Annotated in this window: 38 protein-coding genes, 4 pseudogenes and 1 riboswitch (1 of these 43 only partly in view); of the genes and pseudogenes, 11 read left to right on the top strand and 31 right to left on the bottom strand. The window is 38.4% G+C overall.

The annotated features are described in order from the left end of the window. Window positions 1-150 precede the first annotated feature (150 nt). The 11 genes and pseudogenes from ACTQ54_RS09525 to ACTQ54_RS09475 form a co-directional block, all read right to left on the bottom strand. Window positions 151-687 carry a QueT transporter family protein gene (locus tag ACTQ54_RS09525; RefSeq protein ID WP_441756299.1) on the bottom strand — a complete coding sequence of 179 codons (537 nt, stop codon included), beginning with the start codon at window positions 685-687 and terminating at the stop codon, window positions 151-153. Then, window positions 685-793, bottom strand: a riboswitch (PreQ1 riboswitch). It overlaps the preceding gene by 3 nt. A 382-nt stretch (window positions 794-1,175) precedes the next feature. Further along, window positions 1,176-1,847, bottom strand: a complete 672-nt coding sequence (locus tag ACTQ54_RS09520) for a PepSY domain-containing protein (RefSeq protein WP_441756297.1) — start codon at window positions 1,845-1,847, stop codon at window positions 1,176-1,178. A gap of 19 nt (window positions 1,848-1,866) precedes the next feature. Next, on the bottom strand, window positions 1,867-2,613 hold the full coding sequence (locus ACTQ54_RS09515; RefSeq protein WP_441756295.1) for a hypothetical protein: 747 nt from the start codon (window positions 2,611-2,613) through the stop codon (window positions 1,867-1,869). A gap of 630 nt (window positions 2,614-3,243) precedes the next feature. After that, window positions 3,244-4,515, bottom strand: coding sequence for a hypothetical protein (locus ACTQ54_RS09510; RefSeq protein ID WP_441756293.1), 1,272 nt, complete (start codon window positions 4,513-4,515; stop codon window positions 3,244-3,246). A 57-nt stretch (window positions 4,516-4,572) separates the two neighbouring features. Further along, window positions 4,573-5,400, bottom strand: coding sequence for a hypothetical protein (locus ACTQ54_RS09505; protein ID WP_441756292.1), 828 nt, complete (start codon window positions 5,398-5,400; stop codon window positions 4,573-4,575). 137 nt (window positions 5,401-5,537) lie between these two features. Then, entirely contained in the window at window positions 5,538-5,960 is a 423-nt protein-coding gene (gene mgsA / locus ACTQ54_RS09500; RefSeq protein ID WP_441756290.1) for a methylglyoxal synthase, read from the bottom strand. A 75-nt stretch (window positions 5,961-6,035) separates the two neighbouring features. Continuing rightward, window positions 6,036-6,704, bottom strand: a complete 669-nt coding sequence (locus ACTQ54_RS09495; RefSeq protein WP_441756288.1) for a sugar O-acetyltransferase — start codon at window positions 6,702-6,704, stop codon at window positions 6,036-6,038. Between the two features lie 146 nt (window positions 6,705-6,850). Continuing rightward, window positions 6,851-7,609 (bottom strand): esterase family protein, encoded by a 759-nt coding sequence (locus ACTQ54_RS09490; RefSeq protein WP_441756286.1) that lies wholly within the window; start codon window positions 7,607-7,609, stop codon window positions 6,851-6,853. Next, window positions 7,610-8,797: an ATP-grasp domain-containing protein gene (locus ACTQ54_RS09485; protein ID WP_441756284.1), complete on the bottom strand. Its 1,188-nt coding sequence runs from the start codon at window positions 8,795-8,797 to the stop codon at window positions 7,610-7,612. A 254-nt stretch (window positions 8,798-9,051) separates the two neighbouring features. After that, a pseudogene (locus ACTQ54_RS09480) lies at window positions 9,052-9,168 on the bottom strand (peptide ABC transporter ATP-binding protein); the annotation flags it as partial. 1 nt (window position 9,169) lies between these two features. Next, a pseudogene (locus tag ACTQ54_RS09475) lies at window positions 9,170-9,684 on the bottom strand (ABC transporter permease subunit); the annotation flags it as partial. A 177-nt stretch (window positions 9,685-9,861) separates the two neighbouring features. On the opposite strand from ACTQ54_RS09475, the gene ACTQ54_RS09470 reads away from it, so the two are divergent. Beyond that, the gene (locus ACTQ54_RS09470; protein WP_441756282.1) at window positions 9,862-10,671 is read left to right on the top strand and encodes a hypothetical protein; all 810 of its coding nucleotides are present in this window, start codon (window positions 9,862-9,864) and stop codon (window positions 10,669-10,671) included. 68 nt (window positions 10,672-10,739) lie between these two features. Here the strand turns inward: ACTQ54_RS09470 and ACTQ54_RS09465 are convergent, their stop codons facing one another. Together ACTQ54_RS09465 and ACTQ54_RS09460 are read right to left on the bottom strand one after the other, a co-directional pair. Next, window positions 10,740-11,240 carry a GNAT family N-acetyltransferase gene (locus ACTQ54_RS09465; protein WP_441756280.1) on the bottom strand — a complete coding sequence of 167 codons (501 nt, stop codon included), beginning with the start codon at window positions 11,238-11,240 and terminating at the stop codon, window positions 10,740-10,742. Between the two features lie 3 nt (window positions 11,241-11,243). Further along, window positions 11,244-11,825: pseudogene (locus tag ACTQ54_RS09460) on the bottom strand (xanthine phosphoribosyltransferase). A 157-nt stretch (window positions 11,826-11,982) separates the two neighbouring features. Here ACTQ54_RS09460 and ACTQ54_RS09455 point away from each other — a divergent pair. Then, window positions 11,983-12,546, top strand: coding sequence for a CDP-alcohol phosphatidyltransferase family protein (locus ACTQ54_RS09455; RefSeq protein WP_441756278.1), 564 nt, complete (start codon window positions 11,983-11,985; stop codon window positions 12,544-12,546). A gap of 73 nt (window positions 12,547-12,619) precedes the next feature. Next, on the top strand, window positions 12,620-13,249 hold the full coding sequence (locus tag ACTQ54_RS09450; RefSeq protein WP_441756276.1) for a CsbD family protein: 630 nt from the start codon (window positions 12,620-12,622) through the stop codon (window positions 13,247-13,249). Window positions 13,250-13,304: 55 nt separating this feature from the next. Here the strand turns inward: ACTQ54_RS09450 and ACTQ54_RS09445 are convergent, their stop codons facing one another. Both ACTQ54_RS09445 and ACTQ54_RS09440 read right to left on the bottom strand, forming a co-directional pair. Then, window positions 13,305-14,201 (bottom strand): LysM peptidoglycan-binding domain-containing protein, encoded by an 897-nt coding sequence (locus tag ACTQ54_RS09445; RefSeq protein ID WP_441756275.1) that lies wholly within the window; start codon window positions 14,199-14,201, stop codon window positions 13,305-13,307. Window positions 14,202-14,949: 748 nt separating this feature from the next. Beyond that, window positions 14,950-15,918 (bottom strand): diaminopimelate dehydrogenase, encoded by a 969-nt coding sequence (locus ACTQ54_RS09440; RefSeq protein WP_441756304.1) that lies wholly within the window; start codon window positions 15,916-15,918, stop codon window positions 14,950-14,952. A 241-nt stretch (window positions 15,919-16,159) separates the two neighbouring features. Between ACTQ54_RS09440 and ACTQ54_RS09435 the strand changes: the two genes are divergently transcribed. Genes ACTQ54_RS09435 through ACTQ54_RS09420 form a run of 4 tightly spaced genes read left to right on the top strand, consistent with a single transcriptional unit; the run spans window position 16,160 to window position 20,085 of the window. Next, window positions 16,160-16,939, top strand: coding sequence for an SAM hydrolase/SAM-dependent halogenase family protein (locus ACTQ54_RS09435; RefSeq protein WP_441756303.1), 780 nt, complete (start codon window positions 16,160-16,162; stop codon window positions 16,937-16,939). 15 nt (window positions 16,940-16,954) lie between these two features. Further along, window positions 16,955-17,509: an ECF-type riboflavin transporter substrate-binding protein gene (locus ACTQ54_RS09430; RefSeq protein ID WP_441756273.1), complete on the top strand. Its 555-nt coding sequence runs from the start codon at window positions 16,955-16,957 to the stop codon at window positions 17,507-17,509. Between the two features lie 3 nt (window positions 17,510-17,512). Further along, window positions 17,513-19,246, top strand: a complete 1,734-nt coding sequence (locus ACTQ54_RS09425; RefSeq protein ID WP_441756271.1) for an ABC transporter ATP-binding protein — start codon at window positions 17,513-17,515, stop codon at window positions 19,244-19,246. Then, window positions 19,243-20,085, top strand: coding sequence for an energy-coupling factor transporter transmembrane component T family protein (locus tag ACTQ54_RS09420; protein WP_441756269.1), 843 nt, complete (start codon window positions 19,243-19,245; stop codon window positions 20,083-20,085). Before ACTQ54_RS09425 ends, ACTQ54_RS09420 begins: the two co-directional genes overlap by 4 nt. Window positions 20,086-20,126: 41 nt before the next feature. Here ACTQ54_RS09420 and ACTQ54_RS09415 read toward each other — a convergent pair whose 3' ends face one another. The 7 genes from ACTQ54_RS09415 to ACTQ54_RS09385 all read right to left on the bottom strand — a co-directional run bounded on the left by ACTQ54_RS09415 (window position 20,127) and on the right by ACTQ54_RS09385 (window position 27,697). Further along, complete coding sequence (locus ACTQ54_RS09415) at window positions 20,127-20,888, bottom strand: MerR family transcriptional regulator (protein ID WP_441756267.1); 762 nt, start codon at window positions 20,886-20,888, stop codon at window positions 20,127-20,129. Between the two features lie 248 nt (window positions 20,889-21,136). Next, complete coding sequence (locus ACTQ54_RS09410) at window positions 21,137-21,922, bottom strand: tyrosine-protein phosphatase (protein WP_441756265.1); 786 nt, start codon at window positions 21,920-21,922, stop codon at window positions 21,137-21,139. 18 nt (window positions 21,923-21,940) lie between these two features. Further along, on the bottom strand, window positions 21,941-22,777 hold the full coding sequence (locus ACTQ54_RS09405; protein ID WP_441756263.1) for an LCP family protein: 837 nt from the start codon (window positions 22,775-22,777) through the stop codon (window positions 21,941-21,943). Between the two features lie 26 nt (window positions 22,778-22,803). Beyond that, window positions 22,804-24,660, bottom strand: a complete 1,857-nt coding sequence (locus ACTQ54_RS09400; RefSeq protein WP_441756261.1) for a polysaccharide biosynthesis protein — start codon at window positions 24,658-24,660, stop codon at window positions 22,804-22,806. Window positions 24,661-24,902: 242 nt separating this feature from the next. Beyond that, window positions 24,903-26,528, bottom strand: coding sequence for a chaperonin GroEL (groL, locus tag ACTQ54_RS09395; protein WP_441756259.1), 1,626 nt, complete (start codon window positions 26,526-26,528; stop codon window positions 24,903-24,905). Window positions 26,529-26,577: 49 nt separating this feature from the next. Further along, window positions 26,578-26,844, bottom strand: coding sequence for a co-chaperone GroES (locus ACTQ54_RS09390; RefSeq protein ID WP_441756257.1), 267 nt, complete (start codon window positions 26,842-26,844; stop codon window positions 26,578-26,580). A gap of 193 nt (window positions 26,845-27,037) precedes the next feature. Beyond that, window positions 27,038-27,697: a redox-sensing transcriptional repressor Rex gene (locus tag ACTQ54_RS09385; RefSeq protein WP_441756255.1), complete on the bottom strand. Its 660-nt coding sequence runs from the start codon at window positions 27,695-27,697 to the stop codon at window positions 27,038-27,040. A gap of 199 nt (window positions 27,698-27,896) precedes the next feature. Here ACTQ54_RS09385 and ACTQ54_RS09380 point away from each other — a divergent pair, with 199 nt between their 5' ends. Then, window positions 27,897-29,882, top strand: a complete 1,986-nt coding sequence (locus ACTQ54_RS09380) for an ABC-F family ATP-binding cassette domain-containing protein (RefSeq protein WP_441756253.1) — start codon at window positions 27,897-27,899, stop codon at window positions 29,880-29,882. Window positions 29,883-29,937: 55 nt separating this feature from the next. On the opposite strand, the gene ACTQ54_RS09375 is transcribed toward ACTQ54_RS09380, so the two are convergent. Further along, window positions 29,938-30,798 (bottom strand): GNAT family N-acetyltransferase, encoded by an 861-nt coding sequence (locus ACTQ54_RS09375; RefSeq protein ID WP_441756251.1) that lies wholly within the window; start codon window positions 30,796-30,798, stop codon window positions 29,938-29,940. A 26-nt stretch (window positions 30,799-30,824) separates the two neighbouring features. Then, on the bottom strand, window positions 30,825-31,964 hold the full coding sequence (locus tag ACTQ54_RS09370; RefSeq protein ID WP_441756249.1) for an ArgE/DapE family deacylase: 1,140 nt from the start codon (window positions 31,962-31,964) through the stop codon (window positions 30,825-30,827). Window positions 31,965-32,102: 138 nt separating this feature from the next. Here ACTQ54_RS09370 and ACTQ54_RS09365 point away from each other — a divergent pair, with 138 nt between their 5' ends. Continuing rightward, window positions 32,103-32,741: an HD domain-containing protein gene (locus ACTQ54_RS09365; RefSeq protein WP_441756247.1), complete on the top strand. Its 639-nt coding sequence runs from the start codon at window positions 32,103-32,105 to the stop codon at window positions 32,739-32,741. Between the two features lie 606 nt (window positions 32,742-33,347). On the opposite strand, the gene nrdG is transcribed toward ACTQ54_RS09365, so the two are convergent. Next, a complete protein-coding gene (nrdG, locus tag ACTQ54_RS09360) occupies window positions 33,348-33,920 on the bottom strand; it encodes an anaerobic ribonucleoside-triphosphate reductase activating protein (RefSeq protein ID WP_441756246.1) in 573 nt (190 codons plus the stop codon). Window positions 33,921-33,949: 29 nt separating this feature from the next. After that, window positions 33,950-36,202, bottom strand: coding sequence for an anaerobic ribonucleoside-triphosphate reductase (nrdD, locus tag ACTQ54_RS09355; RefSeq protein ID WP_441756244.1), 2,253 nt, complete (start codon window positions 36,200-36,202; stop codon window positions 33,950-33,952). A gap of 240 nt (window positions 36,203-36,442) precedes the next feature. On the opposite strand from nrdD, the pseudogene uidA reads away from it, so the two are divergent. Beyond that, window positions 36,443-38,096: pseudogene (gene uidA / locus ACTQ54_RS09350) on the top strand (beta-glucuronidase). Between the two features lie 67 nt (window positions 38,097-38,163). Further along, window positions 38,164-39,171: a lipoate--protein ligase gene (locus ACTQ54_RS09345; RefSeq protein ID WP_441756242.1), complete on the top strand. Its 1,008-nt coding sequence runs from the start codon at window positions 38,164-38,166 to the stop codon at window positions 39,169-39,171. Between the two features lie 68 nt (window positions 39,172-39,239). On the opposite strand, the gene ACTQ54_RS09340 is transcribed toward ACTQ54_RS09345, so the two are convergent. The 5 genes from ACTQ54_RS09340 to ACTQ54_RS09320 form a co-directional block, all read right to left on the bottom strand. Beyond that, the gene (locus ACTQ54_RS09340) at window positions 39,240-39,467 is read right to left on the bottom strand and encodes a hexameric tyrosine-coordinated heme protein (protein WP_441756240.1); all 228 of its coding nucleotides are present in this window, start codon (window positions 39,465-39,467) and stop codon (window positions 39,240-39,242) included. Between the two features lie 62 nt (window positions 39,468-39,529). Continuing rightward, a complete protein-coding gene (locus ACTQ54_RS09335; RefSeq protein WP_441756239.1) occupies window positions 39,530-40,912 on the bottom strand; it encodes a L,D-transpeptidase family protein in 1,383 nt (460 codons plus the stop codon). Window positions 40,913-41,412: 500 nt separating this feature from the next. Continuing rightward, window positions 41,413-42,558, bottom strand: a complete 1,146-nt coding sequence (locus ACTQ54_RS09330; protein ID WP_441756237.1) for an ABC transporter permease — start codon at window positions 42,556-42,558, stop codon at window positions 41,413-41,415. 78 nt (window positions 42,559-42,636) lie between these two features. Further along, complete coding sequence (locus ACTQ54_RS09325; protein WP_441756235.1) at window positions 42,637-43,344, bottom strand: ABC transporter ATP-binding protein; 708 nt, start codon at window positions 43,342-43,344, stop codon at window positions 42,637-42,639. After that, window positions 43,331-44,678, bottom strand: the 3' portion of a protein-coding gene (locus ACTQ54_RS09320; RefSeq protein ID WP_441756233.1) for an efflux RND transporter periplasmic adaptor subunit. Its footprint extends 47 nt past the window's final position; only the last 1,348 of its 1,395 coding nucleotides appear in the window; the start codon falls outside the window, past its right edge; the stop codon is at window positions 43,331-43,333. Before ACTQ54_RS09320 ends, ACTQ54_RS09325 begins: the two co-directional genes overlap by 14 nt.

Genomic DNA, 44,678 nt, shown 5'->3' with positions numbered 1-44,678 from the left:
ATCGAATAAATCTTTCCAATTCTTCCCACGTATGTTTACTATTTGAACGCATAAAAACTCCCCCAAAAGTAGTTTTACTTTTTCAGCGTCTACTTTAGGGGGAGCATATCAGGCGTGCTAGTTGAATCTTTTTGTTTTAATTGGTGATATTTATTCGTGGAAGTTAATGCGTTTTGAAATTGGGTACATAATAAAAGCACCCACACCCATAACAAGGGCTTCGCTAATTGCTAGGTAGAGGTATGTAATCCAAAAGCCTTGTTCAATGTTTAATAAATAAACTAACATGTAGGCAATCGGTAGCATTTGAAGCACAAAGCTAATTAACATAATGATATATTTATAAATCATTGGATCGTGTTTCAAGCGCCCTTCGTTCATCGACACAAACTTATCGCCTGCCCAACGACCTAGCCATAAAAAGACAAAGGTTGCAGACGTCCCAATAACCATATCAATGGCTCCAGCACTTGAAAATAAGTTGGCAATGAACACTCCTAAAGTGACAGCATAAATATAGCGACGATTATACAAACCTAAGTAATTCAGGATTTCTGACACTCGCATTTGTAATGCCCCATAAGCAATCGGAGCGACCATAATAGTCAAAACGACATACAAAGCAGCAACCAGCGCTGCTTTTACTAATCCAGTTGTCTCACTGGACGTGGTTGATTGATGATTCATTTTTCATTCTCCTTTGTAGGTTTCCCTAGTAATAACTACGGCCAAAGGACTGAAGTGCCGTAGTGCCATCCACTCATCACATGAACAACATTGCTATTTTAGCATATTAATGCGTGAATGCAAGCTTCTTTTTTAAATAAATATCGGTGGAGGGGATGGTGGTGGTTGGGCGCGACGAGTTTGTGTAGCGCGATCGGATGAAACTACTCCTTCATCCGACCGCGAAAGTCTCTCTTAGATCAATGGCTCGGTTATACGGCACATAATAACTCAGATGTGCCAAATGAATCCGCCAATAGGCACATACAGGCTCGGATATGCCGAATGAGCCCTAGATACCAAGCCCACAGCAAGCCCCCTGCCCCCTTCCCTCCCCTTTCATTATTTTTCCAAACAACTAAAATCACCTCCACGAAGCAGTCAACTTTTACTTCAAGGAGGTGCTACAGATATTTATTTAAAAAGTAAAGCGAAGCAACTAAAGATTTTTAGTCGTCGTCATTATCATCATCATCGTCATCGTCATCGTCATCGTCGCGATCATCATCATCACTGCTCTCATCTATACGAAAACCATCTGTATCTAAGATCTCACCTGTTTCAGCATGGATCGTAATTTCTACGTCATCATCGTCGCCGTCAACTTCGTCTATATCTAAATCCCACACAGGTTTGTTATCGTCAAAGTCTAATGTCCAATCGGTAACCTTACCTGAACCTACTGCATCTAGCGCAATCTTGGTGATTTCATCAATGGATAAATAGTTTTCTAGGTCTAAAATCTCGTCATCATCATCGTCGTCATCATCTCGTTCAAAGTTTTCATTTGATACTTCTTCACCTGAAACACGTAGCTCATATTCATATTCCCCATCAGCATTTACACCCTGTATATCGATATCATAGGATCCATCGTCATTCAAATCGATATCAATTTCTGTTACGCCAATATCAGGAACTTGCTCATAAAATAAATCTAAAGCCAATTCTAGGGCAAGTTGTAAATCACTCGCTTCTGCTTCATCAGCAGTTGATTCTTCAACTGATTCTGTACTTTCACTTGACGCATCATCTTGTGCATTAACCAACACTGGTAAACTAGCACCTAAAGCTGTAACACTCGCTGTTAACATAACAAATTTTTTAAAAGTTTTTTTCAAAATTTCAACTCCTATTTTTTTATTCACTATCCGGTTGATCGTAACGAACTTCGGTATCATTGGCTTTTCTTGTCAAATCTGCACCATGGGTTGAAACCGTATGGGCTGTTGAATTTTTACGTTTATCATAACTTTTAGCAGCGTGTCCGTATTCTTCGCTATTGGATAATGAATTCATCGTATCTTCAGACGCTACCTTATTCGATAAATCGACAAAGCGACGGTTTTTACTCTGTGGGTCAACCGCTTGTTCACGCGGCATCACCGCTTTTTCCCTAACTTCAGAAGTATGATGTTTCTCTCTCGCTTCAGCTTTTAAATCATCAACTAATGGTGTTTCACTACGATCTCGTCCAACATTCAACTTTGAAGTATCCAAGGAAATAGTTTCAGCTTCAAACGCCTCATCGACAACGACTAAAACTTTGCCATCTTTGATATCTTTTTTATAATTCGATAAATCAACTTCATTAGATAATCCACTCTCAGCAGCATCAAATACAAAGAAATTTCCAAAGCTTGTCCCACCAAGATTATTCGCTTGAGTCGTTGTATTGGCAGTTCCCACAGTTGGAGCAACCTCAACAGCCATATCTGTCGGTTCATCTTCCACATTTTGGGCTTCCTTATTAAAAGCATCGACAACCTCTTCATCTGCCACTAAATTTATTGCAGAAGTTGGAATACCTTTTTGAATTAATGCATCATAAATTGTCCGGGCTTCACTTGTTGAATCATATACACCGTAAACAAATCGTTTAACCATTGTACACACTCCTTTTAATAAATTTACTGCTACTTTTATTATAATTAATATTCAATTTAAACACAAAAGATACGCCACACTCATCTTTTTCTTAAGACCTTTTTAAATAAATATCACTGCCCATAAACAAAAGTTATATTTTACTTACAAATTTAGGTTAGATATAATATAAATGAAGATGGAAAAGGAGGACGACTGAATGTTATTTTTATTTAAATTGACAATCATTCAAGCTTTCTTTATGCGCTTAATAGCTCCCATCTTTGTGCCTTCTTTTTTTAGGGAGATCAATATTAAACATAAGGTGCAGCCTTGGATAAAATAATTATCTAAGGCTGTTTTTATGTTTATGGAAGGATTTTTAGAGAGCGATACCTTTTTGATTTTACGGTTAATTGCTAACGCCTGCATGGCTGAGTAACGTCAAGTCGGCTGACAACCTTTGTTACGAAAAGATTTATATTTTTCAAAAAGGAGTGAAGTGGATTGTATTTAACCCCATCAAATCGAAAAAAAGGTTAAGGTGATCCATATGCTGAAAGATGCTGTATCTAATTATTAAACGCAAACAACACATTTTTTAAACATAAAAAAGTCCGAGTTAATTAAGATAACTCGGACTTTTAATGATTATAATTCAATGCCTAAATCAGCAAATAAATTTTCAAAATATTCCAGCGTCATCGGACGGTCTGCAATATCCGTATCGACATAACCATAATCACTCAATTGCACCCCTTCAAGTTCTTGCACCACATAACCTGCAAAACCTTGGGCAAACGATTCAAGTGGTGTTTTATAGTAATAGCCATCATCACCTTGCCACTCAGCATCTAAAATAGCTAACCACTCTTCTGAATTTGAAAAACTAATATATTCTTCAATATTCAAATCTAGATAAGCCGTTGATTGGAAGTCAAAAATGTGTCCAATCTCATGGTAGATTAAAGCTTTATCAACAGGATCCGTGTCAATTAGGAAAATTTCATTACTGTGCGTTGCATAACCATGAATATCAAAACCAGGTGCTATACTGGCAAAGTAAGATGCTGGCGCTCCATAGAAATTAGTAATTCTAGAGGCAATTTCTTCAGGTAGTGTTGCTACGACTTCTACAGCCAGATCGATATTTTCTTGTGCTTGATCTGGATTTTCAACATCTTCCGTTAAGCTATAACCAATCGTTGCATATTCTGGGAAGGCACTATTATAGCGATCTTCTAACGCTTGATAATTAGTCATCAAGGTATTCATTATTTCTACCGTCGCATCATAATCAGGATCTGATTCATCCATTTCAGCAAATAACACTTCTGCCCTATAAACATCAGCCTTTGCATCAGCTAATACTTCGGTAGCCACACCTTGAGATAAATAATACAGTTCTGATAAATCATCCGTAAAATCTACCACAAAATCATAGTTGACTTTATGTTGGATATCAGACGCTTGTGATTGAACCAAGTCTTTAATGGTAAAGTCTCCAATTAAATCAGTGGTAACATTAATAGGGGCAATGATTTCTTGACTTCCATCACTATAGTTCCAGTAATATTGCAGGAAAGTTGATTTATCTCTAAATGTCTGTAAATCAACTTTGTCATTCGTAAAATAAGCATCTAAGTTTTGTGTCGCTGGTGTTAACTGATCGCTGTAAATCGTCGATTCATCCAACTGAATTCGATCAGAAGGTTTTTCTGCATCAACTAATGTATATGAAACAGTAGGAATCATACTTGTACTCGTATCCAGTGTTTCGCCATTTAATACAAGCTTCACACCCTCATCAGTAAAGGTATTTTGAGCCATAACAGATGTCGGTTGTGCCATTGGACTTAAAACAACGGCCACACTAAAGATTGTAGATATTGTTATCAATCGTTTTTTTAATTTTGTTAGCATGATCTATTCCTCTTTTCATATCATATAGATTGATATTTTTTTTGAATGATTATTGGTTTAGACTTTTCCTATCGTTGTATCATCATCACCTAAAGTATCCGTAACGTCTTCATGAGTTGGAGTTAAATCGACAACTTCATTATCCGCTTCGATATGTACTTCAGTTTCATCTTCAGTTGGTAAAATATGAGGTTCAACATCCGATTCAGTCGCTTCAAAAATATCTTCTGTCGTCACACTTTCAACATCAGTTTCTGCTAGAAGAGGATCTTCAGTAAACTCAACTTCTTCAACATGTGTTTCTGTTTCACTTACAACAGGTTCTTCGATTATTTCGACTTCATCTGCATCTGAACCTAAACGTTCATCATAGATTTGATCCTCTGCTGGATCATAGTGCATATCACTATCTTTGCTGACAAATTCAGAATCAAAGCTGGTATCTGAATCACCTTCATGAGCCACGGCTGTTCTATCACCAGCAGATAGATTGCTAAAATTTAAACGAGATTCGACACCTTCATCCAGTAAAATTAAATATTTACCGTCTTCTAAATCTTTCTTATACTCACCTAAGTCAACAGACTGACTATCTAATTCTTTTGTTGGAATAAATACAGGCATTGCATAAAGCGTTCCTGAATTATAGCCTGTTTCACCCGTCAAAGAAGTATTTCCTCCCACACCGGTTGTTGGCGACGGCATCACAACCCCCGTGTCCTCATCAATCGCTGTATTGTAATCTTCATCTTCTACTTTTTCAAGTTCTTGTGAACCTACAATACGAATGTTCGCTTGCGTAACATTTTTTGCATAAAGATCATTCAAGGCTGCACGTAGTTCTTCTTGAGAATCATAAACTCCATATACGACTTCATTTGCCATTTTAAAAATCCTCCTTTTATTAAAGCAATCATTATATTGCTTATAATCTTAAGAAAATTATAATGCAAACGGGAATGATTTCAAAAAGAAACGCTTTCGAAATCAAAAAAAAGTGATTTATTTTTAAAAAACACGTTTTAAATATCGACTTTTTCGCGGTCTTGACCTTTTTGAAGCAAGCGCCAATCATAAAAACCTGCATCCAAACCACGCAATAAAATTTCAGCCGTTCCAATATTGGTTGCAAGAGGAATATCATAAACATCGCTTAAGCGCAGCAAAGCCGAAATATCCGGTTCGTGGGCTTGAGCCGTTAGCGGATCACGCAGAAAAATAATTAAATCAATTTTATTGTCCGAAACATAAGCTCCAATTTGTTGGTCGCCGCCCAATGGACCTGACTTAAAGCGATGGACATCTAATCCTGTCGCATCAATAATTCTTTGCCCCGTCGTACCCGTCGCATATAATTCATGTTTTACCAAAATTTCACGATAAGCCGTCGTAATCTTCACCATTTCATCTTTCTTTTTATCATGGGCAATCAAAGCAATATTCATCCAGAACACCTTCCCTTTTATTTTTTATCATAGCACAAAACCATCTCTTTAGCTTTTTTCACACCCTAATAAATATCACTGCTTATCCTCAATTTGATCCAGTAAACTTAATTCAAGCTCTTTGGCCTTGTGATATTCTGCTTGTAGTTCTTCCCAGTATTTTTTATCCGCTTGAGAGATTTCACGAATAATACGGGCAGGATTGCCTCCAACAATGACATTTGGCGGAACATCTTTTGTAACAACTGCACCAGAGGCAACAATTGTATTAGCACCAATTGTCACGCCAGGATTTATAACAGCACTCCCACCAATCCAGCAACCATCTTCAATCGTGATACTTTTACCGAACTCAAGTCCTGATTGTCTAACCGCACCATCAATCGGATGACCTGCTGTGTAAACTGAAACATTAGGCCCCAACATAACATTATCTCCGATGGTAATCGGAGCAACATCTAGTAAAGTACAACCATGGTTGGCATAGAAATTTTTTCCAATCGTTGTATTAGAACCATAATCAATATAAAATGGCGTTTCAATCCAGCAGCCTTCACCAACAGACTTTAGCATTTCATTAAGTATTTTTGCCCGTTCTTGTCGATCAACCATCGATGTTTGATTGAATTTCTCCATTAGCAAACGACCTTTTAAAGCCAGTGCCGTTAATTCTTTATCTGAAGCATGGTATAACTTTCCTGATAGCATCCGATTTAATTCTGTTTCGATTTTATTATCCGACATTTTAAAACTCCTATTTCAATTTAATTTTTAATGGCATCACAAAAAAGTTGCAAGTAAAGCCTTGCTAACTAGCTTGTTAATACAATAACTATAGCTAGTTTAACAAATAGGTATTTACATGCAACTAATTTAGTGTGATATTTATTTTAACCATGAAGTCGGCCTTGCTGATGCAATTGGTCTAGGAAGTAGGGCATTTGCTGACGCCAAGCTTCCCAGTCGTGGGGCACATCGTGTCCCCAATAATCGAACCAAGCAGGAATCGATTTGGCAAAAAAAACCTCTTGTAACCGCCGCGTGTCATAAATATGGGGTTCTTCCCAGTTACCTTGCCCTACACAGATTATATAAGCATTTTGACGGTAGCGATCAATAAACCATGGATCTTCCATCCGCCATAAATAATCAAGCGGGGAATTTTCATATACATTTTGCGCATGTCCATAGTCTCCTGTAAAAAAGCGCGCATCATAGACACCACTCATGGCAATCACAATACCAAATACATCAGGATGTCGTAAAGCAAAATTCACCGAATGAAAACCGCCCATACTACAACCAGCAACCCCAATCCGTCCTTCCCAATTGGATTCATAGCGAATTAAGGGTAGAAATTCATGGATAATATAACTGTCATAACGATTGTGCCAGTCTGCCTGTTCATGGGGCGAGCGATTAGTCGCTAACCAACTTTCCGAATCAATACTTTCCGGCGTATAAAATTGGACTAAACCCGCATCAATAACATGCCGGCAAGCCTCAATGACACCAAAGTCAGCAAATTCATGCTGACTCCCGCCTGCAGAAGGGAAAATAATAAAGGGAACACCCGCATGCCCATATTTATTAAAATACATTTCACGATTTAACGAACCACTATAATGATGTCTGTTTTCAAAATGCATCTATTCATCCTCCTGTTTTGCAGCGATAAAATCAATGGCTTCAAATAACGTTTGTTCATCTTTGGCCCTTACAATATAGCCAATACTTCCCATTAATTCAGAAAAAATCCCCGGCACATGATTACTCCAAACAATTTTTTCTCCTAAATGTTCTCTAATCGCTCTGTCGTCATGTAAATATCGCAAATGATTTTGTCTAGCCACGTAGGAAACGGTATAAGGACGTGTAATTTCAGCCTTAAATTCATTCGTCTTAACGACATTGGCATATTCCTTAAAAACATCAATTTCATTGGCATAATTAAACATATCAATCGTGACACCACCAGGAGGACGGCAATTAATTTCCAACCCCATTAAGGTTTGATCGTCTTTCGAACGGAAAAATTCAAAATGGAAAAAGCGTTCTTTAATATTGAAGGCTTTGACACATTCTTTGCCAATGGCTTCCAATTCCGGATCAATCACTTGCGGAATCCAATAAAACATATCACTATGGTCAATTAAGATATCCAGAATTGCCTTGTTATGCTCTAATGAAGAGCTAAAGACGACATTACCAACTTGATCGGTTAAACCATCGTAGGTCACGATATCACCATCAATAAATTCTTCCATTATATAATCAATGCCTTCAGGCGATTGTTCGAATACATATTTTAATCGTGCTTCATCGTATATTTTATAGGTATTTCCTGCCCCCACTCCCGAATCAGGTTTTAAAATAACTGGGTAAGTTAAGGTCTGAGCTAAGCTTTTTGCATCTTCAAAATCCACCACAACACGACCGTTGGCTGTTTTTAAACCCACCGAATTAAATATCTCTTTCATGGCACTTTTATATTTAATTTTTTTCATATCATTATTTTTGAAGCCGAAGACATTAAAATCTGTTCTCAAGCGCGCATCATGTATCAACCAATGTTCATTGTGTGACTCTATCCGGTCAATTTTTCCATATTTATAAGCTAAAAAAGCAACCGCTCGATACATTTCGTCATAATTGTTCATATCGTTGACACGATAATACTCAGTGAGTGCTTCTTTTAAGGCTGGGCTTAATTGTTCATAAGGTTCGTCTGCAATTCCTAACACACGAATGCCTGCTTCATGCAATCTAAGCGTAAAGGTTTCAAAGTTGGTTGGAAAATGAGGGGATATCATTATATAATTTAATTTATCATTCATATCGTCTGCCTCCTCTTCTTTAAAAAGCATTATTTATTTATTGAATTTAGTATAACACGTTTATGATAGTTGTTCTAATCATTTTCTTCTTATATTTTAATTTTTAAGTTTTATTATAAAAGCTCGGGGAAAATTCACTTTCGCTAACAATTTTTGATTGAATTGTATAATTGGATATAGAAAATAAATAAAGGAGCCATTTATGAAGATATCATATGTTATAGATAGTTCAGCTGGTTTAAATCAAAAGCTTATCCAGAGTGTCCAATAATACAAACAACTTCACCTTCGTCGACCGTTAGATCAATTACTTTCAATACTTCATTCGATCCAAATCGTTTTTTCAATCCTTTTACTTCAACGATACTAATATTAAACCAATTCCTTTTCTAGACGATTAGATATTTTGGTTAAGGTTGTAATTAAGATAATATAAATCAATCCAATAATTAACCACATACTTCCTGATTGACAAGTACGGGCAATGATGATTCGATCAGTTTGTGTTAACTCCACTAATCCGACAACTGATAGGATAGAGGTATCATTTAAGGTAATAACAAATTTTGGCGAATAAAAGATGGGATCATAATTTTAAAGGCTTGCGGTAAAATTACTTTCCTCATCGTTGTGCCATAGCTCAATTCTAAACTTCGCCTGGCTTCAGCCTGTCCAACATTGACAGCTGCAATCCCCCGCGCACATTTTCTGCAACATAAACAGCCGCATTAAAACTCAGCGTTAATATCCCAGAAATCTCAGCTGAAAAATTGATACCAAAAGTCGAAGGAATACCAAAATAAATAAAGAATGCTAGAACCAATAATAATTCCTAACACTAATGCAATCGCAAACGAAGCTAAGGTAATCCAAATCGTCGTCCATAATTCACTTGCTAGCGCTCACCAATTTTGGATGATATTGCAAGCATTATTAATATGAATAATTGATTTTCATAAATTTTCATTAAATCGTTAAATTTTTTAAAAAATCCCGGTTAATAAATCAAATTATTTTGAGACTTTCAAATCAAAGGCTATAATGTTTTCAGGGAGGTTTGATGCATGAAAAGTCGATGGAATAAAATATCACTTATTATAATATTTCTGGCTCTATTTTTTATTACTCCTAGGCAACCGTTAATCCAAGCCACAGACAATAGTGACAGTACAAATGCAGACGCAACATTAGAATCTGAAAATACAGACCCTGCTGAAGAAAGTAATCTCGCTTTCTTGTTTTCCGAAATGCTACTTGCAAGTGAACTTTCAGATACAAGTGTCCAAGCAGTTGAAGATTATCAAACGTTACTCTCTCAAATCACCTTACGTGATTTAGCTTCATCAGACCTTATTGGGACTACCGTCGAAGAGTTTAATGAATTAGAATTAACAACTGAAGGTACTTATTATGAGGCTGACAATGGTATTTCATATCTGGTTTTCAATTACGGCGAAGCCCCGTCAGCTGAATTATTAGCGATTTTTGCTGATAATCATCTAGCTTATCTTGGTGTTATGAATTTAGAACTTCATTTTGGCAGTGAACCTCCTTCAGACGATTCAATTGCCAAAGCTGTAACGGTTGGGAATACGATCGATGAGTTCGAAGCTTTAAGTCCAATGCTTTCAGGTATAGGACAAATGTTAAACGATGGGGAATTTATTACATCAAATTTCCTTCATACTGGCTCTAGTTTTACGAGTTTAACGGGTAATATTGTTCTTTTTGATGAAAGTAATGTCATCTATTCGGTCAGAGCTCCCTTTCAAAATATATTAGGTAATGCTCAGTTTTTAATGTACAATGCGAGCCATATTTTTGTTCGTTCGGCTGATATGAGCGATTTTGAAAGTTCTATTGAAGCCTATTAATTAAGCCCCCACTGGTTAAACGTCCAAACGCACAAAAGCCCTACAGTAAGCATACTGTAAGGCTTTTTTTATTTGTAAGCATAGATTAATTCCTCGAAAAAGTCATCTCCGATTTGTATTTGATCTTTCCCGATACATTCTCCACCCATTTTTTCATAAAATTTGATAGCAGGAGTATTTTGCGATAAAACCGCGACGGTAATAGGATCCATTTGTTCTTCGCGCAAACTCTTTAACATCGTGTTGAACAAAAATTTTCCTCCGCCTAGTCCCTGAAACTCTTCATAAAGATAAATGGAGTAGACTTCACCTTTGTACTCAGCAAATTCATCGGATCGTTGCTTGCCACCGGCTGAAAAACCGATAACGTCATTATTTAATTCTAATACAAAAAAGTAATCTAAATCTGAGACATTCTTTTTCATCCGTTCCACCGATTTCTCGATGGTTAATCGTTCTAAAAACGACTTTGAAACAATATTTTTGTAAGTTGAATGCCAACCCGCCACTAAAATACGAGCTAAATCATGAACATCGTCTAATCTAGCAGGTCTAACGTTTAAATCCATCGCTTATTTCTCCCTTTCAATAAATATCACTTTCCCCTCTTCAAAACGATCAATCATCGCTTGACTGTAGACATCGTAACCTAGTTGTCGATGGTAATCGCCACCACCTTGGAAGCATTTTTCAATGGCGATTCCAACACCTTCAACATGGGCACCCGCTTGCCGACAAACTTCTAACAAACCTTTTAGCGCTTCTCCTTTTGCTAAAAAATCATCGATAATTAGTACATGGTCTTGTGATGTTAGAAATGATTGTTGAACTTTTATCGTCTATTTCTTTTGCTTTGTATAGGAAACAACTTCTGCACTATACACATCGTCACCTAAAGTCAATGATTCAATTTTCTTAGCAAACACGACCGGGACCTTAAAATATTGCGCCGTCGCAAAAGCAAGCGCAATACCAGATACTTCTAAGGTTAAGATTTTATTGATCGGTCGGTTTTTGAAATGCTTATAAAAGTCTTCGCCCATGGCCGTTATTAATTCAGGGTCTAGCATATGATTAATAAAGGAGTCTACTTTTAAGACATCCGGTTCGATTACTTGACCAATTTGTTGAATCTTTTCTTCTAACAGCTTCATATTATCCCTACTTTATTTTGACTTAATCTCGATTAAGTATCATTATAGCAGAATTAAAATTTGAATAATTAATATATTAAATTTTAGTCATTTTATTAAATGATGGGGTATGTTAGTCTATTTATACAAACTAAATCGTTAAGGGGAATATAACATAATGAAAAAATCTGATTGGTTAGCCATCCCAAACTTGCTCTCCCTACTGAGAATCATTTTAATTCCAGTTTTTGTTAGCGTCTATGTTCAAGCTGTAACGGAAGCTGATTATTTATGGTCTGCACTTATTTTAATTTTTTCTGGAATTACTGATTGGTTAGACGGTGTCATCGCACGTCGTTTTGACATGATTACCGACTTAGGGAAATTTTTAGACCCAGCGGCTGACAAGTTGACACAGTTGGCGATTATTCTTAGTTTAGTCGTAACTTGGGATTATATTTGGATTGTCGTAGTGATATTTATTATAAAAGAACTGAGTTTAATTGTGTGCGATATTCTATTGTTGCGTCAAGGACGCATGATGGATGGCGCTTTGTGGTATGGGAAAGTGTCGACGGCTATTTTTTATGCTTGTTCGATTATTTTAGTCGCTTTTCCAACTATGAACGCAAATATCGCTTACGGACTCATGTTTTTAACGGGAATTGCCTTGCTGTTTTCATTTATTTTATATACGCGTTGGTTTATTATTGAGTTGCGAAATCCTCCACATAATTCTTAAAGTTATTTTATTAGTGTACAGAATGGGATTTTGATATACTTTAAGTAAATAAAGTGATATTGGAGGAGAGAAGATGACGGATACATGGAAAAATCTGGAAGGCCAGAAAGATGAGATTGTTGGTAAGGTTAAGGAAGTCTGGGGAAAAGCGACAGATAATGCTGAAACACAAGCAAAGGGGATTGCTCAACAAGTAGAAGGTGAAGTTAAGCAAGCGGCTGCTAAAGGCCGTGGTCATGTTGAAGAATTATACGAAAGTGCTAAAGAGCGGGCGGAAGGTGCAACTGATGCGGTTAAACGTCAAATACAAGAAACGCGCGAAAGCATCACTGAAGCTGCCGATGAAAACTTGAAAAATGCTATTCAACAAGGTAAAGAATTAAAAGAAGAAGCTGCCCGTCAAGCAGAACAACTCCGTCAAAATGCGATTCAAGAAAATGAAAAAGCTCGCCAAGATGATATGGATCATGCCGTAAAAGCTACTGAAACTGCACAAGAGATTGAAGATCGTGCCAAAAGTGCTATCGATGAAACAATTGCGCACGTAGAAGAAACAAAAGCAGAGGATATCAACCGTGTTGTCGTTGATGATGACACCACTATTCCTGAAGCGGCTAATGCTCGTCGCGTTAATTTAGATGCTGATGCTGATTTAACGAATAAACAAATCGATGACATCGATCCTCATCACAATCGCTTTTAATTCAAATTAGTCAATAAATATCCCCTGCTTAGAGATAGTTAAGCAGGGGATTTTTCTAGTAAACTGCAATTTTTAAGACTTGTCCAACTCGAATTAAATCCGTGGTTAAATGGTTCCACAATCGTAATTCGTTGACTGAAACGCCTTGTTCTTTAGCGATTTTGTAAAGTGTATCGCCAGATTTAACGGTGTATTCTTTAACTGGGTTTTCTGAGTAATCAGGCTCCACTACGTGAAGTCGTTTTCCAACTTGGATAAGGTCACTCGTTAAGCCGTTCCATTCTTTCAATTGAGCGACAGTCACGCCATAGCGTTGGGCAATTTTATATAACGTATCGCCTGCAACCACTTGATAGACAGTTGTTGGTGATGGATCTGGGGTTGTCGTAGACGTCGTTAATTTCAATTGCTGCCCCACTCGGATAAAGTCGCTGGTTAAGCCATTCCAAGCTTTCAATTGCGCCACTGTTACCCCATATTGATTGGCTATTTTCCATAAAGTATCACCTGATTTGACGGTATAAACGCCTGTCGGATCTGGTGTTGTCGTTGGAGTGGTTAAGCGTAATTGTGCTCCTACTCGAATCAAATCACTAGTCAAACCATTCCAAGATTTTAATTGGCTGACAGTAACGCCGTAGCGTGTCGCAATTCCCCAAAGAGTATCTCCTGCTTTTATAGTATAAGTGGATGTTTGGGCGGGAGTAGAGACATTTAGGACATCGCCTACATAGATAAGGTCACTGGTTAAATTATTCCATGTTCGCAATTGACTAACGGTAATATTGTATTTATTCGCGATTAAATATAAGTATTCTCCTGCTTTAACCGTATGTGTTTGCGTTTGTGCACTGACTAAACTTGCCCCGGGAGCTAGAATCAATATTGATGAAGCGATGATCGCTAATTTTTTCACGCGCTTCAACCAAGCATTTGTCTGCAGCATTTTCATCGTTATCCACTCCTATCATTTCATATTTGTTTCTTTTGTTACCTTTATATTACACCCGTTTTGTGAGCGGTTCAATAGTTATGATTTAATTACTAGCTTTTTACTATACTTCTTCAAATTTTGCGTGAATAGTTGAAATTTCTATGATTATTTTTAGTTCTTATGTGTTATCGAGGGGCATTAAGGGCGTTTTATGTCACTCGACGGATGTCTCCACTGTCATTAAAGACTCTTATTGTTAGTCAACTGGTGGGTTCACCGACATTAAACTCTTTTATTGTAGGTCAGCAGCTAAATTCACCTACATTAAACTCTTTTATTGTAGGCCAACAACTTAGGTCACCGACATTAAACTCTTTTATTGTAGGTCAACAGCTAAGGTCACCTACATTAAACTCTTTTATTGTAGGTCAGCAGCTAAATTCACCGACATTAAACTCTTTTATTGTAGGTCAACAGCTAAGGTCACAGACATTAAACTCTTTTATTGTAGGTCAACAGCTAAGGTCACAGACATTAAACTCTTTTAATATAGGCCAACAGCTTAGATTACAGACATTAAACTCTTTTATTGTAGGTCAACAGCTAAGGTCACACACATTAAACACGGTTATTGCTGGCCTGCCGTATAGTTGACGGCAGCTCCGGCCAATAATTTATAGATTTACAATAAAAAACAGAAATCACTAACTCATAAATGAAAGAGTGATTTCTGTTTTATAGTTCTTTATCCCAAACACTTTAAAAATTATAGTAATCGCTGGCGAAGCTCTTCGCCGTCAAAAGGAGAAAGGTAAGCTGGCGCAATATCAAACACTGTTTTGGCGCCTATCACCCCTTCTCTAGCTAGTCTGGCAGCCGCACGTGCATAGGCCACATTGACAGCCGCCGTAAATTCGGGATTACTGTCTAATTGTAATTTAAAATCATATAAATGGTGATTTTCTTCGGACGTATAACCTGAACGAATCACATGGCCTCCATGCGGTAAACCTTGATGATCCGCTTTTAATTCTGCTTCGGTAATAAAGTGGATAGTCGTCTCATAGTTTTCAAAATAATCCGGCATACTTTTAATATCATTTTCAACGGAAGCGGCATCTGCTCCTTCTTCTAAAACAGCAAATACCTCTCTTTTATGCGCTGAATGTGAATCATAAACAATTTCTTCACCGCGATTAATTTGGTCGATCAAGTCTTGATTCGGGATTGTATACTGAACAGCATCTTTGATCCCATTAACCCGACGAACCGCGTCGCCATGCCCTTGACTCAAGCCTTTGCCCCAGAAAGTATAGCTTTCTCCTTGAGGTAAAATCGCCTCACCTAACAGGCGGTTTAACGAAAACAAACCTGGATCCCAGCCAGTAGCAATCACTGCAACGGTTCGATTGGCTTGCGCAACATTATCCATCGAGGCAAAATATATTGGAATCTGCGCATGGTTGTCATAACTATCAACCGTATTGAAATATTCCGCCAACATTGGCCCCTGCTCTGGAATATCGGTGCGCGATCCTCCGCATAAAATAACGACGTCCATTTTATCTTTAAAATCATAAATAGATTCCAGTGCATAAACGGGACTGTCGGTATTTATTGAAGAAGGCTCTCTTCGAGTAAATATCCCTACTAATTCCATATCGGGTGCATTTTTTAAATTAACTTCCACACCGCGCCCTAAGTTACCATACCCTACTATTCCTACTTTTATCATCATAAATGCCTCCTTCTAGAACTTTCAAATCTATTTTGAAGTAATCTTTTTTAGCTGTCAATCTTTTCAGTGATATTTATTAAAAATCTATAAGAATATTCTGTGATTTTATTGTTTATCTAAAGGTTTTGTTGTAAGCTTTGATTATTCGATAATTTTGTTTAAAGGAGTGATTACACTGGAAAACAATTTTTTAGTTTTACAAACCGATTTTGGCTTAGTCGATGGCGCGGTGGCAGCTATGTACGGCGTTGCTTATATGGTGGCTCCAGAGTTAACAGTCAAAGACTTAACACATGAGATTCCACCATACGATATAACGGCGGCATCTTACCGCTTATGGCAGACTATTGCCTATTGGCCAGAAGGGACAGTATTTGTTTCTGTCGTTGACCCAGGCGTAGGTAGCAGTCGCCGAAGTATTGCTGTTAAAACTAAATCAGGTCATTTTATTGTAACGCCTGATAATGGTTCACTGACGCATATTGAAAAATTTATTGGTTTGGAAAGTATTCGGATTATTAACGAAGAAACCAATCGTCTTCCTCATTCGGAAGAAAGTCACACTTTTCATGGTCGTGATGTTTACGTCTATAATGGAGCGATGATCGCTAAAGAGCTATCATATTATGATCAATTAGCCTTAGCTTCTGACAATGATGAAACGACAAAATTAGAAATCATCGACCCTACATTTGATGGGGTAGCCATTCACGGCGTCATTGACATTCTAGACATTCGTTTCGGTTCGCTGTGGACAAATATCCCTTCTTCCTTACTGAAAGAAGCGGGTATTCAAACGGGCGATACAATTTTGGTAACCATTCACCATCAGGATATGAAGCAATATCAAAATCAAATGTTGTTTGGTCACAGTTTTGCAGATGTTAAAATCGGCGAGACAGTCGGCTATGTCAACTCATTAATCCGTTTAGGGATTGCTATTAACCAACAAAGTTTCTCAGATACCTACAAAATTGGGACGGGAAATGATTGGAAAATAACCATTAAAAAAGTATAATTTCGGAGGAAAATCATGAATAACAAACAAAACACTTCTTTAACAACTTTAGTGGCAATCGGTATCGGTAGTGCGGTCTTCTTTATTTTAGGACGTTTCTTAAGTATCCCTACTCCTGTTCCTAATACCAGTGTTGAGACGACTTATCCCTTTTTAGCTTTAATGGCTGTTATTTACGGTCCTATTCCAGCTGCTTTAATCGGTCTCATCGGTCACGCGGTTAAAGACTTATTAACTTACGGCTTATGGTGGTCTTGGGTATTAACTTCAGGGTTTGTTGGCTTTGGTTTAGGTTTACTGGGTCGTCAACTTAAAGTGAACCAAGGGCAATTTGACCGTAATGATATAATCCGTTTTAATGTTGGTCAAACAATTGTCAACGCTATTGCTTGGATTGTTATCGCGCCTGTTTTAGATATTTTGATTTATGCTGAGCCCGCTTCTAAAGTCTTTACACAAGGTGCCGTGTCTGCGGTTTCGAACGCTCTTGCTATTGGTATTTTAGGGACTATTTTACTGAAAGCCTACGCCAGCACACGCACACAAGCTGGATCACTAAAAAAAGATTAAGTCATGAATGCAAAACAACCCATTATAGAATTTAAAAACGTTAGTTTTAAGTATCAAAGCCAAGCTGAACCCAATCTAATAAATATCTCTTTTTCAATTTATCCTGGAGAAAAGGTGCTCATTATTGGACCAAGTGGATCAGGGAAATCAACCTTGGCTAAGTGTATTAACGGACAGATTCCATATGCCTTTGAAGGGGATATAAGCGGTGATATTTATATTCAAGGGAAATCGACCAAAGAGGCTTCTCTATTTGATTTGTCTTTATCCATTGGGACGGTCTTGCAGGATACGGATGGTCAATTCGTTGGCTTAACAGTGGCTGAAGATATCGCATTTTCTTTGGAAAATGATGTTATCGATACGCAAACAATGAAAAAACAAGTTGAAAAATGGACAGAAGAATTGGATATTGATAATTTGAAAGAGCATACCCCTCAACAATTATCTGGTGGGCAAAAGCAACGGGTGTCCATTGCTGGCGTTCTGATTGATCAAGTTCCGATTCTATTGTTCGATGAACCACTCGCAAACTTGGACCCAGCTTCTGGTTTTGAAACAATGCAATTGATAGATCGTTTGAGTCATAATCAAGGATTAACCACTGTGATTATTGAACACCGTCTAGAAGAAGCCTTATCAGCGGATATTGACCGTGTTTTAGTCATGTCACAAGGGCAATTAATCGCTAATATGACGCCAGATGCCTTATTAAAATCAAACATTTTAGAATCTATCGGTGTTAGACAACCTTTATACTTAGATTTGTTTGAATACGCAGGGATTGATTTAGCAACTTTACCTAATTTAGGCGCTTTTGATGCTTCTACGGCGTCTTCAGAGCTCTTGGAAAAAGTTGAGAGATGGATTCAAGAAGTCGATGGTTTTAAAGAAAAGAAAGAGTCGGTTCCACTTTTAGAAGTTAAACAGGTAAATTTCACTTATGACGAGACAGAAAAATCGAATACTTTAGCGAATATTAATTTTTCAATTTCAGCGGGTGAAATGGTCAGTATTGTAGGCTCAAATGGGGCTGGAAAATCAACTTTAGCTAAATTACTTTGTGGTTTTATCCGGCCGAGTCATGGCGATATTTATTTAAAAGGGGTTAATATTGCAGACTTATCGATAAAAGAAATTGCGGATGCGATTGGTTATGTGATGCAAAATCCAAACCATATGATTTCGAAAAATTTAATATTTGATGAAGTCGCTTTGGGCTTGGTGAATCGTGGTGTGGGGGCCAGCGAAACTGAGGAAAGGGTCTACGAGACGCTTCGTATTTGTGGCTTGTATCCTTATCGAAATTGGCCAATTAGTGCCTTGTCTTACGGGCAAAAACGACGGGTCACGATTGCGAGTATCCTTGTTATGCAACCATCCATTATTATTTTAGATGAGCCAACTGCGGGACAAGATTATGCGAACTATGCTGAAATGATGGCCTTCCTGGAGGAAATTAATCGTCAATATCAAATAACTATTTTGATGATTTCACACGATATGCACTTGATTCAGGAGTTTACAACGCGGAGTTTGGTATTTAGTGGCGGTCAATTATTGGCAGATCTTCCGCCAAGCGAATTGTTTGCCCGGAAAGATTTGATTGAGCAAGCTGATTTGCATCCGACGAGTTTGTATGAAGTCGGAGCCATGTTACCCAATTCGTCAATCAATGACTTGCTAAATGCTTTCATTCAATACGAGCGTCAATTAAAGGAGGTTTCTAACACATGAGCCAAAATCAACAGGCTGTTTTAGGATACCTCCCACGAAACACTTTTGTCCATCGTTTGAGCGGGGCTTCAAAGTTGATTAGTTTTCTTATCTTGTCGGTCATCACGATGACTTCCTATGATACACGTTTTCTTTTAGGTGTTAGTGTGTTCGCGCTTGTGATTATGTATTTTGCAAAGATTCGCTGGCAAGATATTCGTTTGGTGATCTATATTGTGACCACTATTTCATTGATTAATTTAGTCATGATTTATATTTTTGAGCCTGAATATGGCGTCGAAATCTACCAGTCGCGAACGGTTATTTGGGAAGGAATTGGACGCTATACCCTTACTTGGGAGCAGTTATTTTATGAATTCAATATTTTTATTAAATACTTTGCCACCATTCCATTTGCTTTGATTTTTATGCTGACGACCAATCCGAGTGAATTTGCTTCCAGCTTAAACCGGATTGGGGTTTCATACAAAATTTCTTATGCTGTTTCACTGACACTTCGCTATATTCCGGATATCCAACAAGCTTATCTAAATATCCGCCAAGCCCAACAAGCTCGTGGAATTGAGATGAGTGAGAAAGCTTCTTTCATTAATCGGATTAAGCATTCCGCTCAAATCGTATTGCCTTTGATTTTTTCTAGTTTGGAACGAATTGAAGTCATCAGCCAAGCCATGACCTTACGCCGCTTTGGTAAGGAGAAAAAGCGGAGTTGGTATGCAGCAAAGCCCTTTGATCGCAATGATGTGATGACGATTCTAATTACATTGTTTATTACAGCGATTGGAATCTATTGTTTTATAATAAATAACGGTCGCTTTTACAATCCGTTTAGGGGTTAAGCAAAAGGCTGAGTGATAATCACTCAGCCTTTGTATATTGCTTATTTACCGTACAATACTTTGACCGCTTCGAATAAATAATCCGTTGCTCCCTCAGCAATATTTTCGTAATAGTCTTTGAAGCGCTCATCTTGGGTATACATGTAGGCTAACCCTAAATGTTTTTCTTCATCAAACAGTCCTTTTGGCCATGCTGCTCGCAAAAAGTCTGCATGTTTTTTGGCGATTTTCTGCCCTTCTGGTCCTGACGGATTATTATTAGCAACATGTACTTTTAATAAATCATTAATCTCTGTAGTTAATGCCTCGATTTTCTTGTAAGTCGTTTGATCTAGTTTTGAAAAATGTTGGTTCGATTGGTTGATTGTATCTTCCCCGTATTTTTCACGAATTTCTTTGCCATATTTCGCTTCATTACCTACTAATTTTTCTCGTTTAAATGCTTCAAAATCCTTTTCATTCATAGCTATGCCCTCCTTATTTTTACGCATTACTGTTTCGACAGATTGAATGAGTCTTTCGATACGTTCCTTCTCTTGTTGGAGTAATTGGAGATGATTCACCATGATTGCTTCATGCTCAACGCCGTCAGTCGATACCATTTCTTTTATATCATTCAATTCGAATCCTAGTTCACGGTAAACTAAAATCTGATGTAAAAGCGCTAGCTCTTCGACTCCGTACTGACGATAGCCATTGGGTAACACTTCCGCTGGTTTTAAAAGATTGATTTCATCATAAAATCGCAAAGTCCGTGTCGACACACCGCTTAACTTGGCTAATTGACCAATTGAATACTTCATTTTCTCACCTCTTACTCTTAGTATAAAGCTTAACGTAAGGTAAAGGTCAAGTGTTTTTGAATATTTTGTTGTAAGTGGTCCTATTCCAAGCTGGATGTGCCACTTAGGTGATTAAGTGGCCAGAAAACTCAAAAAGTTGGCCAATTAAAAAGCACAATGGCGAGTATGTCCACTTTATCAGCCCTCCTCCACACCTGCTCCCTCACCAAACTAAAAAAACTCCTACAAGAGGAGTTTGGCAGTGATATTTAATTAAAAAAGTTAAAAAAGTTGAAGCGTTTCTTTTTGCTGGCGGGTGCGATTGGTTTGCGGCGGCTAATGTGATCGCCGTTAAAGATGTGACGGGCATTTTCTTTGAAATGGCGCGTTGTTTCTTCACCAAAATCTTTAGTCAGCTGATCAAAGGCGGCTTTCATATTAAATGGGCGGAAGTCTAAATGGTGGACATCGGATGCAATAATATGAACTAAGTTGGCTTTAATCATCTCACGACTGATGTTTTGCAACTCTTCACCATAGTAGCCAGAATAGCTTGAGCTGGTAATTTGGGCTAAAGCACCCATTTCAATTAGCTCATACATTAATTGAAAGTCTTTTTGTAAGACTTGGTTGCGCTCAGGATGGGCAATGATAGGAATACAGCCCATTTGAATTAATTCTTCAAAGCTACTTTTTGTAAAAGAAGGGACCGATACGGTTGGAAACTCAATCAAGTAGTAGCGGCCTTCTGCATCCAATGGCAGCAAGTTATTAGCATAAAAATCTTCGAAAAACATTTCGGTTAAACGGATTTCTTGGGATGGATAGACTTTCATCGAAAGATTATGGCGCTCGTATTCAGCTTGTAAAAGCTCAGCTGCTTCTATCACATCTTTTTTATGGTTAACAAAAACGCCGTTACGGTGATGTGGCGTTAAGACCAAATGCTTTACACCTTCTTCTTCACCAATTCGAGCAAGTTCTAATGATTTTTCGAGTGTCTTGGCTCCATCATCAACGCCTGGCAACAAATGCGAGTGTAAATCAATAATCAACGCAACAATCTCCTTCCTTTAATCTAATTGCAAGTCCTCTTTAATATAAGAGACAATTTCATTATACGAACTATCGTAAATCATTTCATAATAAATACCATCAATCATGGCACCTTCACCAGAAAACTGGTAGTTATCGACGGTGTAGTCGGCATTTGCATATTTAGTAAATAAGGCTAGCATATCCATCAAATTCAGGTCTGTATCGATATTTTCAGAAAAAGCCGTCAACATTTGAGGTAAGTTTTTAAGCACAGTTGGTTTAACCGCTTCTTTCATGACGGATTCAATAATTTCTCTCTGTCTAGCTTGACGGGCATAGTCACCGCCAGAAGTATAGCGTTCTCTAGCATAAGCTAAGGCTGCATCGCCGTCTAAGTAAGTTTCTTCACCTTCGACAAAGTAGTAGTTACCAATTGAGAAAGTAGTTGGTGGGACCACGGTAACACCATCAACGGCATCCACAATTTCTTTTAAACCACTCATATTAACGACTACATAATGGTCAATTTTAATATCAAGCCAGCCTTCAACGGTTTCTTTGGATAAATCAACGCCACCAAAGGCATAAGCATGGTTGATTTTATCCATATAATAGCCTGGAATATTGACATAAGTATCTCTTGGGATACTTGATAAAGTGATATGTTTGTCCATTGGGTTAACAGTCATAATTTGCAAAACATCTGACCGACCTTGTTCTATTCTACCTAAATCTCCTGTATCCACACCCAGTAAAAGAATGGAAAAGCTGGGATCCGTTTGTTCTTCCTCAGCTTTAACTGAAATTGATGGTAATAAATATGAAACAACAACGAATAAACTAATAAATAACCAAGACAATCTTAATTTCATGTATTTTTCTCCATTCAAATGGTTTATCATTGTGTTGTTGAATTAGCAAATTCAATAATTTTTTCTTTTAAAGCTTTTTGCGGAGTTGCATCAAGTTCTTTGATAAATTTATTTATTTCGTCAAGTGACATGGTCATAACTTTTCCGACAATAATTTTTTCATTGACGCGACGCTTGGTCGCTTCTTCAGAAGTAATCAGTTCTTCAAATAATTTCTCACCTGGTCGTTTACCTACTTCAATAATACCAATTTCATCAACAGTATAGCCAGAAAGTAGAATCATTTTCTTGGCCAGATCAAGGATTTTTACAGGTTCTCCCATATCTAAAACAAAGACTTCTCCACCTTCAGCAAATGTCCCCGCATAAATCACCAGGCGACTTGCTTCCGGAATGGTCATAAAGTAACGAGTCATTTTAAAGTCGGTAACCGTAACAGGTCCACCTTCTGCAATTTGTTTTTTGAATAATGGAATCACACTTCCTCGACTTCCTAAAACATTCCCAAAACGAACCGCACAGTAAGACGATTCACTAACTTCGTTAAAACCTGTGACGATTAATTCAGCTATTCGTTTGCTTGCACCCATTACATTCGGAGGATTCACCGCTTTATCCGTTGAAATCATCACCATTTTCGGAACTTTTGCCATATCGACTGCACGAGCCACATTGTAGGTCCCTAAAATATTGTTTTTCAAGGCTTCTGTCGGATTTATCTCCATCAGTGGCACATGTTTATGGGCTGCTGCATGGTAGACAATATCAGGTTGTTCTGTTTCAAAAATTTGTAATATCCGATTGTAATCTTGGATATCCGCAATGATCGGCACATATTGAATCAAATCATTTCGAATCGAATTTAACTCACGGTTGATGAGATAAATAGAATTTTCTCCATGCCCAATTAATAAAACTTTGGCTGGGTTAAAACGACTCACTTGACGAGCGATTTCGGAGCCAATCGATCCACCCGCTCCTGTAATGGCAATAACTTTACCTTCAATTTCTTTATGTAAAGGTGCCTCATCCAAAGCAATTTCGTCACGTCCTAATAAATCGGCAATATCAATTTCTTTTAAAGGAGCATCATTTTGATGGATTCCTAGTAAAACATCTTCCACATCAGGCATTTTATAAACTTTAATCTTTTCATCATTACTTATTTTAATGATACGTTCATACTCTTCTGGTTTTAATGAAGGGATGGCAATCACCGCTTCATTCGCTTTGTAATCCACAATTACCTGGTGAAGAGCCTCTAGGCCACCAACGATCGTAACCCCACCAATTTTTTGATGACGTTTTGCAGGATCATCATCCAAAACAGCGACAACATTCATCCCTTCTGGTCGACGACGGTAGTTTTGCATAAAAATAGAACCACCATCACCTGCCCCAATCAAGACAACTTTTCGTTGTAAATCAGTTCCATCACTATGATAATTCCGGTACAAATAAATAATATACCATAAAACCCGCAAGCTAACCGCAAGCAATGCACTAATCATAGCGGATAGAAATATAAACCGCAGTGATATTTGTTTAAAAAACAGGGCATTAATTAAGCCAGTTGCTGTAAAGGAAAAAATGATAGTTGCAAAAAGATACACATAATCAAGCACGCCGTGGTAGCGTGTGATACTTGAACTCATCGGAACAAATCGTTTTACCAGTAAATAAATAAAATAAGCTAGAAGAATGTAAACGATTATAAATCGAAAAGATAATTCAATTATACTTAAGTAGAGTAATTTGGCTAATAAAGTACCTATTGCAAATATTGTTAAATCGGCAAAAAGCCAGATGGATTTTTTCTGAAATGGCGTTAGCATTTCCACATATTTAACAATTAACTTTGATAAATTTAATTTTTCATTCATTTCATAACCTCGCAACTTAAAATTTTTAAAACTAATTGACAAAACGTTAAATCAAACGGTTATAGCAAATATTTATTTCATTATACATGATTTTAGTGATATTTAGTTAAAAAAAATTAATTATTTTCATCAAACAGAAATTTTTGCAATAAATTGTAGATGAATTCATAATAAAACAAAAAACCACCGTATTGAATTGAATCAATACAGTGGTTTTGAATAGTAGTATTTATTTGGGGGAATTACATCATTCCGCCCATGCCTCCACCCATAGCTGCGGCAGCGGCAGCATCATTTTCAGATGGAATGTCAGCTACAACCGCTTCAGTCGTTAATAATAGAGCAGCAACAGAAGCAGCATTTTGTAAAGCTGAACGCGTTACTTTAGTTGGGTCAACAATACCCGCATCAATTAGATTTTCAAAGGTATCTGTTGCAGCATTGTATCCAATGCCAGCTTCTGAACGGTGAAGTGTATCCACGACAACTGATCCTTCTTTACCAGCATTGTAAGCAATTTGACGAATTGGCTCTTCTAAAGCACGAACAACGATTTTCACACCCGTTGCTTCATCGTCTTCTGCTTGAATGGCAGCAACCTTATCAATCACATTAATATAAGCCACACCACCACCAGGGACAATACCTTCTTCAACGGCAGCACGTGTTGCATTTAGCGCGTCTTCAATGCGTAATTTACGTTCTTTTTGTTCCGTTTCAGTTGCAGCACCAACATTGATCACAGCTACGCCGCCCGCTAATTTAGCGATACGTTCTTGTAATTTTTCACGGTCATAACTTGAAGTGGTTTCTTCAGCTTGTGCACGTAATAATATCACACGATTTTCAATAGCAGCTTTTTCTCCAGCACCTTCGATGATCGTTGTTGAGTCTTTCGTTACATTTACTTTACCTGCATGCCCTAAGTGCTCTGGCTTCGCATCTTTTAATTCGTAACCTAATTCTTCAGAAATAACAGTTGCACCAGTTAAAATCGCAATATCTTCTAGCATTTCTTTACGACGGTCACCAAATCCTGGCGCTTTAACTGCTACAACATTTAATGTACCACGTAATTTGTTTAATACTAGCGTTGGTAATGCTTCACCATCGATATCTTCAGCAATAATTAATAATGGGCGACCAGATTGCATCACTTCTTCTAATAATGGCAAGATATCTTGAATGTTACTAATTTTACGGTCTGTAATAAATATCACTGGGCTTTCTAAGTCTGCGATCATTTTTTCATTATCGGTTACCATGTATTGTGATAAATAACCACGGTCAAATTGCATACCTTCAACAACCGATAACTCTGTTTCAATCGATTTAGATTCTTCGATGGTAATCACACCGTCTTTACCTACACGTTCCATGGCGTCAGCAATTAAACGACCAATTTCTGCGTCCCCAGATGAAACCGAAGCAACTTGTGCAATCGATTCAGTTGAATCAACTGGTTGAGATAATTCTTGTAAAGCTTCAACCGCAACTTTAGTTGCCTTTTCAATTCCACGACGAACGCCAACTGGGTTCGCACCTGCTGTAACGTTTTTCAAACCTTCACGTACAATTGCTTGTGTTAAAACAGTTGCAGTAGTTGTTCCGTCACCCGCTACATCATTCGTTTTTGAAGCAACTTCTAATACTAATTGTGCTCCCATATTTTCAAAACGGTCTTCTAATTCGATTTCACGAGCAATGGTTACACCATCATTTGTAATTAATGGTGAGCCGTAAGTTTTATCTAAAACAACATTACGACCTTTTGGTCCTAGAGTTGTTTTAACCGTGTTTGCTAAAACATCTACACCACGTAAGAGCGACGCACGTGCGTCTTCTGAAAATTTCAATTCTTTAGCCATTAAATAAACTCTCCTTTATATAAATAAATACTAGATTTTACTGTTCAAATTATGATAAAACTGCTAAAACATGCTTAATATCGATAACTAAATACTCTGTTCCTTCATAGGTAACTTCTGTTCCAGCATGTTGTTCAAAAATAATTTGGTCGCCAACTTTAACGCCATCTTTTTCTTCAATATCAGCACCAACAGCTTCAACTATACCTGTGTGCTTCATTTCTTTAGCAGAGCTTGGTAATAAAATACCACTTGCTGTTGTTTCTTCCACTTCAGGATATTTAACAACGATTCTTTTTTGTAAAGGTTTTAACATCTTTGAATCCCTCCGAATATTTTTAATTTAGCACTTGATACACTAGAGTGCCAATACATTTATTATAATAAGCTATCTACCTATAAAAAGCAAGCATTTAAGGCAAAAAAAATATAGTTTAAACATTCCTTAAAGGCAAAATAAAAAAGAGCCAAGTGCAAGGCTCTTTATCTTTATCTCTATCCTAATTTGGTTAATCAAAGTATTCAGAATCGTCATCCGCTTCATCCATATTACTGTCAATAAAATAAATAAGGGTTAATAATTCATTGGTTAAATCGACATTTTGAACGCGAACCGATTTAGGGACATCAAATCTTAGCGGGGTAAAATTCAAGATGCCACGGATACCTGAATCAATTAAACGATCAACGACCTCACTCGCTGTTTCTTGAGGGACAGATAAAATAACAACTTCAATTTGCTGCTCTTCAATCATCTCTTCCAAGTCATCCATCGAATAGATTGGCACACCTGAGCGAATTGTTCCTATTACTTCAGGATTTATATCAAAAGCAGCACTGATACGAACATTATTATTTTTTCTAAAATTATAATTAATAAGCGCATTTCCTAAACTACCTACACCCACAAGAGCAACAGATGTTAATCGATCTTGGTTTAGCGTCTTACCGAAAAACTCTAATAAATAATCAACATCATAGCCATATCCGCGCTTACCTAAGGCACCAAAATAAGAGAAATCACGACGAATCGTGGCGCTATCGACTTTAACAGCTTCAGCTAACTCGGTTGAGGAAACACGCTTTTTCCCTGAATTTTGTAGAAAACGTAAATATCGGTGGTAAATCGGTAAACGTCGGGCTGTGGCTTTTGGTATTGCTTTACTCATTCTTCAACCCACTTTCACAATCCAGTATTGGTTATAGTATACTGAATCAAATATATTTGTTAATAGTATACCACCCTCAAACATTTATTGGAACAAAAGTTATCTAAAAAGTTAACAATCTTTTTTAATCAGCTTTCATCTATTAATTGTCAATTGATTTGGTATAATCAACTTAGCTGTAAAGTGAAGGAGAATTATAATGATTGTATTACAAGCCAATCAACTTGCTAGACGTTTTGCAGATACGGTTCTTTTTGAAGACGTATCCTTTAGTATCCAAACAAATGACCGCATTGCCCTTGTTGGGCGTAATGGGGTTGGTAAATCAACTTTAATTAAACAAATAATGGGATTAGAACCTTTATCTAGCGGGACAATTTCCAAAGCCCGTGATGTTCGTATCGGTTATTTAGAACAACATGTCGTTATTGACTCTACACGGACTATTTGGGAAGAAATGCTTTATGTCTTTCGCGAAACCTTATTATTACGTGAGCAAGCAGCGACAGCTGCTGAACAATTAGCAACATTAGCTGAAGATCCAACTTCTATAGCTTACGAAGAAGCTCTAGCGACCTATGACCGCTTACTCATCAAGTTAGAAGAAGAAAATGCTTATGCAATCGAGTCAGAAATCCGGACCGTTTTACATGGCTTTCGCTTTTATGAAGAAGATTACGATACAGCTGTGCAATCCTTATCCGGCGGACAAAAGACCCGACTAGCATTGGCACAACTTCTCCTAATGAAATACGATTTGCTTATTTTAGACGAGCCTACCAACCATTTAGATATGGATATGCTAGCGTGGTTGGAACAGTATTTAAATAGTTACCGCGGTGCTTTACTCATTGTTTCACATGACCGCTATTTTTTAGATAAGGTTGCTAACCAAGTCATTGAACTTAGACTCAATACTTTGCATACCTATAAAGGTAATTATTCCTACTACATTGAAGAAAAAGCAAACCGACTGGAACAAGAAATCAAGCTGTATAACCAACAACAAGCAAAAATCAGTCAGCTTGAAGATTTTATCGCACGAAATATTGTCCGTGCTTCAACCACCAAGCGCGCACAAAGTAGACGAAAACAATTAGAAAAAATGGAGCGAATCGAAAAGCCTAAGCAAGATCCACGTGCCCCAAGAATTCAATTTTCTGCCAACCATAATAGTGGTGAACGTGTGCTAGCAGCAAACGACCTATCGATTGGCTATTCAGACAATCAGCCTATCGCATCAGATATCGAATTGGATCTTCGCCGCCATGACGCCATCGCCATTGTTGGCCCCAACGGAATAGGTAAAACAACCTTGTTAAAAACGATAATTGGCCAACTTGAGCCTTTGGCAGGTAGTGTCCAATATGGGACCGGCGTTTCAATTGGCTACTACGCCCAAAATGTTAATACCCTAAACCCAGACTTAACGGTTTTAGAAACCCTTTGGCGCGCCCATGATACAACCGACGAATGGCAAATCCGTAGCATTTTAGGCAGTTTTCTGTTTTCAGGTGAAGCCGTTGAAAAGAAAGTGTCCATGTTAAGTGGTGGTGAAAAAGCCCGCCTTTCTTTAGCCTTGTTAGCTACCAAACATGATAATACCCTTTTACTCGACGAGCCAACTAACCACTTGGATATCGATAGCAAAGAAATTCTTGAAGAAGCCATGATAGAATACAACGGTACCCTACTGTTTGTTTCTCATGACCGTTACTTTATTAATCGAATCGCGACAAAGGTTTTAGAAATATCGAGTGAAGGTTCCACACTTTACTTAGGTGATTATGACTATTATGTCGCGAAAAAAGAAGAACTTAACGCCATTGAAGCCTTAGAAAAAAGTGAACAAGCTAGCATAAATGACACTAATTCGAACACAACGCAAACGACCAATAAGGTCAATAAATACGAACAAGGGAAAATCCTACGCCGTGAACTAAGAAAACTCACGAACGCTGTAGAAAACGCCCTAAAAAGAAATGACGAACTGGAAGCGAGTATCGAAGCCATCCATGAACAAATGGCCGCAGCCGCCCAGGAAAATTCACAAGCAGACTTACATGACTTAACGATTGAATTAGACACCTTGACCCAGCAACAAGATTTAGCCCTTGAAGAATGGGAAATTGCCAGCATTGAACTGGAAGACTTTTTGGAAGAAAATCCAGACTTGAGAGAATAGAAAAAATCCAAACTTATGATGATAATTACTATCATTTTAAGTTTGGATTATTTATTTAGAGCTTTTCATATAAATAAATAACTTCGGTCAATAAACGAAAGCCACTTTTTTGATAAATATGAATCGCTTTGGTATTTTCTTTTTCGACAGCTAAGCGAAAAGGCAAGGGTTCCTCACACCATAACAGCTGCATTAATTGCGGAATCAACCGCTGAGCCAGCCCTTTATTTTGAAATTTCGCAGCAATAGCTAAACCAAAAAAATAATAATATTCTTCGGTTAAGTTTACCGATGTAGACCCTAAAAGTTCCCCTTTTGTATTTTCAAAAACATATAAACGATGCGTCTCATCCTCTAAGGCTCCTTCTGCATATAACAAAGCCTCCTCGTAAGAAGAATCAAAAGCTTCAGCTTGAAAACCTGCGATCGCCGCCGTATCTGTTATAGTAGCCAGCCGAATTGTAAAGGAGTCTGTACCGAGGGCGGTTGACGCAGCAGGGCATTCCATCAACCATTCCACTTCATCTTCATTCCAATAAAATTTCCGCTGCCAGTGAGGTATTTTCTCTAAGAAGTTTCGTTCACTCACAAAAACATGCTGCTCAATTCCATAAGCTTCCATCTCTTCTTTTGCCGCTTTAATTAAGCGCGAAGCCAACGATTGGCGTCGATATTGCGGATGCACAATCAGCGTCAATTCCGCATCTTCTTGGCTATCCGCATAAATCGCCAGGCAAGCCACTAGCTCATTTTGATCATAGGCGAGCCTAAACGCCGGCATTTCAGGATCAAAATTAAAACGATTATCCAAATAAATATCGCGGTATGTTCCATCATGCTGGTGGACCAACTCTTCTAAAGCTAATATTTCTTGGATTTGCTTTTCACTTAATGATTTAAAACTTTCAACACGCATCGAATGTCTCCTGATATTTATTATAATTATGCTAAATATTCTACAATAATGTCTTGGAAGATATCAATAAATTCAATATATTCATCCACTTTGACAAACTCGTTAACTTGGTGCGGCAAGGTCGGTTCTCCAGGACCAAAAATAAGGAAATCAAATGTTTTGTCTGCTTGGCTAAACTGTGCCCCATCTGTAGTGGCTGATAGACCAACAATCGGTAAATCACCTACCACTTTTTTCGCCGCTTGAATTAAGTCAGAATCTTCCGGCATATCCACTGGAAAATTATTTTGCGTAAAGGTTAATTCTAATTTCCCATCGATTTCTTCGTTAATTTCAGAAATAATGTTGTTGAACAAATCATGAATTTTCGCATTATCAAATTCAGCAATCGAACGGATATTACCTTCAAGAGCCGCGCTTTCAGGAATACTATTAACTTGTGTGCCCCCACTAATAAGTGTAATGGCGTGGGTCGTCCGCCCTAATTTCTCGCTTTCATATTGGTCAATAACTTCCGCCATCGCAGGACTAATTTTAGACATGAAGATATTTAATTGTTCAATGGCATTGATGCCCTCTTGTGGCATAGAACTGTGAGCCGCCTTACCTTTGGAAACAACTTTGTAACTAATCGAACCTTTGTGAGCAGAGATAAGTGATTTTGCTCCACTCGGTTCTGCAATTAACAAACCGTCCAAATCGTCTGCATAACCTAATTCCGTTAATTGCTTGGCCCCTAAAGTTCCAATTTCTTCCCCAAAGGTAGCTAAAAGTTTAATTTTACCATTGAACGGACGACCAGATTCCTTCAGTTCAATCATCGCTAATACTAGGGCTGTGGTCCCCGCCTTCATATCGGTTGTTCCGCGCCCATACATTTTACCATCTTCAATGACCGCATCAAACGGTGGATAGATCCATTCCGATTCATCACCTGCCGCAACCACGTCCATATGACCGCTAATAGCTAAAACCTTGCCATCTTCATTGCCTTTCAATTCGGCGACTAAATTACTTCGATTACCTTCATATTCCACAATTTCCGAGTCAATACCATGTTTAGCCAATAAATCTTTAAAATAATTCGCCACTTCTGTTTCATGGTCATTAACCGATTTAATCCGAATCATATCTTGCAAAATCGCAATTTTTTCTTCTTTATTCATCGTGCGCCTCCTAATGTATTTACTTCTAGTATACAACTTCTTTCCTAAAAAAATAAAAATCAAGCTTTGAATAAATATCTCTGCATCATATTCAAAGTTCGTTTATAATAGGAGAAACACAGAAATTAGGTGATAATCATGCTTGACCCACAACTCCAACAGTACTTTGAAAACGACATTATTCCTCAATACAAACAATTTGATGGCGCCCACCAACCTGACCATGTCTATCAAGTCATCAAAAACAGTTTAGAAATTGCCGCTGATTATGATGTAGACCTTGATATGGTCTATACCATTGCTGTTTTCCATGACCTCGGTTTACGTCAAGGACGTGAAGGACATGAACGCGCATCAGGATTGATAATCGAAAATGATGAGCAATTGAAAATGTATTTTTCAACTGAGCAAATCAAAACCATGGCTGAAGCCGCAGAAGACCATCGCGCCTCTCGCCTAGAACCACCCCGTTCAATTTACGGAAAAATCATTGCCGAAGCCGACCGTGATATTGACTTTCAAAGAGTTTTGGACCGCTGCATCCAATTCCAACTTAGTTACCATCCTGACTTTAATCAAGAAGAAAACTACGAAGCTGTTTATAATCATATGGTTGATAAATATGGCCCGAATTCTTATATGAATTTTTGGCTTGAAACGAAGAATAATAAAGAACAAATGGAAATTCTACAAACGATTTTGGCGGATGAAGATGCGTTTAAGAAATATTACACTGCGAGTTACGAAAGATTAATTGCGAGTGATCCGCTCGGATGAAATCCACTTTTCGTACGACCGCGAACCAGCCGCTCGGATGAAATCCACTTTTCATACGAGCGCGAGTCAGCCGCTCGGATGAAACCTCCTTTTCAAACGAGCGCGGGCCGTCCGCTCGGATGAAATCACCTTTTCAAACGAGCGCGAGCCGTCCGCTCGGATGAAATCACCTTTTCAAACGAGCGCGAGTCAGCCGCTCGGATGAAATCACCTTTTCAAACGAGCGCGAGTCAGCCGCTCGGATGAAATCACCTTTTCAAACGAGCGCGAACATACCGCTCGGATGAAACCTCCTTTTCAAACGAGCGCGAGTCAGCCGCTCGGATGAAACATCCTTTTCAAACGAGCGCGGGCCGTCCGCTCGGATGAAACATCCTTTTCAAACGAGCGCGCACGATAACTAAATTAATTTACACAATTTTTGGACCTGTTTGTCAGTTGTAACCCAGAACGACATGTTCTTGCATCTTTCCCCTGTCACAACACAAAAAGAGCCTAAAAAAATCCCAATTTAAAATAGCCAGTAAGTTCACAATGAACGTTCTGGCTATTTTCCTCTCCATATTCAAAAATCACTCACTCATAAATAAAACAGCGATATTTATTTTAGTTGTGATCGTAGTTGCCGTTTTGCCAAAGCACAAGTTTGCCTTGGGCTTGGCTGGCTTTGACATCCACGATGCGTTGGTTGCTGCTGCCGCGAAAGCGCAAGGTCAGATCGCGCAAACTAAGTTCGAAGCGGCCATCAACCAAAATATCGACATAGGAAAGCAACTCCAATTTGTCGTCAGTTTCTTGCAAGAGCTCTTCGTAATAATAGCCACTCCAAGCCCAAATGTCTTTGCTATTTCCAAATTCATACCGAATCCGCTTCGCCAGCTGCAACAAAACCGGTGTATTGAGAAAGGGCTCGCCCCCCAACAATGTCATCCCTTGTACATAGGGCTGGCGCAAATCAGCAATAATCTGGTTTTCCAACTCCAGCGTATAGTCAATCCCATAATTAAAATCTTGCACAATTTTATTATAACAACCGGCACAATTAAAGGGACAACCGCTGACATAAATGCTGCAACGCACGCCTTCGCCATCTACAAAATTAAATGGTTTATAGTCAGCAATTTTATTTTTTGTAAAACGTTCGGCCGTCCATTCAGCAGGCTTGGGATTATAAACCATTTAAAACCTCTTTCCTTTAATAAATATCCCTAGTACTTATCTAAATGACTTAAAATACGCATGCGGGTTTCTTTGTTCATGGCGCGGGTCGCATCTTCTGCTAAAACTTGATCGGCAGTTAAGTGTTTCACCCGAGCACTAATTTCCTTATGACGGCCTTTAACCATCGGTCTAATTTGTGGGTTGCCAAGGTAACCACAGGTTCTTTTAACCACATCACAAGTATCAGGATTGCTATTACCGCACTGTGGGCAGCGGAAACCGCGAGCAGTTGGGTCAAAATCACCTTTAAATTGGCATTCAAAACATTGGTCAATCGGAGTATTCGTTCCTAAATAACCAATTTTATCGTAAGCAAAGTCCCAGACAGCTTCTAAGGCAGCAGGATTTTGCCGTAAATTTGGATATTCGCAATAATGAATAAAACCGCCGCTGGTGTATTTTGCATAATCTTTTTCAAAGTTGAGTTTTTCAAATGGATTAGGATCTTTACGGACATCATAATGAAAACTATTGGTATAGTAATCTTTGTCAGTAATATCTGCAATCACACCAAACTTTTCCTTATCCAATCGACTAAAACGATCGGTTAAACTCTCTGAAGGCGTACTGTAAACACTAAAATGATAGCCGTAAGTATTGCCCCAGGCATCCGTATGCTTTTTCATATGACGTAAAATATCTAAAGTAAATTCCTTCGCTTCTAAGTTATGCTCCCAGTCTGGTCCGTAAAAACAGCTAGCCGCTTCATATAAGCCAATAAAGCCTAAGGATATGGTAGCTCTTTTGTTCTTAAATACCTCATCCACCCCATCAGAGAGATTCAAACGTTTTCCAAAGGCCCCGTGCTGGTAAAGGATTGGCGCATTTTCAGTTAAGGCTTCACGGCAACGTTCAATTCGGTACAACAAAGCTGTTTTGGCGACTTCCAAGCGTTCATTTAAAATTGTCCAAAATTGTTCTTGATTCCCATCGGCTTCAATAGCAATACGCGGAATATTTAAGGTCACGACCCCTAAATTCATCCGGCCACTATTCACTTCGTTACCATTCTCATCCAGCCATCCCTGTAAAAACGAGCGACAGCCCATCGGCGCTTTAAAACTACCCGTTAATTCAACAATCTTATCATACATCAAGACATCGGGATACATTCTCTTTGTAGCACAGTCCACAGCCATTTGTTTTATATCATAATTAGGATCTGTTGTTTTCAGATTAACCCCATCTTTTAAAGTAAATACCAACTTAGGAAAAATGGCAGTTCTTTTTTCCCGTCCTAGCCCTTCCAAACGTACTTTTAAAATTGCTTTTTGAATATGGCGGCTAAACCAATCTGTCCCAAGACCAAAGCCAAGGGTGGTAAAAGGCGTTTGTCCATTGGAAGTGTACAAGGTATTTATTTCATACTCTAAACTTTGCATCGCATCATAAATATCTTTTTCAGTTTTACGATAAGCATAAGCTTCGTGCTGGCTTGAGTCTTCAATCCACTCTTGCGCTGTTTTTAAATGTTTTTCAAAATTTAAACGCGCATATGGAGCGAGGACTTCATCAATTCGATCCGCACTACAACCACCATATTGCGAAGAAGCAACATTGGCGACAATTTGAGCAATTTGGGCGGTAGCCGTATTGATTGAGCGCGGAGACTCCACTTGGGCATTCCCAATATGAAAACCTTGACTTAGCATGCCTTTAAAATCAATTAAACAGCAATTCGTCATGGGTGAATAAGGATGGTAGTCCAAATCGTGATAGTGAATGTCCCCTTTAAGATGCGCATTAGCAACAGCCGGCGGTAGCATGGTTAAACCAATTGCTTTGGCACTAACCCCTGCCGTTAAATCACGGGTGGTATTAAAAACACGGCTATCCTTATTGGCATTTTCATTCACAACAGTTTGATCGCCGGATTGTAATTCATGGAGTTTTTGGGAAACATCATATTGTGCTTGTTTATCTTGCGCTTGTTTTTTCGAAACAGCTTCAAACAATTCAGTTGCTTCAAACAACTGATTATTTCTTAAAACCTCCATAACAATCAAATAAATACTACTGCTTGTAATGATTGTTGTAGATTGACTAAAAATTAAAGCTTCTATTTCATTCACAATTTGTTGAACAGAAAAATGGCTTTTGACCGATTTAAAAACATTTTCGATTACGGTGGCAATTTGATACGAACGATAAGAAACTATTTGCCCGTCTCTTTTCTTAACTTTTAAATCCGTTGTGGTTTGATAAATATTATTCATGTTAACGACTCTCTGTTCAGACATATTTCTTACCTCTTCCTCATACTGCTAATTATTCATTATAAAAACTATAACATTTACCTATAGTTATAGCAAGAAAAATTACTATATATATGGATTTTTTTATTTTTTAAACACAATATATAGTGTTTATTTATTTAAACGTTTTATATATGTGGGTTATAGCAATAATCAATTTGTCTAACAGTCCTATCTTTAGCATAATCCTAGCGTCTATTTTATAATATATTTATATGATTATTTATTGATGCTATCCGCAATCACACAGGTTTCTTTTGGTATCAAACATCTTTCGATTTGCCTCATATACTTGCAGCTGAAAGAAAAGTATTACGGTTTGGATCAGCAACGCATGAAGCGTGGGTTTATTTAAATGGGCAAGAGATTTACCACCACAAAGGTGGTTTTACTCCCTTTGAAATGGACATTACTGAAGTCGCAGTCCCAGGAGAAAATCTCCTCACAGTTCGGATCAGCAATATGCTTGACCATACAACACTTCCAGTAGGTAACTACTCTGAAACGACTGATAGCCAAGGCCGACTCAAAAGAAAAATGGATAAAACTTTGACTTTTTCAATTATGCCGGTATCCATCGCCCCGTTACTTTATACACCACCAACCATTATTTTATCGAAGATATTCGTATTAACCCCCAACTCAATCATGACTTGTCACAGGCAACGATTGACTTTTCAGTCGATACGAACAAATTGAATCAACATGAGATATTTATTGAAATAATGGATGAAGAAGGCGAAGTTGTCGCGAGCGGTAAACCAAATTCCGCTTTAACAATCGAGCAACCGCATTTATGGCAACCATTGCATGCTTATTTGTATACAGCAAAAGTTACATTAAAAGATGGGTCAAATATATTGGATGTCTATAACGAGCCATTTGGTATTCGCAAAATTGAAGTGAAAAATGGGAAGTTTTTAATTAATCATAAGCCATTCTACTTTAAAGGATTTGGTAAACATGAGGATAGTTATGTGCATGGTCGTGTGGTTTAGATAATGCGCTAAATGTCTTAGATATTCAGCTAATGAAACGGATGGGTGCCAACTCATTGCGGACGTCCCATTATCCTTACTCCGAAGAAATGATGCGCTTATGTGATCGTGAAGGCATTGTTGTTATTGATGAGACAACGGGAGTTGGCATTATGGAATCCTTTAATTTTGACGTGTCTGCTGTTGGTGATCCTAACTTTACAGACAATACTTTTACGACATTAGATACGACTCAAGCCCATGAACAAGTCATCCGCGAACTCATTGCACGGGATAAAAACCACGCCTGTGTAGTAATGTGGTCGATTGCCAATGAACCAGCATCCTATAGCCCAGGTGCTTACGAATATTTTAAACCGCTATTTGATTTAGCTAGAGAATTAGATCCTCACATACGTCCATTGACGCTGGTTCAAATTATGATGTCCATGCCTCATACTGACAAAACGACAGACCTTGTGGATGTCATTTGCTTAAACCGCTATCTTGGTTGGTATCTATCACATGGTGATTTAGAAACGGCAGAAGGTCAAGTCCGGGCTGAACTCCTGGAATGGACAGAAAAATATCCAGACAAACCAATCATGTATACGGAGTACGGTGCCGATACGGTGGCGGGCATTCATTCAATGGAGGCTACTCCATTTTCAGAAGAATTCCAAGAAGACTACTACGAAATGAACCACAGGGTATTTGATGAATTTGATAACTTTATTGGTGAGCAACTATGGAATTTCGCGGACTTCCAGACAAAACTTGGGCTTAATCGTATCCAGGGGAATAAGAAAGGGATATTTACTCGCGAACGTCAACCCAAAATGGCAGTGCGGTCGATTGCTAGACGTTGGAATAATATTCCGAACTTTGACTATAAAGCATAATTTTTTCAGCTATTTTCAGAAATAAATGATATCATATAGTAAATGAGATATTGAAAGGAATGTTTGAATGATTTTTGTTGATAACGGAAATAATTATGACGCTTCGGTAAATATTGCTTTAGAAACCTATTTGGTTGAAAATCGCCTAGTCGATGAACCAATTTTATTGTTTTACATCAATGAACCTTCGATCATTATTGGCCGTAACCAAAATACCATTGAAGAAGTTAACCAACCTTATATTGAAGAAAAAGGGATTCAAGTCGTTCGCCGCATGTCAGGTGGCGGGGCTGTTTACCATGATTTAGGTAACTTCTCTTTCTGTTTTATTAAGGATGACGATGGTACTTTCCGTGACTTCCAAAGTTTTACCAAACCTGTGATTGAAGCTCTCCATAAAATGGGAGCAACCGAAGCGGAATTACAAGGTCGTAACGACTTGCTAATTGATGGCAAAAAATTCAGTGGAAATGCTATGTATGCTAAAGATGGCCGTATGACCGCTCATGGAACCATTCTTTTTGATTCCGACTTAGACGAAGTCAATAATGCTTTGAAACCTCGTAAAGAAAAAATTGAATCAAAAGGGATTAAATCCGTTCGTTCTCGTGTCACCAACATCAAACCTTATGTTGATGATGAATATAAAAACCTAACGACTGAAGAATTCCGTGACCGTATTTTACTTGAAATCTTTAATATAAAAAGCCGAGAAGAAGTTCCAGAGTTTAAATTAACGGATGAAATCTGGGAAGGTGTCATGAAGCTACGTGAAGAACGGATGGGGAATTGGGATTGGAACTATGGTAAATCACCTGATTTCGATATCGCTGAAAGCCACAAATTCCCATTCGGCTTTGTTGATTTCCGCTTAAATGTGAAACAAGGGAAAATTGCAGAAGCAAGAATTTTTGGTGACTTCTTTGGTTTAGGAAATATTTCAGATGTTGAAGACCGTCTGGTTGGGGTAAGATTTGAACACCAAGCCATGATTGACGCGCTAGCAGGGTTAGATCTGAATAAATACATCGGAAATGTCACTGCTGAAGAATTAGTGAACAAGTTATTTATTTAATATTTAAAAGCCTAAGCGATTGTGCTTAGGCTTTTTTAGTGATATTTATTTGAATGGTTTTAAATGTTTTAGTTCCAATAATTATTGGCGGCAGCGACGGTTTGAAAGTGAATGGCAACTACTTGGGAAGCCAAGGTTAAGCTATCAGCGTTGGTCGCATAAACTGGGCGGAGCATCTCACGGATTTTTGGATCGGGTTGCGTCATGCCGACTGCCTTTCTGGCAAGTTTCACGGCTAACTCATAGCCTTCTTGCGGCGTGTCGGTCTTTAGTGTCGGTAACCATTGTTCTGTCATCTTTTTTCCTCCTTTTATTCTTTGTCTAGCTGAAACAAATAAATATCACAAACTAAACACTTTTACTCAAAAACAATAACAGGCATCCCTAGGTAGGCATAGTCGTAAAAAGTCGCCATAATATCAGGCGGCGTATTCACACAGCCAAGCGAACCATTGGTTAAGTAGGCATCCCCGCCAAAATACGGCTGCCAACTCGCATCATGAATCCCTTGCCCCGTATCATCAAACGCCATCCAATATTCAACTGGCTGGACATAGTCCTTTTCAGTCCGCGGATTATAACCGACCAATTCCGATGGCGACTCCTTATTCCAAATAGCATAGGCACCCGGAACTGTATCTGTTCCAATCTGACCCGTTACGATGGGCGTCGAAAGAATTAACTGCCCATCCAAATAAAGAAACATCATCTGATACGACATATCCACTTCGATATAACTATCCGTCACATCATCTAGAGTCCCATTATAGCCCACCCCTACAATTGCCGGTTCGCGAACGACTGAAATACCTGCGTATAGATCATTGATGATCGCCTGCGTTTCTGCCTCGCGATCAATCGACCAGCCCAATGTGCCCGGTAATAGCTGTACTGTTCCCTGCATCGTACTTTCAAAATAGCGATAATCATCGTAGGTCGCATAATAATCATTTAACACCCCTAAATACTCATAAATCAACTGCTGATCAAAATAAATATCACCGTATTCATCAAAATACATCCAGCTTAATATTTGGTCTGCTGTGATCGATTCTTCATAACCTGCAATCAATAAAGTAATATGGAGGTCTTCGTATTTTTTTAGTTGTTCTAATTTGGTTTGCAGTTCTTGGTCGGACTGCTTTAATTCAGGCTCCTGGTAAATGCTGCTTAAATCAAAAGTAGTATCGCCATTAAGGATGGCTTCATGTACTTTTTTTGTTAACTTTTCTTCATTGATGACATTTCCAGTTTCCTCAGGGCGGATGTAAAAACCTTGATTTTCATCATAGTCAATTTGAGCATCCTGAGACAACTCCCTGTCAACTTGCATTAAATCCAATGATTGAATCGCATCATTGAGTGCTTGAGGAGCAATCGTAAGATTAAATGTGAGTGTTTCCTCTGTCTCGTTTGCAGAAGCTACAAGACGAACCAGCCACGAAGACTGATTTTGTTCTGCAAGCAGTGCTTCTAGCTGAGGACGGATTTGAATATCAGGATCTAAATCACTTAACAGTATCGAGCCCCATTCTTTATCCCCTTCTGTCATGCGAATTTGATGGTTTTGAATGGCATGTATAAGTTTAGCTTCAGCCGTTTCTATTGTAGTGTTGCCGATTTCGACACTAGCGAAGCTAGTGTTATTTGCAAAATGCTGGGCGTAATACCAATCGCCCATAAAATAAATTCCTAACAGAAAAATCAGACCAACAAGCATTATTTTTAATTTCTTCTTCATCTCATACCTCCTCTTTATGTGTAATCACAATTGAGTTAAGCATACCGGATATTGACGATTATTTGATTGACCTAGGTCAAGTTTTGATGGGATTTTTATATTGTTTGCTGGTGAATGAAGGTAGGGGGTAGAGAGTTGGGAAAGTTTTGGGGGATGCAGTGGTGGAACGAGGCTAAAGGTTTAAACTCGTTGAAAAAGACTGGCCAGGTCTAAACGAGAGACACTTTGGGTACTCGTTGAGAAAACGAGGACCACTTTGGGTACTCGTTAAAAAAACGAGGACCACTTTGGGTACTCGTTCAAAAAACGAGGACCACTTTGGGCACGCGTCATGCGACTAAGACTCGTTCAACAAACACATACACCCTTTTCTATTTAGAGGGCACGCGTCAGTCCTTCAACCCAAAAAAGGATCCATGCGTTCACCCACCGCATGGACCTTCTCTCATCTCCTCAAAACACATTCCACATTCCCAACCAACCACTCACAAAAAGTACCTTTACCGCAATATCTCCACCACATTTTTGCGCGCAGCCGACCGAGCTGGGAACACACTAAACACAATCCCAATCCCAACGGACACAAACACACTAACCATGGCTGAACCCACATCCAGAACGGCTCCAAAAGGTAAAAACTTAGCAATTCCAAACGCCAAGGCAACACCTAAGCCATAGCCGATAATGCCACCTAAAGTGGTAATCGTCACGCCCTCAAGTAAAAATTGCCATTGAATATTACTTCGCGTCGCACCAATGGCGCGCCGAATGCCAATTTCTTTAATGCGTTCAGAAACAGAAATATACATCATATTCATGACCCCAACGCCCGCAATAAATAACGAAATCCCCGCTACCGCTGAGATAAAGTAAGTAATCATTTGTAATTGTTGGGCCACTTGTTCCATCATTTCCGTTGCATCATAATATTCATAATTACCGACAGATTCATCGACACCATTTTCATTTAGAAAATTAGCCACTTCGAGATTAGCCTGTTTCATATCTGTATCAGGCACATAGTAGACATAAGTATTAAAACTAAAATAATTAGAAGGATATAACTTCACATACGTCCCTTCCGGATACACAATTTGCGTGGAAAAATTCATATACATCATATTATTAGGTTCAGACATCATGAAACTTTGATAGACACCCACAATCGTATATTCACGATTATCAATGGTTAGCGAACGATGCAAAGCTTCTTCTGCACCATTAAACAACTCCATCGCTAGCATATCATCAATCATGATATAGTGACTCTGATAATCAGAATCCATCTGCGTCAAATTTCGGCCTGCCAGTAGCGTATGATGTGTTTCCGTCGCAATTTCAACTTGATAAAAATTTTCCTGCCCCGCATGTTGCACCATCATCGATTGCCCAAAATTCATAATATCGGAATCCGACTTTACCTCATCCACAAAAGGAAAAGCCTCTTCTAAACTCGTCAGCAATTCATCACTAAAAGGATCCAGTGTTTCAAAATCAATATCCACACCGGTAAAATTAAAGTAGAAGTTTTGATTCGGACGCCCCAGCGAATCCCCCGCCAGCTCATCTAAAGTTTGTTGCTGAAAACCATTCCCCAAACTCAAAATCGTAATAACTGCCGCAATCCCAATAATAATTCCGAACATCGTTAAAAAAGTGCGCCTACGATTAAGACTCAAAGTGACAAAGGCCGATTTTAGAATCTCAATAAATATCACCGACCATCACCCCTTTTCTGCCCGCGTATCCGATTGGATTTTCCCATCCACAATCCGGACATGCCGTGTTGCAAAAGCTTGCAGACTGGGATCGTGGGTAACCATTAAAATCGTCACCCCTTCGTCGTGATGTAACTTGGCTAAAATATCCATTATCACACGGCTCGTCTGCGTATCTAAAGCCCCCGTTGGCTCATCGGCAATAATAAATCGCGGTCGATTGACCAAGGCACGAGCGATCGCAACCCGTTGCCTCTGACCACCTGACAATTCCGTTGGTTTGTGATTGATTTTATCTAAAATTTCCATCTTGTCTAACATTTCTTCAACAATCCCTTGGGTTGCTCGAGCTGACATCCCCTTATATATCAATGGCAAGCGCACATTTTCTTTAACGGACATATTCATAATCAAATTAAAATCTTGAAAAACAAAACCAACCATTTGATTTCTTCGATGCGACAATTGATTATCACTCAACTTTTCAATCGATTGATTTTCAAATAAATACTCCCCATCAAAGCGGTTGTCTAGCATGCCAATTATATTAACCAAAGTAGACTTGCCAGACCCAGATGGTCCCATGATCGAAATAAATTCATTGGCATAAATATTTAAATCAACGTTTTTAAGAACATGGAGTGATTGCTCACCCATTTGGTAATATTTATTTATTTGATTGAGTTGAATTAGAGGTTCGTTATTTGACTCCATTATTTGCACCTTCAATCATCTCTTGCTCCATCATTGATTGATAGTATTCTTGATCAATTTGAATCGCTTGGCCATCTTCAACTTCATAAGGTTGTTGGAGTACAATATCGCCTGCATTTAAGCCAGAAGTAACCACCCGTTGCAAACCTTGTTGCTTCAATCGGACAGATTGTTTGTGAGCAAAGCCGTCACGGTACACCATTACAGCATAGTCACCTGAACCATTGTCCATAATGGCTTCTTGGGGAACAGATACGCCAGATAAATAAACTTGAATTTTGACCGAGAAGCCTGGTTGAATATACTCATCAGGTTTAATGGTAAAACCATATTGCGACCCTGTAGAATAGCCTCCCATCCCCATACTTGTTGAATTTTCTCCATCGGTTGACCCAGACGAAATCGGGAATAAATCATGGGCAATCATGGTCCCTGAAACATCACGATTTTCCGCATTAACAAAGATATTAACCGGCACATCATCGCCTAAAGCAAAAAACTCATATTCCGTCACCGTTCCTGTAACAGAAACTTCATCGCTCACAATGCGGACAAATGGCACACTAGCATTATCTTTTCCAGCTGAATTTAAATAGACTTTTCCAGCAAATTTTGCTAAGACACTGCCATCACGTTGCTCTTTCAACCGTGTCATAGCAATTTCTAAGTCTTCGATTTGATTATTTACTTCACGAATTTGAGCTTTAATAGCTTCAGCGCCACCACTATTGTCGATCCCGTTGCCATCAACTAAACCATCGTCGGAATCTCCATTCCCATCAATAATTCCGCTGCTATCATCATTAGAAGAACCTTTGCCATTTCCTTGGGCTTTACCAATAGTCTCAGCAACATAATAATATAATTGCCCATCCTCACCCCAATAAGCCTCCAACAAATCACCCTGATAATTATAATAGCCAGCTGTCAGCTCACTTAATTGCTCAATCAATTCAACCCGCTGATTATACAAACGTGTTTGCGTCCGCAAATTATCTTCGATTTGATATTGAAGTTCTTTATTGTCTTTAGAGTAGGTAAAAAGAGGATCACCTTTTCTAACTGTTTGCTGGTCGACCACATGGACCGCTATAATTTCTCCTAATTCAGCATCATAGAAATACGAATTATCTGTATTCAACTGCGCCATCCCACTTAAGGAAACAGGCTCCTGTTCAAATACCGTATAAGTCGAGTAATATTGATTACCCTCTTCATCCATCATCGGCTGACCCATACCAGCAAAATTCGACCCCATCGGGTATTCTACAAATTCATTTCCCACTTGTCCTGAATTAAAAATTCCACTCACTTGAATATAAATAAGTCCTAGC

It is taken from the genome of Fundicoccus sp. Sow4_H7, from assembly GCF_052115865.1.
GTDB lineage: Bacteria > Bacillota > Bacilli > Lactobacillales > Aerococcaceae > Fundicoccus_A.
Note: the sequence above shows the minus strand (reverse complement) of the source record. Positions and strands in the feature narration are given on the sequence as shown.

Excerpts from the sequence above, each read along its gene's own strand:
- ACTQ54_RS09525 (WP_441756299.1), bottom strand. The coding sequence starts at position 687 with ATGAATCATCAATCAACCACGTCCAGTGAGACAACTGGATTAGTAAAA.
- ACTQ54_RS09515 (WP_441756295.1), bottom strand. The coding sequence starts at position 2,613 with ATGGTTAAACGATTTGTTTACGGTGTATATGATTCAACAAGTGAAGCC.
- ACTQ54_RS09510 (WP_441756293.1), bottom strand. The coding sequence starts at position 4,515 with ATGCTAACAAAATTAAAAAAACGATTGATAACAATATCTACAATCTTT.
- ACTQ54_RS09505 (WP_441756292.1), bottom strand. The coding sequence starts at position 5,400 with ATGGCAAATGAAGTCGTATATGGAGTTTATGATTCTCAAGAAGAACTA.
- mgsA (WP_441756290.1), bottom strand. The coding sequence starts at position 5,960 with ATGAATATTGCTTTGATTGCCCATGATAAAAAGAAAGATGAAATGGTG.
- ACTQ54_RS09495 (WP_441756288.1), bottom strand. The coding sequence starts at position 6,704 with ATGTCGGATAATAAAATCGAAACAGAATTAAATCGGATGCTATCAGGA.
- ACTQ54_RS09490 (WP_441756286.1), bottom strand. The coding sequence starts at position 7,609 with ATGCATTTTGAAAACAGACATCATTATAGTGGTTCGTTAAATCGTGAA.
- ACTQ54_RS09485 (WP_441756284.1), bottom strand. The coding sequence starts at position 8,797 with ATGAATGATAAATTAAATTATATAATGATATCCCCTCATTTTCCAACC.
- ACTQ54_RS09470 (WP_441756282.1), top strand. The coding sequence starts at position 9,862 with ATGAAAAGTCGATGGAATAAAATATCACTTATTATAATATTTCTGGCT.
- ACTQ54_RS09465 (WP_441756280.1), bottom strand. The coding sequence starts at position 11,240 with ATGGATTTAAACGTTAGACCTGCTAGATTAGACGATGTTCATGATTTA.
- ACTQ54_RS09455 (WP_441756278.1), top strand. The coding sequence starts at position 11,983 with ATGAAAAAATCTGATTGGTTAGCCATCCCAAACTTGCTCTCCCTACTG.
- ACTQ54_RS09450 (WP_441756276.1), top strand. The coding sequence starts at position 12,620 with ATGACGGATACATGGAAAAATCTGGAAGGCCAGAAAGATGAGATTGTT.
- ACTQ54_RS09445 (WP_441756275.1), bottom strand. The coding sequence starts at position 14,201 with ATGAAAATGCTGCAGACAAATGCTTGGTTGAAGCGCGTGAAAAAATTA.
- ACTQ54_RS09440 (WP_441756304.1), bottom strand. The coding sequence starts at position 15,918 with ATGATAAAAGTAGGAATAGTAGGGTATGGTAACTTAGGGCGCGGTGTG.
- ACTQ54_RS09435 (WP_441756303.1), top strand. The coding sequence starts at position 16,160 with ATGTACGGCGTTGCTTATATGGTGGCTCCAGAGTTAACAGTCAAAGAC.
- ACTQ54_RS09430 (WP_441756273.1), top strand. The coding sequence starts at position 16,955 with ATGAATAACAAACAAAACACTTCTTTAACAACTTTAGTGGCAATCGGT.
- ACTQ54_RS09425 (WP_441756271.1), top strand. The coding sequence starts at position 17,513 with ATGAATGCAAAACAACCCATTATAGAATTTAAAAACGTTAGTTTTAAG.
- ACTQ54_RS09420 (WP_441756269.1), top strand. The coding sequence starts at position 19,243 with ATGAGCCAAAATCAACAGGCTGTTTTAGGATACCTCCCACGAAACACT.
- ACTQ54_RS09415 (WP_441756267.1), bottom strand. The coding sequence starts at position 20,888 with ATGAAGTATTCAATTGGTCAATTAGCCAAGTTAAGCGGTGTGTCGACA.
- ACTQ54_RS09405 (WP_441756263.1), bottom strand. The coding sequence starts at position 22,777 with ATGAAATTAAGATTGTCTTGGTTATTTATTAGTTTATTCGTTGTTGTT.
- ACTQ54_RS09400 (WP_441756261.1), bottom strand. The coding sequence starts at position 24,660 with ATGAATGAAAAATTAAATTTATCAAAGTTAATTGTTAAATATGTGGAA.
- groL (WP_441756259.1), bottom strand. The coding sequence starts at position 26,528 with ATGGCTAAAGAATTGAAATTTTCAGAAGACGCACGTGCGTCGCTCTTA.
- ACTQ54_RS09390 (WP_441756257.1), bottom strand. The coding sequence starts at position 26,844 with ATGTTAAAACCTTTACAAAAAAGAATCGTTGTTAAATATCCTGAAGTG.
- ACTQ54_RS09385 (WP_441756255.1), bottom strand. The coding sequence starts at position 27,697 with ATGAGTAAAGCAATACCAAAAGCCACAGCCCGACGTTTACCGATTTAC.
- ACTQ54_RS09380 (WP_441756253.1), top strand. The coding sequence starts at position 27,897 with ATGATTGTATTACAAGCCAATCAACTTGCTAGACGTTTTGCAGATACG.
- ACTQ54_RS09375 (WP_441756251.1), bottom strand. The coding sequence starts at position 30,798 with ATGCGTGTTGAAAGTTTTAAATCATTAAGTGAAAAGCAAATCCAAGAA.
- ACTQ54_RS09370 (WP_441756249.1), bottom strand. The coding sequence starts at position 31,964 with ATGAATAAAGAAGAAAAAATTGCGATTTTGCAAGATATGATTCGGATT.
- ACTQ54_RS09365 (WP_441756247.1), top strand. The coding sequence starts at position 32,103 with ATGCTTGACCCACAACTCCAACAGTACTTTGAAAACGACATTATTCCT.
- nrdG (WP_441756246.1), bottom strand. The coding sequence starts at position 33,920 with ATGGTTTATAATCCCAAGCCTGCTGAATGGACGGCCGAACGTTTTACA.
- nrdD (WP_441756244.1), bottom strand. The coding sequence starts at position 36,202 with ATGTCTGAACAGAGAGTCGTTAACATGAATAATATTTATCAAACCACA.
- ACTQ54_RS09345 (WP_441756242.1), top strand. The coding sequence starts at position 38,164 with ATGATTTTTGTTGATAACGGAAATAATTATGACGCTTCGGTAAATATT.
- ACTQ54_RS09340 (WP_441756240.1), bottom strand. The coding sequence starts at position 39,467 with ATGACAGAACAATGGTTACCGACACTAAAGACCGACACGCCGCAAGAA.
- ACTQ54_RS09335 (WP_441756239.1), bottom strand. The coding sequence starts at position 40,912 with ATGAAGAAGAAATTAAAAATAATGCTTGTTGGTCTGATTTTTCTGTTA.
- ACTQ54_RS09330 (WP_441756237.1), bottom strand. The coding sequence starts at position 42,558 with ATGTTCGGAATTATTATTGGGATTGCGGCAGTTATTACGATTTTGAGT.
- ACTQ54_RS09325 (WP_441756235.1), bottom strand. The coding sequence starts at position 43,344 with ATGGAGTCAAATAACGAACCTCTAATTCAACTCAATCAAATAAATAAA.